Origin of the sequence: Mesorhizobium sp. B2-6-4, assembly GCF_006441495.1 — a bacterium.
GTDB lineage: Bacteria > Pseudomonadota > Alphaproteobacteria > Rhizobiales > Rhizobiaceae > Mesorhizobium.
On the sequence record NZ_VFUE01000021.1, the window covers coordinates 57334 to 113067 of the forward strand.

Genomic DNA, 55734 nt, shown 5'->3' on the forward strand with positions numbered 1-55734 from the left:
GGCCGCACGGCATCTTCAATTTCGAAGGCGGCTGCTATGCCAAGACCATCAAGCTGTCGGCGGAAGCGGAGCCTGAGATCTTCGCCACCACGCAGCGCTTCGGCACGGTGCTGGAGAACGTCGTTCTCGACGCCCATGGCGTGCCGGATTTCGACGACGGCCGGCTCACCGAGAACACGCGCTGCGCCTATCCGCTCGACTTCATACCCAATGCCAGCAAGACGGGGCGCGCCGGCCATCCCCGGAACATCATCATGCTGACCGCCGACGCTTTCGGCGTGATGCCGCCGATCGCACGACTGACCCCGGCGCAGGCGATGTATCATTTCCTGTCCGGCTACACGGCCAAGGTGGCCGGAACGGAGAAGGGCGTGACCGAGCCCGAAGCGACGTTCTCGACCTGTTTCGGCGCGCCGTTCATGCCGCGCCATCCCTCGGAATATGGCAATCTGCTGCGCGAGCTGATCGCGCAGCACGGTGCCGATTGCTGGCTGGTCAACACCGGCTGGACTGGCGGCGCCTACGGCACAGGCAGGCGGATGCCGATCAAGGCGACGCGCGCGCTGCTTGCCGCGGCACTCGACGGCTCTCTGAAGACGACCGGTTTCCGTACCGACGCCAATTTCGGTTTCGAGGTGCCGGTGGCGGTGCCGGGCGTCGACGCCGCCATCCTCGACCCGCGATCAACCTGGGCCGACAAATCCGCTTATGACCGACAAGCGGCAAGGCTGGTCGGCATGTTCGCCATCAATTTCGAGAAGTTCGAAAGCCATGTCGACGCCTCCGTCCTCGGCGCGGCGCCGCACATGCAGGAAGCGGCGGAATAATCGCCCGCCAGGCTCAGCCATCCTCGCAAGGCCCGGTCCCGATCGGGCCTTTTCTTTTTTCGTGCGCCGCGCCATGACTGCGGCATGACGAGCGACGACACAATCATCATTGCCGACGATGCCGTGATCCATCCGGGTGATCTGCACGAGGATTTCATCCGCTCCTCCGGCCCCGGCGGGCAGAACGTCAACAAGGTGGCGACGGCGGTGCAGCTGCGCTTCGATGCACGCAACGCACCCGGCCTGTCGGAGCGCGTGCGCGAACGCACGATCAGGCTTGCCGGCCAGCGCGCCACCAAGGACGGCGTCATCGTCATCGAAGCCGGACGCTTCCGCACGCAGGAGCAGAACCGGGCGGATGCACGGGCGCGGCTGACGGCGCTGGTCGCCAAGGCGGCCGAGCCGCCACCGCCGCCGCGCAAGAAGACGAGACCGTCGAAAGGCGCGGTCGAACGGCGGCTGAAGAGCAAGGCCGGACGCGGCACCATCAAGAAACTGCGCGGCCGGGTAGAGAACGATTAAGCAACACACCAATCGCGCGCGTGAACCCGCTTTCAATTTCGCTTTGCAGATGCAAGGTTTACTCATTGCCACAGCAAGGAGACCTGGAGATGGGTATGTTCGATTTCGTCAAGAGCGTCGGCAAAAAGCTCGGCATAGGCGGTGACGAGGAAGCGGCACCCAGCGCCGATACGCTCAAGAAAGAACTCGATTCGCACAAGCTCGGTACCGACGGCGTGCAGGTCGTCGTCCAGGGCGACACGGCGGTGCTGAAGGGCGTGGTCAAGGACCAGTCGGTTTTCGAAAAGGCGGTCATCGCCGTCGGCAACACGCTAGGCGTCTCCAAGGTGCAGGCGGACGAGTTGCAGGTCGCGCCGGCCTCCGGTTCGGCGGCGGCCGCGGCCAAGGAACCGACCTTCTACACCGTCCAGAAGGGCGACAATCTCTGGAAGATCGCCGAGAAAAGCTATGGCAAGGGCAAGGGCGCCAAGAACACGGTCATCTTCGAGGCCAACAAGCCGATGCTGACCCATCCCGACAAGATCTATCCGGGGCAGGTCCTGCGCATTCCAGACCTCACCTGATCAAGGGAGACGCGAATTTTTCGGGAACGGCGGCTTTCGGGTCGCCGTTTTCATTTTCAGATGGCATGCTCGAACCGACGAAACGGAGCTAGCGACCGACCTCATGCTCGTTCTGCCCAAGGGCGTCCGCCACATGCCGGCCTATCTGTCCCGCGACGTGCAGGAGGCGCTGGTGGAGGATGTGAGAGGCATCGTCCAGCAGGCGCCGCTATTCGTGCCGGCCATGCCGCGCACCGGCAAGGAAATGAGCGTGCGCATGACCAATTGCGGCCCGCTCGGCTGGGTCACCGACAAGGAACGCGGCTATCGCTACCAGCCGACGCACCCCGTGACAGGGACGCCGTGGCCGCCGATCCCGGATCTGCTGATGCGGTTGTGGCGAGAGGTCTCGGCCTACCCGCATCCGCCGCAGGCATGCCTGGTCAATTTCTACGCGCCGGATGCGAAGATGGGCCTGCATCAGGACCGCGACGAGGAGGATTTCTCAGCACCCGTCGTCTCGGTCTCGCTGGGCGACGACTGCCTGTTCAGGGTCGGCCAGACGACGCGCGAGGGGGCGACCCGGTCGTTCCGGCTGAAGAGCGGCGACGTCGTCGTGCTCGGCGGCGAAGGACGCCTCTGCTTCCACGGCGTCGACCGCATCTATCCCTCGACCTCGGCGCTGCTGAAAAATGGCGGCAGGATCAATCTGACGCTGCGGCGGGTGACGAAGGCCGGAGAGCCAAGCATAAGCCGATCTTAACGCCCGGGCGCTATCAAGGCCGGCAAGATCGTGGGTCCGCAGAAATGATCGCAATGGCACCGGCCAATGAGACTGCCCCCAGCCGATCCGATCTGCGTTTCGCCGCGCTTGTGGTGTGCACCGGAATCCTGATCGGGCTGCGCTACCATCTTGCCTTGTGGACGTTCGACGCGCACGGCTTTTCCGAGCTTAGCGATAGACTGCCCTATTGGGACTTTACCAATCTGTGGGCCGGCGGCCGCATGGCGCTCGACGGTCATGTGGCATTCCTGTTCGATGTCGATAGCTATCGCGCGGCCCTGCGGCGGATGTTCTCGCCCGATCTTCCCAACCAGGAATGGAGTTATCCACCAAGCATCCTGGTATTCGGCACGCCGCTCGCCTTGCTGCCCATCTTACCGGCCTATCTCGCCTGGACGTTCGCCACGATCCTTTGCCTGTGGCTAGCGGTGCGGCCATTGAGGCTGGGGGCGGCTGCCGAGTTGGCCATCCTTGTGTGTCCGGCCGTCTTCATCAACGCAATCTTCGGCCAAAACGGTGCGCTGACAACCGCCTTGCTCATCAGTGGGCTGGTCGCGGCGCCGAAACAGCCGATCCTGGCCGGGTTTTTGTTCGGTCTGCTCACCGTCAAGCCGCATCTCGGCATACTGGTCCCGTTCTGTCTGCTGGCGAGCGGCAACTGGCGCGCCATTGCCGCAGCCGCCGTGTCATCGGCCGCGCTGTTCGCGGTAACCGGCGCCTGGTTCGGCTTCGATGTCTGGCGGCTGTTCTGGACCGAAACCCGTCCGCTGATGACAGCGATCCTGGAGGCGCCCTATCCCCAGCCCTACCAGTCCAACGCAGCGACGATGTTCTTCCTGGCGCGCTCATGCGGTTCGGGACTCGCGACGGCTTACGCAATGCAGGCCGTCGCGACGATCGCAGCCATCTCCGCCGCCATCTGGATCTGGCTGCCCCGACGGCAGGTCGAACATCGCGAGCGGGTCGTGCTCACCGCCGTGCTGGCGACGTTGGCGACGCCTTACGGCTACAGCTATGACACGATCGGCCTGGCGGTTGCCGTCGCTTATCTGTTCGCGACGCGCAGCACCATGCCGCGGATTCTTCTGGCGCTGGTCTGGCTGTACCCGACCGTTGCCCATCTGATAAACAATGCAGGGCTGGGCATCGGCGTACTAGTGCCGCTGTGCTTGTCGGCATGGATGCTCGCCGACATAAGGCGCCGCGAGCGCGATATCCTTGGTTCGGGCGTGTCGGGCAGCGGCATGCTGTAAAGCCGCGGCTTGCCCTAATCGCGCGTGGCTATATCGGCGCGGATGAGGACGGTCACAGATCGATTCTGATGCAGCAGGCGATAGTCGGACAACACTCTGGCGATCGCCGGATTGTCGTGCAGCGATGGCATCGGAGGCTGGTCCGTCAGGTCCAGCAAGACCGGCGTGTGCGGGCCGGCCGTTCCGTCGTCGACAACGATATCCGGGCGCTTCGCAGTGAGTTCGCCTGCGATTGAAAGTGCATATCTTTCTCTGAGGGCGGCCAAATCCTGCCGTATCGCGGCATCGCGCTTCAGCCTGATCAATATGCCCGCGTCATCGAACATCCAGCCGGACTGCTGCCGTGCCACGAAACGGGCGCCTGTCATGCGAGTGAGCGGGTTGGTTGCCTGCAGGCACGACGCGATCGACATTATGGTCGGGTGATCGACCGCGCGCAGGATCGCCGCTGTCGCGGCATCCAAATCGCGGCGCGACTGGGTGAAGGCCGTGCCATGCTGCAACGCCGTTAAAAGCACGATCGAAAATAGGCCGAGCGCCGCACCGGCCTTGACCGTTAGCGGCAGGCTTCGCAATGGTTTCAGCCTGACATATTGTAGCATCAAAGCCAGAATGCCGAGCGTTAGGAAGGGCACTGCCTGATAGGTCCAGCCCTTGCCCATGATAACAAAAGCCGGAACGTAGGCCGCCCCGGCCAAAAGCATAGTCCCGGCGTCGCGATCGGGCCGGCCGGGAGAGGCCATGGCCAGCGTGGCGACCGCCATGGCCACAAACATCGTGACTTGCCACAGCATCAGCACGTCAACCACCGGCATGCGCATCGGCAGATAGACCTGGCGCAGCAAGGGCATGACGTCCGTGAAGAAAGGCTGCATGAAGACAGCCAGTGTAGCCAAATAGGCGACGGTAAGAGCAGCGCCGATCAGGTTCTCGGCTGTCAGCAGCGGATGCAGTGAGCGCCGTTGCAGCGCGATGACCACGGCCGGCACCGCCAGGGGGAGCACGCTGTAAGGCGGTTTGATCATGACGAAGACACCGGCTCCGACACCGGCAATGATCCGCTCGGCCACGCTGCCGGCGCTGAAATCGACAGTTCTGTCGCGTGCGCGAAACAGGGCCAGCCACGGCAGCAAGGCGATGATGGCTATCTGTTCGCGCTCACCGAAATGGTCGGGAAACAGGAACAGCACGAAAAATACCGAGGCCGGCACGGTCCAGAGATGCCGTTTCAGCGTTTCGTTCGCCCGCGCCGCGATGCGAGCCGAAAACCAAACTGATGCGATCGCCAGCGCGGTCACGCCGATGCTCACCCAGAGTTCCGCCGAAAGCCCGGTTAGCCGCCCAAGCAGCACGAAAGGCAAATAGAGCCAGACGGAAAAGGCCGGATTGACCTCGATGATGTCGACCGAAAGGCGCGCGCCGTCGAGCACACGTTCGCCGATCACCAGCAGCCAGGACACGTCGACATTGCTAGGTATGACGAGGAACGAAACAATGACCGCATAAGTGGCAATCAGCAGCGTCGCGGCCACCGGCCAGCCGAGCCGAACGGCGTGTGCGGCCCTGACGGATTGCAAGCCGACCGGTTCGTCGGAAGCAGTGAATGGCGCGTCCATTTCAGCGGTCCTCACCACCAAAGCAGCAATCGAGCCAGACATGTAGCAAGCCAGCGGTTAAGAGCGTTCTAAAGCGCCTGTTGCGGCGCGCCAGCTAAAGCTTGCGCAGCGCCACTTCCTCGACGAGGTGGTCGGCGCCTTTGCGTAGGATCAAGTCGGCGCGGGCGCGTGTCGGCAGGATGTTTTCGCGCAGGTTCTTCAGGTTGATGTTGGTCCACAGGCCTTCGGCAATCGCCCGTGCCGAATCCTCCGACAGTTGCGAATAGCGATGGAAGAACGATTCCGGATTGCGGAAAGCGGTCTCGCGCAGCCGCATGAAGCGGGAAATGTACCATTCGTGGATCAGCTTCTCGTCGGCATCGATGTAGATGGCGAAGTCGAAGAAGTCGGACAGGAAAGGCACGATCTTGCCGTCCTGCGGCAGCTTGCCCGGCTGCAGCACATTGATGCCCTCGAAGATCAGGATGTCGGGCCGGTCGATGGTGACGAACTCGCCGGGGATGACGTCATAGGTGAGGTGCGAATAGACCGGCGCGCGGATATCCGGCAGCGCCGACTTGATGCCCGAGAGGAAGCGCAGCAGCGCGCCGACGTCGTAGCTGTCGGGAAAGCCCTTGCGCTCCATCAGGTTTTCGCGGCGCAGCACCTCGTTGGGCAACAGGAAACCGTCGGTGGTGATGAGATCGACCTTGGGGCTGGACGGCCAGCGCGCGAGCAGCTCCTTCAGCACGCGCGCCGTGGTCGATTTGCCGACCGCGACCGAACCGGCGATGCCGATGATGAAGGGCGTCTTGACCACGTCCGAGGCGTTGAAGAAAGCCTGGCGCTGCCGGAACAGCAGTTGGCTGGCCTCGACATGCGCCGACAGAAGCCGCGACAGCGACAGATAGATGCGCTTGACCTCTTCGAGATCGATTGGATCGTTCAGCGACCGCAGGCGGCGGAATTCATCCTCGCTCAGCGTCAGCGGCGTGTCGGCGCGGAATTGCGACCATTGCTCGGCCGAGAAGAAACGAAAAGGGGAATATTTCTCGGTCGGTGCGAGCTGATCCATCGAGATTCCTGCCCTCCTCGCGGTCAGCGCTTGGACCGTGACGCCTTCTCGGCGATACCCGAACGCCCGGTGCGGCTTTCGAGCTCCCTAAGCACGTCGTCCAACGGCACACCCGAAATGCCGAGAACGACGAGCCAATGATATATAAGATCGGCACTTTCCGAAACGAGCGCCTGTTTGTCGCCCTTGATGGCGGCAATCACCGTCTCGACCGCCTCTTCGCCGAGCTTCTGCGCCGCCTTCTCGATGCCGCGCGCGTAAAGCTTGGCGGTCCACGAGTCCGGATCGCCGGAATGGGCGCGTTCGCTGATGATTGTCTCCAGGTCGGAGAGTGAAAACTCAGTCATGGCGCCTTGGCCCTGTTTCTTAGCCGCAAGCCTCTAGGGCCGATCGCCCGAGGAGTCCAGCCGCATCGGCAGGCCGGCTTGCGCCATATGGGCCTTGGCCTCGGCGATCGTATAGGTACCGAAATGGAAGATGGAGGCCGCCAGCACGGCACCTGCATGACCGTCGCGAATGCCTTCGACCATATGGTCGAGCGTGCCGACACCGCCCGAAGCGATCACCGGGGCGCGCACCGCGTCCGATACCGCGCGGGTCAGCGCGATGTCGTAACCGGCCTTGGTGCCGTCGCGGTCCATCGAGGTCAACAGGATCTCGCCGGCACCGCGATCGACCATTTTCCGGGCGAATTCGATCGCATCCATGCCGGTTTTTTCCCGTCCGCCGTGGGTGAAGATCTCCCAGCGGTCGGCCTCGCCGGCGCCCGACACTTTCTTGGCGTCGATGGCGACAACGATGCACTGGTTGCCGAACTTGTCGGCGGCCTCGGCGACGAAATCCGGGTTCTTGACCGCCGCCGTGTTGATCGACACCTTGTCGGCGCCGGCCAGGAGCAATTTCCTGATATCGGCGACCTGGCGTACGCCGCCGCCGACGGTGAGCGGCATGAAGCATTGCTCGGCCGTGCGGGCGACGACATCGAAGATGGTCTCGCGATTGTCCGATGACGCGGTGATGTCGAGGAAGCAAAGCTCGTCGGCGCCGGCCGCGTCATAGGCCTTGGCGGCCTCGACCGGGTCGCCGGCATCGACGAGATCGACGAAGTTGACGCCCTTGACGACGCGGCCGCCCTTGACGTCGAGACAGGGGATGACGCGGGCTTTCAGCATCAGCGGCCTTCTATCGTGGCTATGAGATCGTTGAGCAGCTGCCCGACCAGCGGCGGCACATCGGCCTGCGCATCGAAAGCCGGATCGTAGGCGGAAACGGTGATGCCGACGATCGGCACCGCAAGCGCCATAGCGCAGGTCGCGTCGCGCAATTGTTCCGGGTTCGGCCCGCCCGGCGCTACATAGCGGTTGGCCTGCAGCGCCTCAGGGTCGTGCACGTCGAGATCGAGATGCAAGTGCACGCGTTTAGCGCCGGCGGCCTTGAGTTTTTCGGTTGCCGCTGCCGCTCCCGGACATTCCGTGCGGATCACCGGCAATGCCTCCAGAAGCTGTTTCTCGTCCGGGTCGAGATCGCGAGCGTTGACGAGCACGCAGCGCGACGGATCGATCGGCTGGAAGCCGGGAATTGCCGCCGCCATCGGGCGCCAGCACAGGCCAAGCACGGTGGCCAGCGCCATGCCGTCGAGAAAGCCATATGTGGATGTCTCGGGCGTGTTGAGGTCGCCATGCTGGTCGGCCCAGATGATCGCGTCCGCGCCCTCGCCGGCGACGGCGCCGGCTGATGTCAGGCAGTTTCCGGCGAGCACGATGGGAAAGCGTCCCCTGTCGCGGGCGATGCGGACCTCGCCAGAGACGGCGTTGCAGACGGCGAAGCCGGTGGCGATCTCGCGTTCCTGAATCTCGCCGACCCTGCCGATATCCTCGACCGCGACATCGTGGCCGGCCATGGTCAGGGCTTCGACCAGTCCGCCCGCAATCAGCGCGTCCGGCCCCTGCCCCATGCCGCCATGATAATGGCCGCTGTCATAGGAGGCCAGGATGATCGAGACTTTCAAGATCGCATCTCCACCGGGGGCGCGCCTTTCAGGATCGCCAATGCTTCGGCCGGATCGATGCGGCCGTCGTAAAGGGCGCGGCCGGAGATCGCGCCTTCGAGCTTTTGCGCGTCGGGCATGGTCATGCGCACGATGTCGGCGATCGAGGCGAGGCCTCCAGAGGCGATGACCGGGATCGACACGGCGTCGGCGAGGCTGATCGTGGCATCCCAGTTGATGCCGGTCAGCACGCCATCGCGGTCGATGTCGGTGTAGATGATGGCGGCGACGCCGGCGCCCTCGAATTTCCTGGCCAGTTCGACGACGCCGAGGCTCGACGCCTCGGCCCAGCCTTCGACCGCCACCTTGCCGCCCTTGGCGTCGATGCCGACGGCGACCTTGCCCGGAAAGGCCTTGCAGGCCTGCCTGACCAGGTCGGGATCGCGCACCGCAACTGTGCCGAGGATGACGCGGGCCAGCCCTCGGTCGAGCCAGTCCTCGATCTGCTCGAGCGTGCGGATGCCGCCGCCGAGCTGCACCGGGTTCTTGGTCGCCTTGAGGACGGCGCCGACCGCGGCGCTGTTGACGCTCTGACCCCGAAACGCGCCGTTAAGGTCGACGACATGCAGCCATTCGAAGCCCTGTTCTTCAAATGCCTTTGCCTGGGCGGCCGGGTCGTCGTTGTAGATGGTCGCGGTCGCCATGTCGCCGTGCTTAAGGCGCACGCACTGGCCATCCTTGAGGTCGATTGCCGGAAACAGGATCATTTTCTTGCACTTATCCCCAAAAAGAACAAAACTGGAACTGAGGATATGGTTGCGCGCTGGACTCTTTTAGGAGTCGTCCTTAAGAGTCGATTCGCCACATCAAAAAGCCGGGTTAGCGGCCCGGCTTTTTGAGCCTTCACCACTTGAAGTGCCGAAGGCGATAGGATTGTCCCTACAGGTGTGCAGATTGCACATCGCAGATTCTGCGTCAACATTCCTTCTTTGGCCGGCACTTCGTTTTTCCTCCCAAGGAGAAGAGTGATGGCTGTTGCCAATTTGGATGAAACGGAAGCAATCAAAGCCTGGGTGCTGCGTGCTTGCGAATGGAAGACCCGCAACATCGCAGCACGGTTTGATGTAGACCCCCGTCGTTTGTATGAAGTTTGGGAAGAACAGGAACATAAGGGAACTCGGTTCAAGGCAACTCGTCTCTTTAGCCGCCTGCTACCAAACATAGGTGTCGCGGGCAGATTTGAAGTCCACCGACCTCGCTATCAGCGAGTAGCCAAACCGGAAAATGGGCAGATGACATTGGAGTTTAGGGCTTCCACTTGAGGAAGTTAGTTATCAGAGCCAGGCCGAGCGCCTGGCTCTTCTCTGGGTGGAACTGCGTGCCGACGAGATTGTCGCGGGCGACGGTCGCCGTTACCGGGCCGCCATAGTCGGCGACCGCCAGCACCTCGTCGGGCTTGCGCGCATCGAGATGATAGGAATGGACGAAATAGGCGTGCAGACCGGTTGGCCCGGTGGGAATGCCGGAGAACAGCGGATGCTTGCGCATCAGCTCGATCGTGTTCCAGCCGATCTGCGGGATTTTGAGTGCCGGATCGGCCGGCGTGATCTCCTTCACGTCACCTGATATCCAGCCAAAGCCATCGGTGATCGTCTTTTCGAGGCCCCGCTGGGACATCAGCTGCATGCCGACGCAGATGCCGAGGAATGGACGCCCCTTGGCGATGGCGACTTCCTCGACAGCTTCCCACATGCCGGGGACGGCACGCAGTCCGGCGGCGCAATCGGCATAGGCGCCGACGCCGGGCAGCACGATGCGGTCGGCCGTGCGCACCCGCTCGGCGTCGGCCGTCAGATCAATGCCGGCGGCGATGCCCGCCTCGCGCGCCGCGCGCTCGAAGGCCTTGGTGGCCGAGCGCAAATTGCCCGAGCCGTAATCGATGATCGCAACGCGCATGTCAGCGTCTTCCCGGAATGTGGGTCAGCCCCAGCGCCATGCCCGGCTGCGCCGGGCGCGCCAGGGCGGCGTCCGGCACCATGCGCGGCACAGGCTCGGCTCCGTCCGCATGCCGCTCGGCCTCCAGGGCAAAGCGCGCATCGGCATCGTCGAGCCAACCGGCTTCGACCACCCCCCATTCACGCCAGCCGCGGCGGCGGAGCGCCGCGATGCGCAGCGCCTGCCCTTCCAAGCCGACATAGAGCGAGACAAGCAGGGACAGCAGCGAACCAGCCAACCCGAGACCGAGCCTTTCGCCAAGCATCGAAAGCACCGCCATGACAATGAAGGTGAGTGCCGCTTCGATCCACAGCCGATGCCAGGCGAACCACAGCGGCGGCACCAGCAGGCCGAGCCAGGTGAAGCCGTCGCGGACAAGCGCCGTCGCATCTGCCTTTTCGCCAGGGCCCGGCGGTTCCATCACCACATAGCTGGCCATGACCTATCCCTTCAACGATCCCTTGGTGGAGGGAACCGCGTCCGGCTGGCGCGGATCGCGCTCCAGTGCTGTCCGCAGCGCACGCGCCACCGCCTTGAAGCAGGTTTCGGCAATGTGGTGGTTGTTGGCGCCATAGTGATTGGTGACATGCAGCGTGATGCCGGCGTTCTGTGCCAGCGCCTGGAAGAACTCGCGCACGAGTTCGGTGTCGAAGGTGCCGATCTTGGGCGAGGAAAACGAAACGTTCCACACCAGGAAGGGACGGCCGGAGACATCGATTGCCGCGCGCGTCAGCGTCTCGTCCATGGCAAGATCGATCGAGGCATAGCGCATGATGCCGCGCCGCTCGCCCAGCGCCTTGGCCAGCGCCTGGCCGAGCGCGATGCCGGTGTCCTCGACCGTGTGGTGGTCGTCTATGTGCAGGTCGCCCTTGGCCCGAACGGTCATGTCGATCAGCGAATGGCGCGAAAGCTGGTCGAGCATATGATCGAAGAAGCCGACGCCGGTCACGATGTCCGATTTGCCGGAGCCGTCGACATGGACCGACACGGCAATGTCGGTTTCCTTGGTCTTGCGGCTGATTTCGGCGGAACGGGGCGACATGGCCTTGTCCTTGTCCGTGAGTTTAAGCGCTTCAGGCGTTCGCCTGCTTGAAAACGAAAGCCTTCTAGCAGCATGATCCGGCGATTGCCAGTTGCGATCCAGGCCGGTATCGAGCGTTTGCAATCACCGCCCCCATGCATACATATGGGCCGATCAAAGTCACTCGTACCGCGCCAATCGCCTTTTGAGGGATGGCGCGAATCGGAGCAGCAAATGTCCAATGAACTGACCATGCACGCCACGACCATCGTGACGGTGCGCAAGGGCAACAAGGTGGTGATCGCCGGCGACGGCCAGGTCAGCCTTGGCCAGACCATCATGAAGGGCAACGCGAGAAAGGTGCGCCGCATCGGCAAGGGCGGAAACGTGATCGCCGGTTTCGCCGGTGCCACGGCGGACGCCTTCACGCTTCTGGAGCGGCTCGAAGCCAAGCTCGAACAATATCCCGACCAGTTGACGCGCGCCTGCGTCGAACTCGCCAAGGACTGGCGCACCGACCGCTATCTGCGCCGGCTGGAAGCGATGATGCTGGTGGCCGACAAGTCGGTCTCGCTGGCGCTGACCGGCACCGGCGACGTGCTCGAACCCGAGCATGGCGTCATGGCCATCGGTTCAGGCGGCAACTATGCGCTGGCTGCGGCCCGCGCCTTGATGGACAGCGACAAGGATGCCGAGGAGATCGCGCGCAAGGCGATGCAGATCGCCTCCGACATCTGCGTCTACACCAACAACAATTTCGTCGTCGAAACACTCGATGCCGCCTGAACCAGGCCGGCGTCCATGATCCCGATCCGAAAGACCGCGCAAGCGAAAAATGGAGGCCGGCTTCGGAGAAGATCATGGAAAGACACGAACATAGCTACGATTTTCGGCCGGTGACCCAGAAGGACCTGCCGATGATCGCCGGCTGGCTCGCCGAACCGCATGTCGCTCAGTGGTGGGACGATCCAGAGACGGAAATCGCCGAGATTCGCGATCATATCGATTCGATTTCCGTCGAGCCGCTGATCGTGGAACTCGACGGCACGCCGATCGCTTACCTGCAAAGCTACGATCCACACCTGGAAGAAGACCACCCTTATGCCGACCAGCCGTTCGGGACGCTCGGCATCGACCTGTCGATCGGCCGGCCGGAACTGGTCGGCATCGGCCATGGCTCGGCGATGGTGCGCCAGTTCGTCGGGCAGTTGTTCGAGGAAGGCGTGCCGCGCGTCATCATCGATCCCGACCCATCCAATGGCCGCGCCATCCGCGCCTATGAAAAGGCGGGATTCCGCGCAATTGATCGCCGGCAATCCAGATATGGTGATGTCGTGCTGATGGCAATCGATGCGCACGAGACGCAAGCGGGCGACACGGAAGCGGGGAACTGACGGATGAACGCAGTTGGCGAGGACAGAACGCTCTCGGCCTATGAAGACAGCTGGCGGATGGGGCTTCTGCTCGTGCTCGCCCTGGTCATCTTCCAGGCTGGAGCCCTCTATGGCATGGGGCATCCGCCGATCTGCACCTGCGGCTATGTCAAGCTCTGGCACGGCGTGGTGAACAGTTCCGAGAATTCCCAGCATATATCGGACTGGTACACGTTCTCGCACATCATCCACGGCTTCCTGTTCTATGCGCTGGCCAGGTTCCTGTTTCCGCGTTCGCCGGTCGGCTTGCGGCTGGCTTTCGCCGTCTTCATAGAAGGCGGCTGGGAGCTGATCGAGAACAGCCCGTTCATCATAGAGCGCTACCGCGCCGGCACCATCTCGCTCGACTATTACGGCGACAGCATCATCAATTCGGTGTCGGACACGCTGGCCATGGTGCTGGGATTTGTGATGGCGCGAAGGCTACCTATATGGGTGATCGTCAGCCTCGCCATCCTTTTCGAACTGGGTACGGGCTACCTTATCCGGGACAATCTGACACTCAACGTGATCATGCTGCTGCATCCGTTCGAGGCCATCAAGCAGTGGCAAAGTGGAATTTAGTGATATGAGCACATTTTCTCCCCGCGAAATCGTTTCGGAACTCGACCGCTTCATCATTGGCCAGAAAGACGCCAAGCGTGCCGTGGCCATCGCCTTGCGCAACCGCTGGCGCCGCCAGCAGCTGGAAGGCCAGATGCGCGAAGAGGTGATGCCGAAGAACATTCTCATGATCGGGCCGACCGGCGTCGGCAAGACCGAGATCTCGCGCCGCCTGGCGCGGCTGGCCGGTGCGCCCTTCGTCAAGGTCGAGGCGACCAAATTCACCGAGGTCGGCTATGTCGGCCGCGATGTCGAGCAGATCGTGCGCGACCTCGTCGAGGTCGCCATCGGCCTGGTGCGCGAGAAGATGCGTGAGGACGTCAAGGCGCGCGCCCATGTCAACGCCGAGGAACGCGTGCTGGAGGCGCTGGTCGGCAAGACTGCCAGCCCTGCGACGCGCGATTCTTTCCGCAAGAAGCTGCGCGAGGGCGAACTCGACGACAAGGAGATCGAGATCGAAGTGGCCGACACCGGCAATGGCGGCATGCCCGGCTTCGAGATTCCCGGCATGCCGGGCGCCAATATCGGCGTGCTCAATATCAACGACATGCTGTCCAAGGCAATGGGCGGCAAGAAGACCAAATTGCGCAAGACGACGGTGAAGGAATCCTACGACCTGCTGGTCAACGACGAGTCCGACAAGCTGCTCGACCAGGACGAGGTGGTTCGCCGGGCGCTGGACGCCGCGGAAAATGACGGCATCGTCTTCCTCGACGAGATCGACAAGATTGCGGCCCGGTCGGACATCTCCGGCGGCCCTTCGCGCGAAGGCGTGCAGCGCGACTTGCTGCCGCTGGTCGAAGGCACCACGGTGGCGACCAAATATGGGCCGTTGAAGACCGATCACATCCTGTTCATCGCATCGGGTGCGTTCCACGTCTCGAAGCCGTCCGACCTTTTACCAGAGCTGCAGGGCCGCCTGCCGATCCGGGTCGAATTGCGCGCCCTGGAAAAGGAGGACTTCGTTCGTATCCTGACCGAGACGGAAGCGAGCCTCATCAAGCAGTATATCGCGCTGATGAAGACCGAAGGCGTCGACCTGACCTTCACCGACGACGCCATCGATTCGCTGGCCGGCATCGCCGTCGACCTCAACGCCAGCGTCGAGAACATCGGCGCGAGGCGTTTGCAGACGGTGATGGAGCGCGTGCTGGACGAGATCTCCTACGACGCGCCGGACCGCAACGGCACTGCGGTGACCATCGACGCCGCCTATGTGGAGAAACATGTCGGCGACTTGTCGAGGAACACCGATCTGTCGCGCTTCATTCTTTGAGCAGGCGCGCGCCGGATCGTTCCGGCGCCTGTCGGGCGAATGGATCATGTGTGGCCGGATGGTATCATTCGGCCACCTTTCGTTCTGCCGAGCGCAGGGCCGCTCTCGACTCGACCAGGAGCTTTACCTAGTTTGCGCGGCAATTCTCTAGGCGGCGGGGCGCATGAAAAAACTCATCCCAGTCATTCTCGGCTTGACGCTGGCGGCAACGCTGTTCGGCGCCGACGCGGCAACCCTGGTGCCGCCGGGAAACCGCAATGCCGAGCAGCCCAGCATTCCGGGAGCCTCGAGCCGGCGCACGCAGGCCACCAACACCACTTTCCAGGCGAAGTACCGCAAGGTCTACGCGCTGCTGCAGAACGACGCCGACCTGCGCGGCAAGATCAAGAAGACGGCAAGCGTCTACGGCATCGATCCAATGCACATTGTCGGCGCCATCGTCGGCGAGCACACCTACAATGTCGACGCCTACGACCGGCTGCAGACCTACTACGTCAAGGCGATCTCCTATCTCTCCAGCAAGCTGTCCTTCGCCTATGACGGCGAGGACATCACGGATTTCGTGCAGCGGCCGGAATTCAGGAAATGCGCCGGAATGTCCGACAGTTACGATTTGTGGGAATGCCGCGAGCAGGTGTGGAACCGTTCGTTCCGCGGCAAGACCGTCGGCGGCGAGGATTTCCCCAACGACCGTTTCGGCGCCACTTTCTTCCAGCCCTACTATGCCGGCCAGACCTTTGGTCTCGGCCAGCTCAATCCGCTGACCGCGCTCCAGATGAGCGATCTCGTGCACAAGGTTTCCGGCCTGCCCAAGCTCGACGTCGGCGATCCCAATGCGGTCTACAAGACCATCATGGATCCCGACCTGACGCTGCCCTACGTCGCCGCGACGATCCGGAAATCGATCGACGCCTACAAGAGCATCGCCGGCTTCGACATTTCGAGCAATCCGGGCCTGACCGCCACGCTCTACAATGTCGGCAATCCCGAGCAGCGCGCCTATGCGCTGAAGGCGGAGAACGAGAAGCGCAGCGCCGCCGGCGAGCCGGTGAAGCTGCCGGAGGAGAATTATTACGGCTGGCTGGTCAATGACAAACTACCGGAGCTGAAGGCGCTGTTTTAGGGAGCTCAGGCGCGCTGACGTTAATTTGCCAACGCCTGCGCCGCAGACCCTGACAATTGGCGTTGCATCCTACGCCGCCAGCAGCGACTTCAATTTCACCGCCTGCGAACCGAGCGCTTCCGGCGCCGGCCTCGCCCGTTTGCCGATCAGCATCTCCGCCAGCCTGATATCGCGGGCGACCGCATTGCCCGGCCCGATGCCGCTGGCGGCCACCAGCCTGCCGTCCTCGGCAAGGTGAAAGAGGATGAAGGCGTCCTCGCCGAGATCGCGGCGCACCGTGCTGCGGCCTTCGTCGGAAAGCCCCGCGATCTGCAGGGACAGGCCATATTGATCCGACCAGAACCACGGCACCGCCGCATGTGCCTCGGCGGCGCCGAGCATGTTTTTTGCCGCCAGCGCGCCTTGTTCCTGGGCGTTGCGCCAGGCCTCCAGCCGCACGCGACGGCCGCCATAGACGGCAAGCGGGAACGAACAGCAGTCGCCGGCAGCGAAGATGTCGGGGTCGGTGCTGCACAGTTCGGCATCGACTGATATGCCGTTGTCGATGGCCAGTCCCGCTTCGGCGGCAAGAGCCGTCACCGGCACGGCGCCGATGCCGATGATGGCGAGATCGGCGAGGATTTCGCGGCCGCCGGCAAGCACGATGCGCACCTGCCTGCCGTCGTCGGCGATCGAGGCAATGCCTTCGCCGCACGCTATGTCGACGCCTTCGGCGACGTGGGTGTCATGGACGACCTTGGCGATCTCGGCCGGTACGCCGCGCATCAGGATGCGCGGCTGCGCCTCGATGACGGCGACCGCAGCACCGAGCTTGCGGGCCGCCGCGGCGAGCTCGAGGCCGATGAAGCCGCCGCCGATGACGGCAATGCGGTTACCCGCCTTGAGATGGGCGCGGATAGCCAGCGCATCGGCGAAGGTCCTGAGGTAGACGCAGCGCCCGCCAAGGCCGGGCATCGGCAGTTTGCGCGGCGTCGAGCCGGTCGCCAGCAGCAGCTTGTCGTAGGGCAGGACCGAACCGTCCGACAGGCGCACAGTATGCGCGGCGCGATCGATCGCTGCAGCCTGAATGGAATGGATATGCCGGATGGACTTTTCGGCGAGGATCTCGTCGCTGGCGATCGCCTTGATCTCGGGCACGCCGCCGGCCATGGCGTCCTTGGACAGAGGCGGCCGTTCATAGGGCAGATGCGGCTCGTCGCCGACCAGCGTCACCGGTCCCTCATAGCCGAGGTCACGCAATGCAAGCGCTGCCCGGCCGCCGCATTCCCCGGCGCCGATGATGACCATTCCGCGCGTCATACCGGTCATCCGATCTGGACGAGGACGCTGCCGGCGTCGACCTTGACCGGATAGGTCCTGAGATTGACGCAGGCCGGCGCGCCCTTGGCTTGGCCTGTCTTGTAGTTGAAGCGGCCATTGTGCTTGGGACATTCGATGATGTCGTCCATGACAAGCCCGTCGGCGAGATGCACCTTTTCGTGCGTACAAAGGCCGTCGGTGGCGAAATACTCATCATCGGGGCTGCGATAGATGGCGTAGCTGCGGCCGCCGTGATCGAACCGCATCACATCTTCTTCGTCGATGTCTCCCACGGCACAGGCCTCGACCCAGTCGCTCATACATTTCTCCCGCGAAATTTCCCGATCGCGCCTCACGGCGGATATCACTCCGCCGCGGCGTTGAAGGCAGCATTGTCGTTGTGCAGATCCTCGCGATACGGCCTGGCCGTTGGCGGCAGCTCGCGCTTGAGGAAATAATCCTCGTTGCGCAACTGGCGCCAGAAGACAGGCAGCATCTCGCGATAGCCGGCCAGGATCGAGGGCGTCGGCGCCGGCAAATCATGCTTGATCAGTTCATGCAGCTTCGGCAGCGCATGGTAGGGCACCATCGGGAACATATGATGCTCGACGTGGTAGTTCATGTTCCAGTAGATGAAACGGCTGATCGGGTTCATGTAGACGGTGCGGCTGTTCAGCCGATGGTCGGTGACGTTGTCGGCAAGACCGCCATGCTGCAGCAGGCCGACCATGACGTGGTGCCAGGCGCCATAGAGCCTGGGCAGGCCGACCAGCATCAAGGGCAGGAACGAGCCGGTATAGAGCGCCAGCGCGATGGTTGCGGCATAGATCGCGGTCCAGATGCGGGCGATGCGGATCGCTTTCGGCTGTTCCTGCTCGGGAATAAAGGTCTTTTCGGCCGCGCTGATGTTGCCGGCGGCGTTGCGCAGCATGTCTGACATCGCATGCCAGGCGTCGAGCACGCCGACAAAGCCGAGGATGGCGCGCACCAGGTCCGGCGGCCGCATAACCGAGATTTCCGGGTCGCGGCCGACGATGATGGTGTCGGTGTGATGGCGCGTGTGGCTCCAGCGCCAGGTCACCGGGTTGCGCATGATCATGAAGCAGGCGACCTGATAGACCCAATCATTCATCCACTGCGTGCGGAAGGCCGTACCATGGCCGCATTCGTGCCAGCGGGAATCCGTGGACGAGCCGTAGAGCACGCCATAGGCGAAGAAGAACGGCACGCACCACCAGGTGCCCCAGAACCAGGCACCGCCGGCGCCGCTGACGATGAGCGCGGCGATCCAGATCGCCGTGTCGCGGAGCGCGGGCGCGTCGGAGCGCTGCATCAGCTCCTTCATCTGCTTGCGGGGAATGTCGGTGTGATACCATTCGGCCGCCGACAGGCCGGTCTCGACGGCCAGCCTGGCGTCGCGGCCGATCAGGCTGTAGTCACGCCGGGACGGCGCAGCATGCATGGTTGCCTCCCTCGGCAAGGGCATCCGCCACGCGAATGCCCGACATTTCCTGACTTCGAGGCTGAAAATAACGCCAGCTCATGATAGACTCAACATCATAAAGATAGTTTCTATCATTTCCTATCATCAAGATGTAGGAAAGATGCACGGTCAAATGAGGACAGACATGGCGAAACGGCCGACCATATCAGATCTGGCGCGCATCTCCGGCGTCAGCGTCGCCACGGTGGACCGGGTGCTCAACAGCCGCCTGCCTGTGCGCGAGGAAACGGCGCGCCGCGTCTATGACGCCGCGACCGAGATCGGCTATCACGCCGCAGGCCTGATCAAGCAGCGTATGCGCCAGGAATTGCCCGAGTATCGGCTGGGTTTCCTGCTGCTTCGGGGCAATGACGTTTTCTATGGCGATTTCGCGCGGGAACTCGAACTCGCGGTCGCACAATCGCAGCGCTTCCGTGGCGTCGCAACCATCGATTTCGCCAGTTCCCTGGCCCCGGATGAGATCGCTGCCCAGATGCGCAGGCTGGCGGCGAAATCGCGGGCGATCGCCGTGGTCGGCCCTGACCATCCGACGCTGACGGCGGTCGTGGAGGCGCTAAAAGCCAGGGGACAGCCGGTCTTCTCCCTGCTGTCCGACTTCGCCGCCGGCATCCGCGAAGGCTATGTCGGGCTCGACAACCGCAAGGTCGGCCGCACCGCCGCCTGGATGATCTCGAAGGCTGCGAGGAAGCCCGGCAAGGTCGCCCTTTTTGTCGGCAGCCATCGCTTCCACGGCCATGAGCTGCGTGAGATCGGTTTCCGCTCCTTCTTTCGCGAGCATGCGCCGGACTTCAACGTGCTGGAGACGCTGGTCAATCTGGAGGCCAACCAGGTGACCCATGATGCGATGATCGATCTTCTGGCGCGATATCCGGATCTTGTCGGCTGCTACGTCGCCGGCGGCGGCATGGAAGGCGCCGTCTCGGCGCTGCGGACAGCGAAGCCCGCAAGCATGCCGGTGGTCGTCTGCAACGAGATCAACGCCGAATCGCGCGCCGCGCTTGCCGACAACATCCTGACGATGGTGATCTCGACGCCGCTTGCCGCGCTCTGTCGCGAGCTCGTCGATCGGATGGCGCATGCCATCGAAACGGGTGCGGCCAATGCGCCGGGCCAGACATTCCTCCCCTTCGACATCTATTTGCCGGAAAACATCTGAAGCCATTTCAGGAATGCGCGCAGCGGTTTTCCGTCCAGGTCGCGTCAGGACGGAAGGTAGAGCGTTTCCATGAAACGATAAAACCCTCGGGCAGCCCGGTCTGCCGCAAACCGGCCGCCTGAAATGATAGAATCCATCAGAGGCAGCCGAAAATCGCACGCCCGAATTCGGAATTTCCCTTGACGCCCCGATCCGAAATGGAATAAATATTTCACTGACTGTACATTTTGGTTCTTTCGTTCCGACAACATCTGGTTCGAGCAGGCAGTTCGGCGTTCCAGCCAGTGGTGAACCCCGTTGGAACGAAATGATATCAGGGAGAGATTCCTCGAGGAGATCGGGGATTCCGGATAGATCGGTGCGACCGGACACCCAAAGTGGAGGAGAGATACAATGAAGAAAATGATTTTGGGCGTCGCTTTCGCGGCGCTGATGAGTTCGTCCGCCATGGCCGCCAAGATCGGCGTGTCGATGGCCAAGTTCGACGACAATTTCCTGACCGTGCTGCGCAACGGCATGATCGAGCAGGCCAAGGGCATGAGCGGCGTGGAGCTGCAGGTCGAGGACGCGCAGAACGACGTCGCCAAACAGCTCGACCAGATCAAGAACTTCGCCGCATCAGGGGTCGACGCCATCATCGTCAATCCGGTCGACACCTCGGCCACGCAGGCGATGTCGGATGCCGCGGCCGCCGCAAAGATCCCGCTGGTGTATGTCAACCGTGAACCGGTGAATGTCGACACGCTGCCTGACAACCAGGCCTTCGTCGCTTCGAACGAGGCCGACTCCGGCACGCTCGAAACCAAGGAGGTCTGCCGCCTGTTCAAGGAAGCCGGCAAGAAGGAAGCCAATGTCTATGTGATCATGGGCGAGCTTTCCAACCAGGCAGCCGTGCAGCGCACCAAGGACATCGAGGAGGTGATCGCAACGCCGGATTGCAGCTTCATCAAGATCATCGACAAGCAGACGTCGAACTGGAACCGCGATGAGGCCCAGAACCTGATGACCAACTGGCTGTCGACCGGCAAGCCGTTCGACGGCGTCATCGCCAACAATGACGAAAGCGCCATCGGCGCCATCCAGGCAATGAAGGCCGCCAATGTCGACATGAAGACGGTTGTCGTCGGCGGTGTCGACGCCACGCAGGACGCGCTCGCCGCCATGCAGGCAGGCGACCTCGACGCCACCGTGTTCCAGGACGCGGCTGGCCAGGGCGCCGGCGCGCTCGACGCGGCACTGAAACTGTCCAAGGGCGAGAAGGTCGAACACAAGGTCTACGTGCCTTTCCAACTGGTGACGCCGGCCAACATCGACAAGTTCCTGAAGAAGAACTGAGCGGCGGAACGGTTCACCTCGGGGCGGCGCTCAAAGGACCGGGCGCCGCTCCTCCTCTCGGCGCTTTCATGGCGTCAGGAGCGACCGCGGCTGACGGAGGATAGACGAGTGGCACAGACATCTCATGGCGTCGGCGGGGTCAGCTATGATGCGAAGAAGCGCATATGGCCGGCGGAATTCAACGTCTTCCTGGCGCTCGTCATTCTTGTCGTCATCTTCGAATTGATCGGCCGCGTCTTTCTCGGCGACAGCTTCCTGTTCAACACCCGCAGCAATGTCGGCGGCCTCTTCAACGAGGCGCGGCTACAGATCATCATCCTGCAAGTATCGATCGTGGGCATCATCGCCATCGGCGTGACGCAGGTGATCATATCGGGCGGCATCGACCTGTCGTCGGGCTCGATCGTCGGCGCCACCGCCATGATCGCCATGAGCTTCGCCCAGGTGGCGACGGTCAACGGCAACCCCAATCCCAAGGCGATGTTCCTGGCTCAGGGCTGGACCGACCTGCCGGTCATCGTGCCGGTGCTGGTCGCCATCGGCTGCGGGCTGCTGGCAGGCCTGGTCAACGGCGCCCTGATCGCCTACACGCGCATTCCGCCCTTCATCGCCACGCTAGGCATGATGGTGACCGCGCGCGGCATCGCCAAATGGTGGTCCAAGGGGCAGCCCATCTCGTTCCCGACCGAGAGCTTCGCCGCCATCGGCAAGGGCCTGATGCCCGTCATCATCTTCCTGTCGCTGGCCGTGCTGTTCCAGCTGATCATGACCTACACACGATACGGCAAGCATTGCTACGCGATCGGCTCCAACGAGGACGCCGCGCGCATGTCCGGCATTAAGATCGCCAACCACAAGATCCTGGTCTACGTCATCGCCGGCATACTCGCGGCGCTCGCCGCGGTGGTGCTGTCTTCCAAGAACCTCACCGCCCAAGCCGGCATGGGCGTGATGTACGAACTCGACGCCATCGCCATGGCGGTCATCGGCGGCGTATCGCTGTCGGGCGGCCGCGGCTCGATCATCGGCACGGTGATCGGCGCGCTGATCTTCGGCGTCATCATCTCCGGCTTCACCTTCCTGCGCCTCGACGCCTACTACCAGGAGATGGTCAAGGGCGTGATCATCGTCGGCGCCGTCGTTCTCGACCAGTGGCGCCAACGCCTGCGGGCATTGAGGGCTTGACCATGTCAGACATCGTCCTGAAGACCGAAAACCTGACCAAGCGCTATGGCGGCGTGCAGGCGCTGGAAGGCGCGAATTTCGAGCTGCGCAAGGGCGAACACGTCGCCATCATGGGCGACAATGGCGCCGGCAAGTCGACTTTCGTGCGCCAGATCACCGCCGTCGAGCAACCGACCAGCGGCCAGATCTGGTTCGACGGCAAGCAAGTCAATTTTTCGGGCCCTATCGAGGCGCGCGAGGCCGGCATCGAGACCGTGTTCCAGAACCTGGCGCTGGCCGACGACCTCGACGTGCCGTCGAACCTGTTCCTTGGCCGCGAAAAAGTGCTGTTCAATCTGGGACCGTTTTCGATCCTGGACCGCCGGGGGATGCGCAAGGCGACCGAAGCCGCGCTGGTGCGCACGGCGGTGAAAATCCCCAACCTGTCGAACACCATCCGCCACATGTCGGGCGGCCAGCGGCAGTGCGTGGCGATCGCCAGGACCGCGACCTTCGCCTCCAAGCTGATCATCATGGACGAGCCGACGGCAGCACTCGGCGTGCAGGAGACCGCGCAGGTCGAGAACATCATCCGCACGCTGAAGGACAATGGCGAGCCGCTGATCCTGATCAGCCACAATATGCGCCAGGTGTTCGACCTTTGCGACCGCATCGTCGTCTTCCGGCGCGGCCGCATCGTCGCCAATTTGCGCAAGGAGAACACCGACGGAAACGATATCGTTTCCTACATCACCGGCGCCAAGACCGGAGGGGCCGAACTCGCGGCCTAGGCCGGGCGCGGAGGCGGCGGTCATCGCCTCCCTGTCGATCTTGTCTTGACCGGAAAAACACCTGCGCGCATGACCGGCGCCCCGCCAGCTTCGAACCATCCCCAGAGGAAATTTCCATGACTCTCCGCTTCGCCCTCCTCGGTGCCGGCCGCATCGGCAAGGTCCACGCCCGCGCCGTCGGCTCCAATCCGCAGGCCAAACTGGTCGCCGTTGCCGACGCTTTCGAGAAGGCGGCGAGCGAACTCGCCACGGCCTACGGCGCCGAGGTGCGCACCATCGATGCCATCGAGAAATCCGGGGACATCGACGCGGTCGTGATCTGCACGCCGACCGACACCCATGCCGACCTGATCGAGCGCTTCGCCAAGGCCGGCAAGGCGATCTTCTGCGAGAAACCGATCGACCTCGACGTCAGCCGTGTCGAGCAGTGCCTGGCCGTGGTCGAGAAGGCCAAGGCGACGCTGATGGTCGGCTTCAACAGGCGCTTCGACCCGCACTTCGCTGCGGTGCGCAAGGCAATCGATGACGGCGCCATCGGCGTGGTCGAGATGGTGACCATCACGTCGCGCGATCCGGGCGCACCGCCGATCGACTACATCGCGCGCTCCGGCGGCATTTTTCGCGACATGACCATCCACGACTTCGACATGGCGCGCTTCCTGCTCGGCGAAGAGCCGGTGGCGGTCAGTGCGCATGCCTCGGTGCTGGTCGACAAGAAGATCGGCGAGGCCGGCGATTTCGACTCGGTCAGCGTCATCCTCGAAACCGCGTCGGGCAAGCAGGCCGTCATCTCCAATTCCCGCCGCGCCACCTATGGCTACGACCAGCGCATCGAGGTGCATGGCTCGAAAGGCATGGTCGCGGCCGAGAACCAGCGGCCGGTGTCGATCGAACTGGCCAATGAAAAGGGCTATACGCGCCCGCCGCTGCACGATTTCTTCATGACCCGCTACCTCGACGCCTATGCCATTGAGATTGCGTCCTTCATCGCCGCCGCGACGTCGGGCAAGAAGGCGGCACCGAGCGGGACGGACGGGCTCATCGCACTTCGGCTGGCGGATGCGGCGCTGAAATCGGCGACATCAGGCCAGACCGTCCGCCTCGACAAGTAACGACTTAAAGCACAGGAGCAGAGCGATGAGCGCATCAGCCGATCGCAATTCACAAACGCGCGCCATCGTCACCGGCGGCGCACAAGGCATAGGCTTCGCGGTCGCCGAGGTATTGGCGGACGAAGGCTGCCGGGCGCTGGCCCTGATCGGCCGCTCGCAGGAAAAGGGCGACAAGGCAGTCGCCAGCCTCAAGAAGTCGGGCGTCGACGCGATCTTCATCAGCGCCGATGTCTCCAAGGTGGCCGACTGCAAGCGCGCCGTCGCCACCGCGCTTTCGCATTTCGGCACCATCAACGCCCTGGTCAACGCCGCCGCCACATCCGCGCGCGGCTCGTTGGTGGAGACTAGCGAGGAGCTGTTCGACACCATCTTCGACACCAATGTGCGAGGACCCTTCTTCCTGATGCAGGGCGTTGTGGCGCATCTGCTTGAGAAAAAGGCCCCCGGATCGATCGTCAACGTGCTGTCGATGTCGGCGCATACCGGCCAGTCGTTCCTGACGCCCTATTCGACCAGCAAGGGCGCACTGATGACGCTGACCAAGAATGTCGCCAATGCCTACCGCTTCAACCGCATCCGTTGCAACGCCGTGCTGCCCGGCTGGATGGACACCGAGGGCGAGGACATCGTGCAGAAGAAATGGCACGATGCACCCGACGACTGGCTCGAGAAGGCCGAGGCCGCGCAGCCGATGGGCCAGCTGGTGAAGCCGGACCAGCTTGCCCGGCTGATCAGCTACATGGTCAGCCCGCAGTCCGGCGTGATGACCGGCTCGCTGGTCGACTACGACCAGAGCATCGCTGGGGCGTCGCCGGAGTAGCGGCCGCGTAAGCGAAACCGTTAACCAGGTGGTCATCCACGGGCGGAGCAAGGAGCGCAGCGACGCGGCGCAGACCCGAGGATCCATGCCGCGACTTCCGGGCCGTCGCTACGGCGCAAGATTCTGCACCGCAGCACTCTCCCATCTAGGTCGCGGCATGGATCCCAGGGTCTCCGCGACGGAGCTTCGCTCCTGCTTCGCCCTAGAATGACGAAATCGCAAAGGCTCGGCCCTCACCTGAAATTGCTTGCTACCAGGGTACGTGACAAACGCCGCCGCTTCGACTATATGAGCCGCATGATCCACCTGACCGCCACCTATTGGTACTTTAGCAGCTCGCTGGCGGCGGGAGGATTGCGCTCGATCTGAAGATTGCAGCAAACAGTCCGACAAGCCGCCAGACCTGGCGGCTTTTTTGTTTTCAGCCGGCAGGTCTCCCAACCAGGAGCAGAAGCCGTGTTGACCACCACAGACGACCTTCGGGTCAAGGAACTGAGACTGCTGAGCACGCCGGAAGAGGTGATGCGCGAGATACCGCGCTCACTCACGGCGACGCGCACCGTTGCCGCCTCGCGCAACGCCATCCACTCCATCCTGACCGGGGCCGACGACCGACTTGTTGTCATCGTCGGCCCTTGTTCCATCCACGATCCGGTCGCGGCCGTTGACTATGCCAGCCGTCTGGCGGCGCTGCGCGAAGCTCTGTCCGACCGGCTCGAGATCGTGATGCGGGTCTATTTCGAAAAGCCGCGCACGACGGTCGGCTGGAAGGGCCTGATCAACGACCCCGACCTCGACGGCAGTTTCAACATCGACAAGGGGCTGCGGATGGCCCGCAATGTGCTGTCGGCCGTCAACAATCTGGGCCTGCCGGCGGCGACCGAATTCCTCGACATGACCACGCCGCAATACATTGCCGACCTCGTCGCCTGGGGCGCGATCGGCGCGCGCACGACCGAGAGCCAGATCCATCGCGAGCTGGCCTCGGGCCTGTCCTGTCCGGTCGGCTTCAAGAACGGCACCGACGGCAATCTCAGGATCGCTGCCGAGGCGGTGAAATCCGCCGCCCAGCCGCATCATTTCATGGCGGTGACCAAGGGCGGACGCAGTGCGATCGCGGCAACGACCGGAAACGAGGATTGCCATGTCATCCTGCGTGGCGGCGTTCAGCCCAACTATGACGCGGCAAGCGTCGAGGCCGCCTCGGTCGAACTCGCCCGCATCGGTATCGCGCCCCGCCTGATGATCGATGTCAGCCATGCCAACTCAGCCAAGAAGCCGGAGAACCAGCCCAAGGTCGCGGCTGACGTGGCGGGACAGGTCGCGGCGGGGGACGAGCGCATTATCGGCGTCATGATCGAGAGCAATCTCGTCGCCGGCCGGCAGGATGTCGTGCCGGGTAAGCAGCTCGTCTACGGCCAGAGCATCACCGATGGCTGCATCGACTGGGCGGCCACGGAGACGGTGCTGCACGGCCTTGCCGGCGCCGTGGAATGGCGCCGGTCGGCGCGCCGCGCCTTGATGGAGAGCCGGCAGGGCGCCGCCTGATCCGGTTGAAGCATTAGGGCGGCGTTTCCGGTTTCAGCCCAGGACCACGCCGCCCTAGGGCCCGCAGCCTCCACCTCCCTTGCGTGCCACCAATCTGCGTGTTACACACTGAACCAAATGGTTCAGTATTCCGCGACCCGCCTGGACGCCTCGTTCGCCGCGCTTTCGGACGCCACCCGGCGCGGCGTTCTGGAGCAGCTCGGCCGTGCGGACGCTTCGATCACGGACTTGGCCCAGAAATTCCACATGACCCTCACGGGCATGAAGAAGCATGTCGGCGTCCTGGAGCAAGCGGGACTCGTCACGACTCGGAAGGTCGGGCGCGTGCGGACCTGCAAGCTGGGCCTGCGTCGCCTGGAGGATGAGGCGGAATGGATCGAGAGATACCGGCAGCTCTGGGCCGCACGCTTCGACGAGTTGGATAAGGTTATCGAGGAATTGAAACGCAAGGAGGAAGTCGATGGACGCAGGAAGAGCGAGTGAGGCCAAACGCACGACGGTGGAACGGAGGTCCGACCGGGAGTTGGTCGTTACGCGAAGCTTCGACGCGCCTGCGCGCATCGTGTTCGAGGCGTGGACCAAGCCTGAGCTGTTCAAGCAGTGGTGGGTGCCGAAGTCGATGGGCATGTTCCTGCGTTCCTGCGAGATGGATGTTCGTGTGGGAGGCGGGTACCGTTTGGTGTTCGGGCATGACGGCTCGAACCCTGCCGAGTTCTTCGGCAGGTATCTCGAAGTGACACCGCACTCGCGCCTCGTCTGGACCAATGACGAAGGGGGTGAGGGTGGACCCGTCACCACGGTGACCTTCGAGGAAAAAGGCGGCAAGACGCTGCTAGTCATGCGCGAGCTCTATCCCTCGAAGGAAGCCCTCGACGCCGGCGCCGGGGCGACGGATGCGATGTCCGAGCAATTCGAGCAGCTGGACGAGCTTCTCGCCACGCTGCAGGGCGCCGCCTGATCCGGCCGGCGCCAGAAGGGCGGCGGTCCGGTCTAGCCCGGCATTACGCCGCCCTCAGCCCTTCCCATGCGGTGAACACGGACACCGCGAAGAGCAGCAGCCCGGCCGCCCGGCCGGCAAGGATGGTCGCTCGCGGATTAGCGATCAGCAGCTTGCGGCTGCGGCCGGCCGATATTACGAGCCCGCCATAGATCGCGGCCTGCGTCAGCACGGTCAGCAGGCCCATCACCGTCGCCTGCATCCAGATCGGGCCGTAGTCCGTTTTCAGGAACTGCGGATAGACGGCAAGGACGAACAGGTAGGCCTTCGGGTTGATCAGGCAGGTCACAAGGCCTTGGCGAAACGCCTTCCATGCCGAGCGGCTGCCGGCGGGCCCGTCGCGACCGACAGTGATGGAGCTGCGCATCAGCGTGATGCCGATGAAGGCCATGTAGGCGGCGCCTGCAATCAACAGCGGCTTGAACAGGATCGGCAAAAAATGCATCAGCAGGCCGACGCCGATCGCGCCGTTCAGCGTGTGCACCATGCCGCCGACCATGATGCCGCCGGTCGCGGCAAGGCCCCTGTCGCGCCCGCCCGTCAGCGCATTGGCCAGCACGAACAGCATGTCCATGCCCGGAACGGCGATGATGCCGAACAGCAGGATAAAGAACAGCCAGAGATTTTCAGCATAGCTCATGTCAGTAGCCTGTCGCCTCGCTCGGCCCAGCCGCAGCGGAACCTGTTGATTTTCAATCCGATAGACGATCCTATAGGCCGAACCAACTGACGATGATGTGTCAGTTGTGATCGGCAACGGGTGAGAAAAATGCGCAAGGCGTCGCGCCTGTTCGAGATCATCCAGATCCTGCGGCTGGCGCGGCAGCCGGTGACGGCGGCAATGATAGCCGCGCAGCTGGAGGTGACGATACGCTCGATCTATCGCGACATCGCAGCGCTTCAGGCCATGCGCGTGCCGATCGAGGGCGGGAGGGGCATCGGCTATATCCTGCGCCCCGGCTTCGACTTGCCGCCTCTGATGTTTTCGATCGAGGAGATGGAGGCGATCGTGCTGTCACTGGCGCTGCTGGAGCGCACGGGCGACGACGAGCTCAAGCAGGCAGCCAAGCGCGTCGGCGCCAAGATCGCCGGCGCCGTACCGCCGCCTTTGCGCCAGACGCTCGACGCCAATGCGCTGCATGCGTGGGGATTCGCCGCGCCCTCTGCAGGTGCGATCGACCTGGCGCTGGTGCGCCGCGCTATACGCGACGAGGAGAAGCTCGACCTCTCCTATCGCGACGAGCTTGGCCGCGCTTCCGAGCGCCTCATCCGCCCGATCGCGCTGATCTATTACGCCGAGACCGCCAACATCGTCGCCTGGTGCGAGCTGCGCCAGGCGATCCGCAATTTCCGCAGCGACCGCATCGAGGATTGCCAGCCGACGGGACTGCGCTTCAAGGGCGAAGGCGATCGGTTGCGGCAGATCTGGGTCAATGGGTGGGAAGTCAACGCAGCGGCCGCCGGCTAAACCGACCAGCGGAGCGAACCTTACCTTACATCCACCCAGCGCTTCTCCTCGAACGATCGCGCCATCGCATGCACGGTGCGCTCGATCTCCAGACCTTCGTCGAATTCGATGAGCCGCGCCGGTCTGCCGGCGAGCCGGGTCAGCAGTTCATGGCATTCGATGATCTTGAGATCGTTGAAGCCGAGGCTATGCCCGGGCGCGGGCACGAACAGATCGTAGGGCTTGTGCTGCGGCGCCACCAGGATGGTGCGATAGCCCTGTTCGGTCGGGCGATCCGATGTGAGGTAGAGCTGGAACTCATTCATCCGCTCCTGGTCGAACAGGATCGAGCCCTTGGAGCCGAAGATCTGGACGGCGATGCGGCCCTTGCGGCCCCAGGCCGAACGGTTGACCAGAAGCGTGCCGGCGATGCCGTTCTCCAGATGCATCAGCACGGAGGCAATGTCGTAGGTCTCGACCGCGCGGCGGCCGCCGGCGGCCAGCTTGCGATCGGCATAGGGCTTGGCCATGTCGCAGATGACGCTGGCGACGCGGCCGAACAGGGTCGACACCAGCGACAGCGGATGCACGGCGAAATCATCAAGCGCGCCATAGCCGGAAGATGCCTCGTGCTTCCAGAAGAACAGCGCCTCGGGATCGGCCATGAAATCCTCGTCCATCTCGATGCGCAGATGGTTGACCTCGCCGATGATGTTTTCGTCGAGCAGCGCGCCGATGTGGCGGATGGCCGGGCTCTGGATGTAATTGTAACCGAGCGCCGCGACCTTGCCGGATTTCTTCGCCGCGGCCGCCATCGCCTCGGCTTCGGCGAAGCTCGGCGCCATCGGCTTTTCGCACCACAAATGCTTGCCGGCCTCGAGAACTGCGATGGCCATTTCCGGATGGAACTGGTTGGGCGTGGTGAGCGAGACGACGTCCACTTCGGGATCGTTGACGACGGCGCGCCAGTCACCGGACGCCCTGGCGAAACCGAACTCGCCGGCCTTGCGCCTGGCGAGATCCTCATTGACCTCGCCGAGATGGACAAGCCGCGGTTTGGTCATGTCTGGAAAGACGGCGCCGACGGCACTCCACGCGATGGCGTGGCACTTGCCCATGAATCCCGTGCCGATAAGACCGACGCCGACCATTTTCCGTTCCTCCACCGTCATAGATGCTACGTGGATGAATTAGTCCATTTTTGTTCGGAATGGAATGTCTGCCTCATTTTTTATGGTGTTCTTGCGCAGCCTCGCTATGATGGGGCAGAGAGGACGCTTCACCGATGAGCTTGGACGGGCCGACGATGGACGAACGGGTACCTCGCGACTTCGAGACGCTGCGCGCCACGATCCTCGATCGGCGCGAAAGCCTGCCCAAGCGCATCGCCCAGATCGCCGCTTATGCGCTCGACAATCCCGACGATATCGCCTTCGGCACCGCCGCCAGCATCGCCGCCTCGGCCGGCGTGCAGCCCTCGACACTGATCCGCTTTGCCCAGCAGCTCGGCTTTGACGGCTTCACCAGCCTGCAGCAGGTGTTTCGCGAACGGCTGCGCGAGCGCAACTCCTCCTATGACGAACGGCTGCAGGCGCTGCGCGCCAAGGCCGAGGGCGGCGCCGGCCACCGGGCGATCTTCGACGGCTTCGTCGCCGCCGCCAGCACCTCGCTCAACGACATTTCGCGCACGCTGGACGACGCGCATCTGGAAGAAGCGATTTCCCTGCTGGCCAAGGCACAGACCATCTATGTGCTGGCCAAGCGGCGCTCCTATCCGGTGGCGTCCTACATCGCCTATGCGCTTGGCAAGCTGAAGATCCGCAACCAGCTGATCGAATCAGCCGCCGGCCTCAACGCCGAGATGGTCAGCTTTGCGACGCCCGCGGATGCCGTCGTCGCCATTTCCTTCTCGCCCTATGCGCCGGCCACGATCGAGGAGGCGCGCACGATTTCGGAACAGGGCGTGCCGATCATTGCCATCACCGACAGCTCGTTTTCACCGCTTGCTCAGTTCGCCAGCGTCTGGTTCGAGGTTGCCGAGGCGGATTTTGCCGGCTTCCGCTCGCTATCGGCGACGATGGCGCTGGCCATGGCGCTGACCGTTGGCGTCGGCGAGAAGCGGCGCAACCCCGGCAAAGGGCGCAAGGCCTGAGTGGAAGGCAAAAGGCGATTTTAGATCGGGGAATGCTCATTCCATATTGACTATGGATTGGAATTATTATTTCATATTTTTCGGCGCCACGCTGCCGCTCGCGCGTGTACCCCAACATAACAGGCCCGACGGGAGGTTCCAATGAGCGAAGCCGTGGACGCGAAATACGCTGCGCTCGACGTCATCACCATCGGCCGGGCTTCCGTCGACCTCTATGGCCAGCAGATCGGCTCACGGCTGGAGGACATCACCTCCTTCGCCAAGTCGGTCGGCGGCTGCCCCGCCAATATCTCGGTCGGCACGGCGCGGCTCGGCCTGCGTTCGGCGCTGCTGACGCGGGTCGGCGACGAGCAGATGGGCCGCTTCATCCGTGAACAATTGAAGCGCGAAGGCGTCAACACCGACGGGCTGAAGACCGACAAGGAGCGATTGACCGCGCTGGTGCTGCTTTCGGTCGAGAGCGAAGGCGTTTCGCCGATGATCTTCTACCGCTCCGACTGCGCCGACATGGCGCTGGCCGAGGAGGACATCGACGAGGCGTTTATTTCCTCGGCTCGCGCGGTCGTCGTCACCGGCACACATTTTTCCCGGCCCAACAGCGATGCCGCCCAGCGCAAGGCGATCCGCATCATGAAGGCCAAGGGCGGCAAGGTCGTGTTCGACATCGACTACCGGCCGAACCTCTGGGGCCTGGCCGGCCACGCCGAGGGTTTTGAGCGCTACGTCAAGTCCGACCGCGTCTCGGCACAGTTGAAGACGGTGCTGCCCGATTGCGACCTCGTCGTGGGTACCGAGGAAGAGATCATGATCGCCTCGGGCGCCGACGACTGCCTGAGCGCGCTAAAGACGATCCGTTCGCTGTCCTCGGCCACCATCGTCTTGAAGCGCGGCGCCATGGGCTGCATCGTCTATGACGGGCCGATCAGCGACGATCTCGAGGACGGCGTGGTCGGCAAGGGTTTTCCGATCGAGATCTACAACGTGCTTGGCGCCGGCGATGCCTTCATGTCGGGCTTCCTGCGCGGCTGGCTCGGCGGCGAAAGCCTTGCCACGGCGGCGACCTGGGCCAATGCCTGCGGCGCCTTCGCCGTGTCGCGGCTGTTGTGTGCGCCGGAATATCCGACCTTCGAGGAATTGCAGTTCTTCCTCAAACACGGCAGCAGGCATCTGGCGTTGCGCAAGGACGAGGCGATCAACCACATCCATTGGGCAACGACGCGCCGGCACGACATTCCCTCGCTGATGGCATTCGCCTGCGACCACCGGGTGCAGCTCGAGGACGTGGCGGCCAAGACTGGCGCCGATGCCTCGCGCATCGAGGACTTCAAGGTGCTGACGGTGAAAGCGGCGGCCAAGGTCGCCGCCGGGCGCGACGGATACGGCATGTTGCTCGACGAGAGGCATGGCCGCGAGGCGATGTTCGAATTCGCCAGGCATTCCTTTGCCTGGCTCGGGCGGCCGGTGGAGCTGCCGGGCTCGCGGCCGCTGCGCTTCGAATTCTCGCAGGACATCGGTTCGCAGCTCACCGAATGGCCGGTCGACCACTGCATCAAATGCCTTTGCTTCTATCATCCCGACGATCCGCCGGGCTTGAAGGAGGAACAGCAGCAGAAATTGCGCGCACTGTTCGAGGCCGCGCGGAAAGTGGGCAGGGAGCTTCTCATCGAGATCATCGCCGGCAAGCACGGCAAGCTCGACGACACGACCATCCCGCGTGCGCTTGAGGAACTCTATGCGCTCGGCATCAAGCCGGATTGGTGGAAGCTCGAACCGCAGGCGTCTAGCGGCGCGTGGACGAAGATCGAGGCCGTGATCCTGAAAAACGATCCCTGGTGCCGCGGCGTCGTGCTGCTCGGCCTGGAAGCCCCGCAGGACGAGTTGGAGGCCGCCTTCGCAGCGACGGCCAAGGCGCCTATCGTCAAGGGTTTCGCGGTCGGCCGCACCATCTTCATCAATGCCGCCGAACAATGGCTTTCCGGGAAGATGTCGGACGACGAAGCGATTGCCGACATGGCATCGCGCTTCGAGCAACTGACCGAGGCATGGCTTGCCGCGCGCGGCCGTAAAGCAGCATAAGAAGGCACGGGCACAGGGACTGCGGAGGAAACCAATGAGCAAGACAATCCGCCTGACGATGGCGCAGGCGCTGACCCGTTTCCTGAGCAAACAGATGACCGAGATCGACGGCGCAAAGGTACCGATCTTCGGCGGCGTCTGGGCCATCTTCGGCCACGGCAATGTTGCCGGCATCGGCGAGGCGCTCTACCAGGTGCGCGACAAACTGCCGACCTTCCGCGCCCACAATGAACAGGCGATGGCGCATGCGGCGATCGCCTATGGCAAGGCCAATTTCCGCCGCCGCTTCATGGCCGCCACCTCATCGATCGGGCCCGGCGCGCTCAACATGGTGACGGCGGCGGCACTTGCGCATGTAAACAGGTTGCCTGTCCTGTTTCTGCCGGGTGACGTCTTCGCCAACCGCGTTCCCGATCCGGTGCTTCAGCAGGCCGAGGATTTTTCGGACGGCACGGCGACGGTCAATGACTGTTTTCGTCCGGTGTCGCGCTATTTCGACCGCATCACGCGGCCGGAGCAGATCATCCCGGCGCTCAACCGCGCCATGGCCGTGCTGACCGACCCGGCCGAATGCGGGCCGGTGACCTTGTCGCTCTGCCAGGACGTGCAGGCCGAGGCCTATGACTATCCCGAGAGCTTCTTTGCCGAACGGGTCTGGCGCCAGCGCCGGCCGCGCCCGGACCGGGCTGAATTGGCGGCTGCGGTTGCAGCGCTGAAGAGCGCAAGCAAGCCGCTGGTGATCGCCGGCGGCGGCGTGCTCTATTCTCGGGCCTCGGACGAACTGGCGAAATTCGTTGAAGGCGCCGGCATTCCGGTCTGCGAAACGCAGGGCGGCAAATCCTCGCTGCCGGACGATCATCCGCTCAACATGGCGGCGATCGGCGTCACCGGCACGTCGGCCGCCAACCGGCTGGCGGAAGAGGCCGATGTCGTGCTCGCCATCGGCACGCGCCTGCAGGATTTCACCACCGGCTCCTGGGCGCTGTTCAAGAATTCGGGCAAGACCATCATCGGCTTGAATGTGCAGCCTTTCGATGCCGGCAAGCATCGGGCATCGCCGCTGGTCGCCGACGCGGCCGAAGGCTTGGCCGAACTCGGTGCCGCGCTGAAGGGTTGGAAGGCGCCATCCGCCTGGACCGACAATGCGGCAGCCGGCAAGAAGGAATGGCAGGCCGAAGCCGCCAAGGTGACGGCGTCGACCAATGCCGCCTACCCTTCCGACGCGCAGGTGATCGGCGCCGTGCAACGCGCCATGGGCTCCGGCGTGACGCTGCTCAACGCCGCCGGCGGGCTGCCGGGCGAATTGCACAAGCTTTGGCAGGCCGGCGCGCCCGGCTCCTACCACGCAGAATACGGCTTCTCGACCATGGGCTATGAGATTGCGGGCGGGCTCGGCACCAAGATGGCCAAGCCTGACGAAGAGGTCGTCGTCATGATCGGCGACGGCTCTTACCTGATGCTCAATTCCGAGATCGCCACCTCGGTGATGCTCGGCCTGAAGCTAACCATCGTGCTGCTCGACAACAGGGGTTTTGGCTGCATCAACCGGCTGCAGATGGCGACCGGCGGCGCCAACTTCAACAATCTCCTGAAGGACGCGCGCCACGAGGTGCTGCCCGACGTCGACTTTGCCGCGCACGCCGCGAGCATGGGGGCGATCGCCGAGAAGGTCTCGTCGATCGCAGGGCTGGAGACGGCGCTGGCTCAGGCGAAAGGCAACGACCGCACCACGGTACTGGTCATCGACACCGATCCGCTGGTCTCCACCGATGCCGGCGGCCACTGGTGGGACGTGGCGGTGCCGGAAGTCTCCGAGCGCAGCCAAGTGAACGCGGCGCGCAAGGTCTATGACGAGAAGCGGCGGATGCAGAGCGTCGGCGATTGATCTCGGCGCTGCCCACCCCCTACCTCTCCTTGTGGGGAGGTCGGACCGAAGGTCCGGGTGGGGTCTGGCGCCGCGCCCCCACCCCGCTGCTTCGCAGCGACCCTCCCCACAAGGGGGAGGGTGAACAAGAACCGGAGTGACGACTTGAAAGCCAAACTGGGCATGTCCCCCATCGCGTGGTGGAACGACGATCTTGCGGAACTCAGCGACGACGTGTCGTTGGAGGAGTGCCTACGCCAGTCGCGTTCGGCCGGCTTCACCGGCATGGAGATGGGACGGCGCTTTCCCAAGGACCCCAAGGTGATGCTGCCGATCCTGAAGGCGGCTGACGTCACACTGTGCGGCGGCTGGTTCTCGGGCACGCTGGTCGACGAGGAGATGAGCAAGAACAAGGATCGCATCCAGCCGATGATCGACCTGTTCAAGGCGGTCAACGCGCCTTGCATCGTCTATGGCGAGGTTGGCCGTTCGATCCAGGGCGACCGCTCGAAGCCGCTCGCCACCAAGCCGAAACTCTCGAGCGACGAGATGAAGGCCTATGCCAGGCGCCTGACCGAATTCGGCGAATGGTGCGCCGAGCAAGGCATGCCGCTTTCCTATCATCACCATATGGCGGCGGTGGTCGAGACCGAGGCGGAGCTCGACGCCTTCATGCGCCATTCCGGAGCGGGCATTCCGCTGCTGCTTGACGCTGGACATCTGGCCTTTGCCGGCGGCGATGTGCTGCGCGCCATCGACAATCACCACAAGCGCATCAGCCATGTGCATGTGAAGGATGTACGCATGGGCGTGATCGAGAAGCTCGACCGCACGAGGCAGTCCTTCCTCGATGCGGTGGCTCTCGGCGCCTTCACCGTGCCGGGCGACGGCTCGCTGGATTTCGGCGCCATCGTGCAGCGTTTCGCCGACCACGGCTATGAAGGCTGGTTCGTGGTCGAGGCCGAACAGGACCCGAAGAAGAACCCGCCGCTCAAGATGGCGCAGGTGGGCCACAAGGAGTTGATGCGGGTGATGACGGCGGCCGGCTACACGGTCGAGACCCAGGGCTTCCCCGATGTCTGATCGGGTTCTCGCCAGGCCGGGCTTGCTGTAGGTTGCCGCGATGAAAGATTCCGAGCACCCCTTCTTCCGGCCCCTATGGCGGCGTGTCGCCGTCGTCGCGGTCTGCGTCATCTGGTCGATCATCGAATTCGCGAGCGGCACGCCGTTCTGGGGCGTGATCGCGCTGGGCTTCGCCGGCTATGGCGTCTGGCAGTTTTTTTATCTCTACAAGCCGGCCGACGAGAACAAGGCGCCCGCCGAAGTCGAACCGAAGGAGTAACCGGATGTCGAAGCTGCTGGTCAAAGCCGACAAGGGCCATGGCCGTGTCGCGCATGTCACGCCGCAAAGCGCCGGATGGACCTATGTCGGGTTCGACCTGCACCGGCTGGAACCGGGCGAAACGGCTTCGGGAACAACGGACGATCGCGAAGTCTGCCTGGTGTTCGTCACCGGCAAGGGCACGGTCACGGCCGGCGGCAAGGATCTCGGCCTGCTTGGCCAGCGCATGTCGCCCTTCGAAGGCAAACCATGGTCGGTCTATGTGCCGCAGGGATCGGACTGGTCGGTGACGGCTGATAGCGGACTGGAACTGGCGGTCTGCTCGGCGCCGGGATTGAGCGGCGGCCTGCCGGTTCGCGTCATCGGGCCTGACGACCTCGGCCAGGAGGTGCGCGGCAAGGGCACCAATACGCGCTACGTCACCAACATCCTGCCCGAGGGCAAGCCGGCCGATTCGCTGCTGGTGGTCGAGGTCATCACGCCCGGCGGCCATACGTCGAGCTATCCGCCGCACAAGCACGACCAGGACAATCTGCCTAACGAATCCTATCTCGAGGAAACCTATTATCACCGCCTCAACCCGCCGCAGGGCTTTGCTTTCCAGCGGGTCTATACCGACGCCGACAAGGACGGCTCCCGCGCGCTGGACGAGGCGATGGCGATCGAGGACGGCGACGTCGTGCTGGTGCCCAAGGGCTATCACCCCTGCGCGGCTTGCCATGGCTACGACCTCTACTATCTCAACGTCATGGCCGGCCCGAAGCGGACGTGGAAATTCCACAATGCGCCCGAGCACGAATGGCTGATGAAGGCCTGACCGTTGCGCGTTCACGGCTGAACCTGTTGGTCCAGATCAGAAAAATCGTCGGCTAAGGACCGGCGGAGTCGATTTGCCTTCGAAAACCCTTCAAAGCTTCGTCAATCCGTCATGGAAATCACCTATGGCAACGGTCTGACGAGGATTTTCGATGCGCTACGCCATCTACTTCACCCCCCAACAGGACGAAAAATTGGCGCGGATCGCCGCCAACTGGCTGGGCCGTGACCCGTTCGGCGCCGCGACGCGACCGGTGGAGGCGGTGGGCGATTTGTCGGCGGCGGAAGTCGCCTTCCACACCGCATCGGCACGGCGCTATGGTTTTCACGCAACGCTGAAAGCCCCTTTCCGGTTAGCGGCCAACGAAACCGAAGCCTCGTTGCGCGCAGCGCTCGACGCCTTTGCCGAGGCGACGCCGGTTGTGATGATCCCGCGTCTCGTCGTCAGCCAGATCGACGGTTTCTTCGCACTGGTGCCGGAGGCGCCATTGCCTCCGCTCAATCGCTTCGCCGATGATGTGGTGCGCGATTTCGACCGCTTTCGCGCGCCGTTGACGGAGGCCGAGATCGAGCGGCGCAGCCCGGACTCGCTGAAGCCGGGCGAATTCCGCAATCTCTGCCAATGGGGCTACCCTTACGTCTTCGAGAGCTTCCGCTTTCACATGACGCTGTCCGGCAGGGCCGGGCCACAGGATAGCCCTCGTCTTTGCCTGGCAATCGAGGGCCTGTTCGCCGAGGTGCTGCGCCAGCCGGTTCCGGTGGACGCGCTGACGTTGTTCATCGAGCCCGAACCTGGCGCCCCGTTCATGGTGCTTTCCCAACACGCGCTCGGGCGCCGTCCGGCCAGAAAAACCGCCTGAAGCAACAAGCCGTAAAGGCCAGAAAAAACCAAGGACTGCCTGAAATGACCGCCGACACCATTCTGAGCAACGCCCGCATCGTTCTTGCCGACGAGATCATCGACGGTTCGCTCGTGATGCGTGACGGTCTGATCGCCGACATATCCGCCGGCGCCGTGCGAGCCGGCGAGGACATGGCTGGCGACTTCATCATTCCGGGACTGGTCGAGCTGCACACCGATCACCTGGAAGGCCACTATGCGCCGCGGCCCAAGGTGCGTTGGAACCCGATCGCCGCCGTGCTCGCCCATGACGCGCAGGTGGCGACGGCAGGCATCACCACCGTGCTCGACGCCTTGCGTGTCGGCATGGACGAGGATGCCGATCTCAACGCCGCCGACATCCGCAAGCTCGCCGATGCGATCGAGGACAGCGTGCGGATGGATCGATTGCGGGCCGATCATTTCATCCATCTACGCTGCGAGGTCTCGGCGCCGGATTGCCTCAGGGCCTTCGCCAATTTCGAGACGGACGAACGGGTGAAGCTCGCCTCGCTGATGGACCATGCGCCAGGCCAGCGCCAGTTCGTCAACCTCGAAACCTACGCCTACTACTATCAGCGCAAGCTGAAGCTGACCGATCAGGATTTCCAGAAATTCTGCGAGAAGCGGATGGGCGAATCGGCCCGGAATTCGGCCCCGAACCGCGTCTTCATCGCCGCCGCCTGCCACGAGCGCGGCATCGTGCTTGCAAGCCATGACGATGCGACGACGGGCCATGTCGACGAAGCCATCGAGCAAGGCGTGCGCGTTGCCGAATTCCCGACCACCGAGGAAGCCGCCAGGGCTTCGAAGGATGCCGGGCTCGGCGTGCTGATGGGCGCGCCCAATGTCATGCGCGGCGCCTCGCATTCGGGCAATGTCTCGGCGCGCACGCTGGCCAGCGACGGCCTGCTCGACATATTGTCGTCCGACTACATCCCCTTCAGCCTGATCCAGTCCGCCTTCTTTCTCGGCGACGTCGTCGATAGCATTTCCCTGCCGCAGGCGGTGGCAATGGTGTCCAAGAACCCGGCCGAGGCCGTCGGTCTTTCCGATCGCGGTGTCATCGAAGAGGGCCGCCGGGCCGACCTGGTGCGCGTGCGCCTCGACGACCACGTTCCGGTGGTGCGCACGGTCTGGCGGCAAGGGCGGCGGGTCGCATGATGGTGTCGGCGTTGATCGAGCGTGAACTGTCGGCCGAGGCGTTTCCGATACGCGACGGCGTCTTTGTTGCCGTGGTGGGCCCGAGCGGCGCCGGCAAGGATACGATCATCGGCCATGCCAAGGCGCTTTTCGCCGACGAGACGCGGCTGGAGTTCGTGCGCCGCGTCATCACCAGACCGAGCGACACGGCAAGCGAGGATCACGACACGCTGGCCGATGCCGCCTTCATCGAGGCCGAAGCCGACGGCACCTTCGCCGTCTCCTGGGAGGCGCACGGCCTGCGCTACGGCCTGCCGGCCGAGGTCGATTGGGCAGTGGCCAACGGCCATGTCGCTGTCGCCAACGTATCGCGCGCGATCATTCCTGCCTTGCGGGAGCGCTATGCCAATCTGGCCGTCGTCGAGATCACCGCTTCGCCCGATGTGCTGGCCAAGCGGCTGGCGATGCGTGGCCGCGAGTCGCGCGGGGAGGTTCTGGCACGCCTGGCGCGAAGCGCGCCTGTGACGCTGTCCGGACCCGGCGTTACCTCGATCGACAATAGCGGTTCGCGCGAAGCGGCAGGCGAGCGCTTCGCCGAGGTGCTGCGCAAGGCGATGGCGTTCTCCGACATGTCGGGGCTGATCGACTAAAGGTGTTGATGGTCAGGTGGCGCTCGCCTGACCTGAACATCGAAACACCTTCCTTTTATGCCGCGTGCCGGTCGTGATCGGCACGACGCGTGCTGGCCGACGGCGTTGCCGAAGGTTGTGTCGGCGCGTCCAGAACCGCGACGTGATGGCGGTACACCATTTCCCAGCCTTTCCAGCCGGTAAACAGCAGGATGCAGACAACGATCAATGAAAGCAGCACTCCCCATGGGCGAACTGCCGCTTCGGCGCCTTGGCTGTAGCGAAGATAGAAATTGATCAGCGCCAGAACGACGGCGGTCAAATTGCCGACCATGTGGTACCAGGCGTCCGTCAGGGCGCGGATGCGCGGCTCGCTCAGGAAATCGATAAAGCCGGCAATCGCCGCCAGGAGAGCCATGACGATGGCTGCTCCAATCAGCCACATCGACGCGCGTGCCCAAAAGGCGTCGGCAGTGCCCCAGAACATCAGGTCGGTGACAAACGCGCCGACAAGGAACGCGACAGGAAAGGGAATGAGCATCGGATGGATGGGATGACCTCCCACCTTGGCGGTGCTTAGCGGATTCGCGGCCATGACAATGCCTCCGAATAGAAAAGCTTTGAACAACGCCCAGACAAGGGTTTCGTTCCAATCCGGATGGAAGCTCGCAAGACCGTTTTCGCGACGCCGCCCCCTTTGCACCCAAGTCACTTGGGGCCGCACGGATACGGCCGACAACAGATCGAGCGGAATTGCGGGTCGGGCGAGATAGACGGCGTTATCTTTCGACGGCCACGGCGGACGGCGGCTTTTTGCCCCTGACTATTCCGCCGCTGCCCCGGCGATGCTCTTGCGGCTGGCGTCGACCATGCGCCGCCGCGCGCGAAACACGCCCCACTGCTGGTCGATCAGCACGCCGATGAGGATGACGCCGCCCATCACCGCGAAGTTGAGCGAGGACGGGATGCCGAGCAGATTGACGAGGTTCTGCAGCTCCTGCAGCAGCACGGTGCCGAGGATGACGCCGATCAGCGAGCCCTCGCCGCCGCGCAGCGAGAAGCCGCCGAGCACGGCCGCGGCAATGGCGTAAAGCTCGTAGAACTGGCCGTGGCTGGCTGGCGAGATGGAGCGCGTGTACATGGCGAAATAGATCGCCGACAGCGCCGTCAGTACCCCGCAGATGACGTAGGCGGCCATGACGACACGCCCGGTGCGGATGCCGGAATATTTCGCCGCCTCCTCGTTCTTGCCGATGGCGTAGAGATAGCGGCCGAACACCGAGCGGTGCAGCACCACCCACATGACGATGGCGATGACGATCAGGGCGAAGAAGGAGTTCGGCACGCCCCAGGAGCGGCCGGCGGTCAAGAATTCGAGCTCCGGGAAATTCTGGCCGAAGGCGAAGCCGGCGGTGCCGTCGGCGGTGTAGAAGCGGGCGACGCCGCGATAGATCAAAAGGCCGCACAAGGTCACCACGAAGGGCTGCAATTTGAGCCGCGTGATCAGCCAGCCATGCGCCAGGCCGATGATGGCACCGAGCACCAGGATGAGCACGAAGGCCAGCGGCCATTCCATGCCGCGCACGGCGATGAAGTCGATGAAAAGCGTTCCCAGCAGCGCCACCAGCGAGCCGACCGACAATTCGATGCCGCCGGTGATGATGACGAAGGCCTGGCCGATCGACAGGATGCCGAACAGTCCGATCAGGTTCGAGGTGTTGGCGAGATTGATCGGCAGCAGGAAGCGCGGATTGATGATGGCGACGATGGCGCCGACCACCAGGATCAGGATCAGCAGGCCGAGATCTTTCTTGCTCATCATCTTCTCCCCAATGCCGGCCCGAGCGCTTCCGCGGCGCGGCGGCAGAATCATTTCGGCTGCTTGCCTACCGCCAGCAGCAGCACGTTTTCCTGGCTGAACTGGTCCTTGTCCAGAATGCCCGAGATCTGGCCCTCATGCATGACGGCGATGCGGTCGGACACGCCGATCACCTCCTCCATGTCGCTGGAGATCATCAGCACGGCGACGCCGGCGTCGGCCAGCGCACGCATCAGCCCGTAGATCTCCGCCTTGGCGCCGATGTCGATGCCGCGCGTCGGCTCATCGAGGATCATCACCTTGGGGTTCATCGCCAGCCATTTGGCCAGCACGACCTTCTGCTGGTTGCCGCCCGACAGCGTGCCGGTGCGCGTCTGAACCGAGGGCGCCTTGATGCCGAGATCTTTTTTCTGCTTCTCGGCGGTTGCCGTTTCGGCGCTGGTCGACACCAAGGAGCGCTTGGCATGCGCCGGCAGGTTGGGCAGCGAAATGTTCTGGGCGATCGAAAGGTCGAGCAGGATACCGGTCAGCTTGCGGTCCTCCGGCACCAGGAAGATGCCGTGCGCGACGGCATCGGCCGCCGAGCCCAGGGAGAGCGGCTTGCCGGCGAGCTCGAGCGTGCCGCCGAGGCTGCTTTCGATGCCGAAGAACACCCGCGCCAGCTCGGTGCGGCCGGAACCGACAAGGCCGGCAAGGCCGAGGATTTCACCGCGCCTGACGTCGAGATCTACCGGGCGGCCGGGATAGGTCGGGGTGCGGATGGCCTTGGCCGACAGGGCGACGGCGCCGGGGGCGCGGGCCGCCTCGGAAGCCTTCTCGCGCTCCTTCAGCATGCGGCCGATCATCAGCTTGACCATCTGGTCGTGGTTGATGTCGCGCTTGGGCAAGGTGCCGGCCAGCATGCCGTCGCGCAGCACGATGACGCGGTCGGCGACGCGCTCGACCTCGTGCAGGCGATGCGAAATGAAGATGACGCTGATGCCGTCCGCCTTCAGCGCCTTGATGACGTCGAGCAATTTGTCGGTCTCGGCGATCGGCAGGCTCGACGTCGGTTCGTCGAGGATGACCAGCCTTGCCTTGATCGACAGCGCCTTGGCGATCTCGACCATCTGTTGCTGGGCGAGCGACAGTTCGGCGACGGGCGTGTCGGCGGAGAAATTGGCGCCGACGCGCTTCAGGAGCGGCGCCACCATGGCGCGCAGCCTGGCGCGATCGACGAGCCTGAGCGGCCCGGCGCGCAGCGGTTCGCGGCCGAAGAAGATGTTGGCAGCGACGTCGAGATTCTCGAACAGGTTGAGTTCCTGGTGGACGAAGGCGATGCCGGAGCCAAGGCTGCCCTCGACGCTCAGGCCGTCATGGGCGGTGCCGTCGACGGTGACGGTGCCGCTGTCGGGCCGCGTCACGCCGCCGAGGATCTTCATCAAGGTGGATTTGCCGGCGCCGTTCTCGCCGACGAGACCGATGACCTCGCCCGGCCTGACCTCCATCGAGAAGCCATCGAGCGCTACGACGCCCGGATAGGTCTTGCGCACGTTCTCGAGGCTGAGGAACGCGGTGGTCGCGGCGATGGATGTGTCGGAATAATTCATCATGCCTGACAGCGTTGGCGGGCCGACCTCTTGGCAGACTGACTGGCCTCGAAGGCTTCGTCAATGCGAGAGCAGCCGGCTCAAGCGACGTTGAGCCGGCTGAACTGCCTTCGGTCTTAGTTTCCAGCCATCGCCTTCAGATTGGCGGCGTAGGCGTCGACGTCATCCTTGCCGATGATCTTGGTCGGGATGATGATGAGGCCGTCGGCCGGGATGCCCGACTTGTCGCCCTTGAGATAGGACGCCATCAGCTTCATGCCCTGATAGGCCCACTCGAAGGGCTGCTGCACGACGGTGGCGGCAATGGTGCCTTCCTTGACGCCGCCCAGCGTGATCGGATCGTCATCGAAGCCGACGACGGTGATCGAGCCGAGCTTGCCGGCATCGCGCAGCGCTTCATAGATGCGCGGCGTGTTGTAGGAGTAGAAGCCGACCATGCAGGTGACGTCGGGGCTGGCGACGAGCGCGTCCTCGACGTTCTTCTTCGCGCGGGCCTGGTCGATGTCGTCGCCGCGCACGTCGACGAGCTCGATCTTGGTGCCGGCCAGGCCATCCTTCATGCCCTGGATGCGCTCCTTGGCATTGTCGGCGCCGAGCAGGCCGACGAAGCCGAGGCACTTGCCGCCGTCCGGCATCGCCTTCTTGGCGATCTCGGCCGCCTGCTTGCCGGCATCGACATTGGACGAGCCGATATAGGCGACGCGCTTGGTCTGCGGAGCGTCACTGTCGGTGGTGAACAGCGCCGTTTCCGAGGCGATCTTGTTCAGCCCGTCGGTAGAGGTCTTGGGATCGACGGCCGAGACCATGATGCCCTTGACGCCGGCGGTGACCAGATCGTCCATCAGCCGCTGCTGGATGGCGACCGAGGACTGCTCGGGATATTTCAGCTCGAGATTGTAGTCGGGCAGTTCGCCCTGCGCCTTCTTGACGCCGGCTTCGGCCGCCTTCCAGAAGTCGGAAGCGCCGTTGACGACGAAGGCCAGCGTCGGCTTGTCGTCGGCGCGCGCGATCGTGCTCGCCGTCAGGCCAAGCAGCAGCGCCGCGGTGGCCACGGATGCATTGCGTATCAAGGATTTCATGTTCAACCTCCCGTTTTGGCCGGTCGTCGGACCGGCCGATCCTGCACTTGTCTGATTTGCCGTTCGCGGCTTGGACGCCCTCCTCCTCAAGGGTTCCCGGCACTGAAGATGGCGTCGTTCCAGCCACGGCGACGGACTTTAGAGACTCATCCCCCGTTCGTAAATAGTCCGATTTGTCTGACATATCACATGTCCGCGACAAGGCTTCGCGGGGTACTATCCGCTTGCCATCGGGCCATTCGCATGCACCGCGCCCCAGGGAAAACGGACGCGACGGACCGACGTTACAGCGCATTTTCGTATTAGTAAACGGTATTAGTTGCGTTCGATGGCGACCGCGCCGGCGGTGACGCCGTTGGCTTGCCGAGAACGCAAGGGTTTGGCGCAAAAGGGATAAGCGGCTCATATGCTGTGATTTTAAGCTGCCCGAGCCCCTTAACCAGTAGACCGGTCGCCCGCTAATAGATATAAGTCGGCCGATATTTCTATAAACCGGCGCGGCCTTGATGGTCGCCGGGCAGGCCGGACAGGCCGGAGAACACGAACAGCATGAGCGAGACCACCGATATCCCGACGGCAAGGCGCCGCAAGGCGCCGGTGAAGCCCAAGGGCCGGGTCACCATGACCGACATTGCGCGCGCCGCCGGCTGCTCGCAGGCGACTGTTTCCTTCGTGCTCAACAATTCGCCTGGCATAAAACTGTCGCGACAGACGCGCGAGCGGGTGATCGAGGCGGCGCGCGCGCTGGGCTATAGTGCGCCGGCCTTTTCGGCGCTGAAGGCGCCGGCCGCCGCCTTCGACGGGCTGGACGGAGTGATCGGCTTCGCCGTCGACCAGCTCGCCACCAGCCCGGAAGCCGTCGTCGCCATCGAGGGCGCGCGCCAGGCCTCGTGGAACGCCGGCAACGTGCTTCTGGTGGCGCAGACCATGGGCGACGCCGTGATGGAGCCGCGCGCCATAGAGGCGCTGACCAGGCGGGGCATTTCGGCGCTGATCTACATGACCATCTTCACCCGCGAGATCACGGCGCCCGATTTCCTCTACAGCCTTGACATCCCGGTGATCCTGCTCAACTGCTACACGTCGGATTATGCCTTCCCCGCCGTGGTGCCCTCCGAGATCGCCGGCGGCCAGAGCTCCACTCGGCACCTGATCAGCCACGGCCACCGCCGCATCGCCACCATCACCGGCGAGCCCTGGATGCAGGCGGCACAGGACCGCCTGAAAGGCTACCGCCGCGCTCTTGCCACCGCCGACATCCCTTTCGATCCCGAACTGGTGGTCGAGGGCGACTGGTCGGCAAGTGCCGGCTATGCCGCGACCGTCAAGCTCCTGGCGCTGAAGGACCGCCCGACCGCCATCTTCTGCCAGAACGACCGCACCGCGATCGGCTGCTACGAAGCGCTGAAGGAAGCCGGCCTGCACATCCCGCAGGACATCTCCGTGGTCGGCTACGACGACGAGGAAATCGCCCGGCATCTGTTCCCGCCGCTGACCACCTCGATTCTGCCGCATATGGCGATGGGCCAATGGGCGATCGAACAGCTCGAAGCGCCGGCGACGGTGGGACGGGGGCGCTATCCCATCACCAAGCTGGAATGTCCGCTGGTGGAGAGGGAGAGCGTACGGGCCGTGGCAGGCTGACCGACCGGCCGACAAGGCAAGCATTCGGGCGATGAAAACCGGCGCCGCGAGCGGCGGCAGGCCACGGACTTTCCCGTCGGACTTTTCCGCTGTCGGGCCAGCCAGGCGTGCCCTTTCAATTGGCACAGCAAGTGGTCTGGCCGCCGGCCCCGAGGCCGCGAAGGCGTGAAACATGCCGGCCAGCGACGCCGCGAGAGCCTATTGCGCCAATGTTCGAGTACATTTGTTCCAAGCGCGGCGTGTTGGTTGAACAGACTGGGTTGCAGGCATAGCCTTGGGTCGTCCACCGGGGCTCGCCTCGAGCTTGCGGGGGCAACAGGCGGCGGATCGCGGCGTGCCGCTGATCGAGGAGACGAACATGCAGCTCGAACAATCCCTTGCCGGCATGCGCCGGCGCGACCTTCTCAAGATGATCGGCATTACGGCGGGCAGCGCCGCAATGTACCAGGCCATGACCAGCATGGGGCTGGCGGCAGAGTCCGATTACAAGGGACCGATCAAGCTCGAAGGCGACCCGAAGGGCGCTTCGGTGCTCGTCCTGGGCGCCGGCCTGGCCGGCATGCTGGCGGCCCTGGAACTGCGCCAGGCCGGCTACAAGGTGAAGATCCTCGAATACAATGCCCGCGCCGGCGGCCGCAACTGGACGATACGCGGCGGCGACACCGTCACCGAACTTGGCGGCTACACGCAGAAGTGCGAGTTCGACGAGGGGCTCTACCTCAATCCCGGCCCCTGGCGCATCCCTTACCATCACAACGGGCTGTTGGCCTACTGCCGGAGGCTCGGGGTGACGCTGGAGCCGTTCCAGCAGACCAATCACAACGCCCTGCTGCACTCGACCGAGGCCTTCGGCGGCAAGCCCAAGCGCGTGCGCGAGATCGAGACCGACTTCAAGGGCCACACGTCGGAGTTGCTGGCCAAGGTGGCCAAGAAGGGCCAGTTGGAAGGGCTCGTCTCCAAGGAGGACCAGGAGGTGCTGCTCGAGGCGCTGCAGTCCTGGGGCGCGCTGGACAAGGACTACAGCTACAAATCCAGCCTCGCGACCGCCGAATTCCGCGGCTACGAGAAGGAGCCGGGCGGCGGCATCGGCGCCGAGCCGGTGGCGGGTCAGATCATCGGCGCGTCCGACGTGCTGAATTCGCGCCTGTGGGGCAGCCTCGCCAACTTCTCGCTCTACGAATTCCAGACCACCATGTTCCAGCCGGTCGGCGGCATGGGCAGGATCGGCGAAGCCTTCGCCAAGCAGGTCGGCGACCTCATCACCTACAATGCCAAGGTCACCAAGATCGCCCAGAACGACAAGGGCGTGACGGTGACCTATGAGGACGCGAAAAACCCCGGAACCGCCCAGGAAGCCAGCGCCGACTGGTGCGTGTGCACCATTCCGCTCACCATCCTCAGCCAGATCGAAATCCAGGTCGGCGGCGCCATGCAGGCGGCGATCGGGGCGGTGCCCTATGCGTCCTCGGTCAAGGTCGGCCTGCAGATGAAGCGCCGTTTCTGGGAGGAGGACGAATCGATCTTCGGCGGCGTCAGCTACACCAACTTGCCCATTTCGCAGATCTCCTACCCCAGCACCGGCTTCAACGCCGGCGGCAAGGGCGTGCTGCTCGGCTGCTACACATGGAACGGACCGAACTCCTACGAATTCACCGCCATGACCCCGCAGGAGCGTGTGCAGAAGGCGGTGGAATACGGCGCGCAGCTTCACCCGCAATACAAACAGGAGTTCGAGACCGGCGTTTCCTGGGCATGGCACCGCTCGCCCTTCACGCTTGGCTGCGCGGGCGACTGGACCGAGGAGGCGCGCAAGGAGCATTACGACAACCTGTGCCAGATCGACGGCCGCATCGTGCTGGCCGGCGAGCATGCCTCCTACATTCCCGCCTGGCAGGAGGGCGCGATCCTGTCCTCGCTCAACGCCATCACCCGCCTGCACCAGCGCGTCATGCAGGGATGAGGCCATGCCGATTCCTTCGTTCACCCCATATCCCGCGAGGCATCCCATCATGAGCAGCTCCTTCAAAAGACCCTGCGGTCTCATCGCCGCCATGGCCGTCGCCATGGCGTTCACGGCCCCCGGCGCGTTCGCCGATTCGGCCGGTGTCACGTTCAGCCAGGGCGATAATTTCACCGAAAAGGACGGCGCGGCGCTCTATGCCAATGTCTGCGCCGCCTGCCACCTGGACAAGGGGCAAGGCGCGGTCGGCGCCGGCCACTATCCGGCGCTGGCCAAGAACAAGAACCTGGAGACCGGCGGCTATCCGGTAAGCCTCGTCCTGCACGGGCAAAACGGCATGCCGCCGGTGGGGCAGATGATGAGCGACGACCAGGTCGCGGCCGTGGTCAACTATGTCAGGACGCATTTCGGCAACGACTACAAGGATGCCGTGACGGCGCAGGACGTGAAGGATGTCCGCTGAGTGGCGGATGTCGCCCGCACATGCGGCAACGCAAACCGCGCGGCGGGCATTCCGGCGCTCGCCGCCCTCTCGAATGGAAGGAAACGGGTCATGAAACCATCGATCGGGAAATCATGGATCGGGGCCGCCGTGCTGGCGGCGGGAATGCTGGCGGCCGGCGCGGCCGTGGCCGACGACGTCGTTCGCCACAAGATTCCGAATTCGGATTTTCCGATCCTGCGCGCCGTCGAGGTGCCGGCCGGCAAGACCACGGTCTATCTCAGCGGCGCCGTGCCGTCGGTCATCGACGAGAAGGCCGACAAGGCGACGGTCGCCGCCTATGGCGACACCGAGGCCCAGACCGGCTCGGTGCTGAAGTCGATCGACAAGACGCTGACCGATCTCGGCCTGAAGATGGGTGACGTCGTCAAGATGCAGGTCTTCCTGGTCGGCGATCCCGCCAAGGGCGGCAAGATGGATTTTGCCGGCTTCATGAAAGGCTATACGAAGTTTTTCGGGACCAAGGACCAGCCGAACCTGCCGACGCGTTCGGTGGTGCAGGTCGCGGGCCTCGCCGGTCCCGGCTTCCTGGTCGAAATCGAAGTGACCGCCGTGCGGCCCTGAAGCCGGGCGTTCGGCCAGCCCGTTGCGCCAGGATGCCGAACGGGCTGGCGAGGCGCGGATCTGGCGGGCCGCGAACCGGGGCGGCTGAAGCGGCCTCGCTCGCCCAGGCACCCACCGAAAGGCGGAGCCGGGCGATGTTGACCCGCCAGTGAGGGCTAAACCGCGCGGAGCCCACGCCCATGCACTAGCCATTCGTCGAAGGCAGGTCGCGCGACCGCGGACGGAAAACCGCCTCACGCTTTTCCCGGAATTAGCCTAGCCTCGCCTCTTCAGCGCAGGGAGAGCGAGATGACCTCAAGTTTCACCGTTCATGACGCCAGCGGATATGAGCAGCTCATGGGCCGCTGGAGCCGCAAGCTCGCGCCCAAATTCATCGACTTCGCCGGGCTTGCCCGCGGCGAAAAGATCCTCGACGTCGGCTGCGGCACCGGCAGCCTGACATTCGAGCTGGCCAAATCCGCCGACCTCGCGGCGATCGCGGCAATCGACTTTTCGCCCGTCTTCGTCGAGGCGGCGAAGCGGCGCAACACCGACCCGCGCATCGAAATCCAGCAAGCCGACGCCACCGCCTTGCCGTTCGCCGACGATGGTTTCGACCGCGCGCTGGCGCTGCTCGTGCTCCATTTCGTGCCGGAGGCCGGCAAGGCGGTGGGCGAGATGCGCCGCGTGGTGCGGCCGGGCGGCGTGGTCGCGGCCGTCGTGTGGGACCATCTCGGCGGCATGCCCGGCATGCGCATGATGATCGACACGGCCGCCGCGCTCAGCGAAGGCGGACGCCAGATGCGCAGCAGCTATTGCTTCCAGCCGATGATGCAGCCCGGCGAAATGAAGCGGGCTTTTATCGAGCAGGACCTGGCCGATGTGACCGAAACCGAGCTGATGATCCGCATGGACTACCGGGACTTCGACGACTATTGGGCGCCGATAGCGGCCGGCGAAGGTCCGCTCGGCAAATACATGATGACGCTCGATCCAGCCGAGCGGACGCGCAGCGAGGCTGCCGTCCGCGATGCCTATGAGGCCGGCCGGCCGGATGGGCCGCGGTCGTTCGCGAATGTGGCCTGGGCCTGCAGGGGCGTGGTGCGGTAAGGGGCGCCGAAGAACCGCCCATCCGCCAACCGCCGCCCAGGCCGGTCTCCATGAAGACGCGCCGGCGCTATTGCGGCAGACCGGCGGCCTGCAGCGCATCGCCGAGGCATTGCGCCAGCGCCGGGGCGCAGTTCACGGCGGTGAACTGCCGGCCGTAGCGAAACGTCGGATGCAGCTCACGCACCCGCGCGGCCGCCGCCGTCGCCTCGTCCAGCCGGCCGAGCTTGGCCAAAGCGGCGGCCAGTTGCACATAGGTGATGCTGTGGGCGGGATTGGCCTGAACGGACCTGTATGCGGCGCGGCAGGCCTCGTCATAGCGGCCGCGCAGCAAATGACTCATCGCCTGCGCGTCGAAGGCGGCGAAAGCCCAGGGATCGAAGGGGCTTAGCCGCATCCCGCGCTCGCTCCACGCGATGGCCTGCTCCGCTTCGCCGCTCCAGCCCAGGATCACGCTGCCCAGAATGTAGGTCAGGGCGGATGACGGGCTGACGGCGAGCGCGGCTTCCAGGGCGGTGAAGGCGGCCTTGCGGTCATGTCCATCCATGCCGATCGAAAACCCCGCAAGGGTAAGCGCCGAGGCATCGTCCTGCCCGTGCAGGATGGCCAGGCGGGCGTGGCGTATCGAAGCCTCGCGATCGGCTTCCTGCAAGCCGGCGCGAAGGAACAGGCAATGGTGGCACATGGCGGCGTTGCCATGGGCAAGCGCATAGGTCGACTCGAGTTCGATGGCGCGTTCGAGCAGCACGAGCGCCTGCGTCACCCGCTCGGGCATGCCGGAATCCACGTCCGGCTGGGCCCGCAGCACGAGGTCGTAGGCATCGAGACTGCCGGGGCGCTTGCGCCTCACCCTTTCGATCTCGACGCGCCGCAGGCTCGGCGCGATCGCGCCGACGGCCGCCAGCGCGACCTCATCCTGCAGCGCGAAGATATCGGCGGAGGCGCGGTCGAAGCGCTCGGCCCATATGTGGGCGCCGGTCGAAGTGTCGATCATCTGGCCGGTGACGCGCACGCTGCCGCCGGCCCTGCGCACGCTGCCTTCGAGCACATAGTGGACGCCGAGCTCGCGGCCGACCTGCTTCACGTCCACCGCGCGCCCCTTGTAGGTGAAGGAGGAGTTGCGGGCGATGACGAACAGCCAGTTGATGCGCGCCAGGCCGGTGATGATGTCGTCGACGATGCCGTCGGCGAAATAGTCCTGCTCCGGATCACCGCTGAGGTTCGAGAACGGCAGAACCGCGATCGAAGGCTTGCCGGGCCAGGTGAGCGTTGCCGCCTCGGGGCCCAGACCACCGATCGCGACCTCGGGCCCGACATAGCGATAGCCGTGCCGCGGCAGCGTCTCGATCCAGCTTCCGCCGCCGGCCGCGCTCTCCAGCATGCGCCTGGCCGCCGCGATCTGCACCGTCAGATTGCTGTCCTCGATCGCTTGCCCCGGCCATGCGGCGTCGATTAGCGCCTGCTTGGGAACCGGCTTGCCCGTGCGTTCGACAAGCAGCGCCAGCAGCGCGACGGCCCGTTGGCCGAGCGGCGTCGGCTGGTCGCCGTGGAACAGGATCCCGGCTTCGCCGTCGATGCGAAAGGGGCCAAAGGCGAGGCTCGTTGCCATTCCCGAAGGAGATACCGTTTGCAATCTTTTCGCAATGATTTCGCAACGGCTTCACGACTGGCCGGCCGGGTAGAGGCATCCTGTGCCGGTGGCTGCGGGAAAAAGCAGCGAACCGATGGAGGATCAAATGAGCGCCGCCCCTGTCATCCGGATGCCCGACGAGAACAAGGGGGTCATGCTGCGTGGCCAGCCGATGGTGTTTCTCGTCACCGGCGAGGATACCAGACACACGAGCATGTTCGACTGGACCATACCGGCCGGCTTCGCCACCGGCCTGCATGTTCATCGCGTGCAGGAAGAAACCTTCTATGTGCTTGACGGCGAATGTGTCTGGTACGTGGGCGGAAAGGTGATCCGGGCGACGCCGGGCACCTTCCTGTTCATTCCGCCCGGCGTGCAGCACAACATCACCAATGTCGGCGAAAAACCGGCCCGCGTGCTGATGACCGTCTCGCCGCCCGGGCATGAGCACTATTTCGAAGATCTTGCGAGGCTTGCCGCAAAGGGCTCCCCGGACCCGAAGGCGCTTGCCGCGCTGCGGAACCGCTACGACACCGACCAGATTTCTACGTTGACGACAGGCACATAGGACGAGCTGGTCCACATCCGCGCCAGCCCGCACCTCGACCTGACCGCCGACAGCGACCTGTACTTTCGCGCGGCGTGGGTCGATCGCGGGACAGGGCGGCACCCGCCGGCGGACTATGAGCCGGACGCGGGGGCGCGGGGTTTGGATGATGTGGCGGGGCTTTTCGAGGAGACTGGGTGGGTTTAGGGGGCGAAAGCGCCCCGCGCTCAAGGATCGTCCGACCGCTATTTTCTGTCAGAACGACCACACCGCGATCGGCTGCGACGAAACGCTGAAGGAAGCCGGCCTGCACATGCCGCAGGACATTTCCGTGGGGCATCTGTTCCCGCCGCCTCGATCCCCATGACGATGAGCCAATGCGCGATCGAGCAGCTTGAGGTGATGGCGGCGGCGGGAAGCGGAGTGCCCCACGGTGGAACTGGAGAGTGTGCGGGCGGCGGCGGACTGAGGGTCTGAGAGCTTCACGCTCTGGCCAAGATGGCGCAAACCTCGCGCCCGCAGCGCTAGGGTTGCGTCGCTGACAGTTTAGGATTCGGCGAATGTGCGTGCCGGGCGGGTTTGCGGCAAAACCACGCTTTCGTTCGTTGAAGCCGGTATGCGCGCGTCCGACTGTCCGGCGCCACGCGCGACCGTGTATCTGGGTAACTCCACAATCGTTGCAACGTTATTCTTACCATCTCCCATGGCGATAAATTTACTAAGGGCGCAAGAGAAGAAGCATCTCGTTTGCGTGCTGCCGCGCATGCCTACCGCGATCTATGGATTTAGACTGAGAGTAACCGCCTAACGTGCTGAACCGGGCGGCAACGTATCTATCGTCAACCTGGAAATGCCGGCCTGCGATTTCTCGGACTATTTCGCCAGAGAGTCCATTGGAGCATTGGTGATCCGGGAACGTCAGTATAGCGGTGGCCGAAGCTGCAGATATAGATCCAAGGAGCTGATCAAGCGCAAATGCCGACTGGCCCTTCAGGCTATAACTTGACCTTGGTCGCCTGCTCGGACTCGGATAGCGCCCTTTACCCGTTACGTCTCCACAATACCCATCAGCTATAGTTTCTAGAACATGATAGAACCGGCTATAGTGTACCCCAGAGTACGGCGGGTCGATAAACACCAGGTCTCCTGATCCCAACGACTTTACAGCAATATTGGCGTCTTGCTTGATGGCCTCGCCAACAACTTGGGCAGTTCCTTTTCCGAATAAAACTAACGCCCTCTCTGTAAGGGCCAATACATTTCTCGCCCACGCTTCTTGAAGGAACCTGATGGCTGTAGGCGTAGGTTGGAACGGCTGGGCTGTGTGTCCAGGTGAGGCGGCACATTGGCTCCCGGCCTCGATAAGAGCAGCTATTGCAGCATCCCGAAAGCACATTTCGTTCGGCACCGAAAGTCGAAGTGCGTCTAACCAAACGGCTTGATCCGCGCTGAAATAGTGCCCTCCATATGCCTTGGTTATCGGTTGTTCTTGCTCTCCACACCACGCTCTTACTCGCTCAATGTCCGCGATATTATCGTTGGGCAAAACTGGGATTTTCACTTTATCAAATATTCTTCGAGCCCGCTGTAGCCAGCTCTGCCACACACTAGGAGCGTCGAAAGCATGGTTTCTTGTTACGATCGCAGAAGCGGTGACAACGCTAAACGACTGTATATCAAAGGCTCGCACCGGAATGGGATAACTCTTCGAAACGTGAGAGGCGACCGCCGCCGAGCCCGTAAACAGATCAGCAAAGCCTGACTTTCCTGCAATCTCACGATGGATCAGTTCGCCAAGCCCGTTGCGTAACATGGCTCGCTTGGAACCCATATACTTCATGCTGCAAACCAATCCTACGCTGGTATCATACTCCAAATCATTGCTCGCTCGAAGCCGGCAAGTCCCCCAAGAGCGCCCCCCTGTTGGCTTGCCAGATTGTAAAACGAGTGATCCGGCCCTGGGTTGTCCGCCTGAAACATAGCTAGATCGTCAAGGGACTGTCGGATATCGCTCCACATGTCAATTGAGTTTTCAGGCTCGCTGCCATCGTTCCAAAGACCTCGAGCAGGCCCCAACTCCTTGTACCAAAAATCGATCGATGCCTTGTCAAACCCTGCTGATTGAAACAATTGCGACGTTGATCCCGACGCCATTCTCAGCAGAAGTGCTGCGCGGGAGACCACGGCATACGAGCTTTTTTTGTCTTGGTCATTTGACAGGCGGGACAAAATGAAAATCGGGGCATCATTCGGCTGCATCTGTCGACGCAGGAAACTCGTCCATTCCTGCGCTACGACGTCGGAAAACCCCTGATACCCGACGGCTTTAGCTACCAACTTTGCGTATGTAGCACTCGATGCGGACGCTGCTCTGCCAGTTTGGCTTTTGTGGATACTCTCTAAGGTCAGACGCAGTATGTGGCGGTCGATTGTGTCAAAGGCAGAGTTGGTAGCTGGCTCTAACGTTGACCAAAGATCACTCACTACACTGGCTGTCTCGGCAGATCCAATGCGCCAACTACCAGAAATACCTTCCGGCTGATAGCTTGACCGGTTGCGAGCATCCCTGTCCCTTGAAAGAACAAGAAGGTCCATGCCCCATTGGATAAACCACTGTTTCGCCTGGGCTCCTACAACCGCACCACCGCCGATGGGCACTAGCCATTCATCGAGGTCCCGACCGTATGGTCGGACCACCTTAGTAAATAATGCACCCGAAGTGCCCTTTTCTGCCCAATACGCTAGGCTGTCCCATACGAAGGTGTGCGTTCCTCCGCCCCCCTTAACAGGCGAAGCATGGTTAGGCGCGGTTATAATTGCATGCGACCTGTTGAAAACTCCAATACCCTCGGCGGCGAGCAACGACATTGCCGCTCTTAACTCAGCATAGTACGCGAGATGGCGGGCCCGATGAGGATCTCCTCGCAGCAACGCTTGGGCTGCCCGACCCAAGTAGCTCCACCCGTCAGTGCAGTGATGTAACGTACTAACCGCGATGTATTGAGCCAAATGCCGAGGGTTAGCGATGTGTTTTGCCGCTACTTCGGCCTCGACCTTCTTGTCGGCGTCCACACGATATGAATTGTCCTTAGACAACCATCTGCTAGCGTTGGCGAACCTGCGGATGCCCGAGAGCGTCATCTCGACACAAGAGCGGTTCAAGGCGTTAAAGGCGGTTACGTTATGAGAACTCAATTTACTGG

Annotated in this window: 57 protein-coding genes and 1 pseudogene (2 of these 58 cut by a window edge); 38 read left to right on the forward strand and 20 right to left on the reverse strand. The window is 63.5% G+C overall.

The window, feature by feature from the left end:
* The 5 genes from FJ426_RS24950 to FJ426_RS24970 form a co-directional block, all read left to right on the forward strand.
* A protein-coding gene (locus tag FJ426_RS24950; protein WP_140561776.1) for a phosphoenolpyruvate carboxykinase crosses the window boundary here: on the forward strand, window positions 1-827 show its 3' portion. 784 nt of this gene lie to the left of the window's left edge; 827 of the gene's 1611 nt are visible here — the last part of the coding sequence; the start codon falls outside the window, past its left edge; its stop codon occupies window positions 825-827.
* Window positions 828-911: 84 nt separating this feature from the next.
* Window positions 912-1349, forward strand: a complete 438-nt coding sequence (gene arfB / locus FJ426_RS24955; RefSeq protein WP_140491189.1) for an alternative ribosome rescue aminoacyl-tRNA hydrolase ArfB — start codon at window positions 912-914, stop codon at window positions 1347-1349.
* An 89-nt stretch (window positions 1350-1438) separates the two neighbouring features.
* Window positions 1439-1912 carry a peptidoglycan-binding protein LysM gene (gene lysM, locus FJ426_RS24960; protein ID WP_140491191.1) on the forward strand — a complete coding sequence of 158 codons (474 nt, stop codon included), beginning with the start codon at window positions 1439-1441 and terminating at the stop codon, window positions 1910-1912.
* Window positions 1913-2015: 103 nt separating this feature from the next.
* Entirely contained in the window at window positions 2016-2654 is a 639-nt protein-coding gene (locus FJ426_RS24965) for an alpha-ketoglutarate-dependent dioxygenase AlkB (protein ID WP_140561774.1), read from the forward strand.
* A 53-nt stretch (window positions 2655-2707) separates the two neighbouring features.
* Window positions 2708-3928, forward strand: coding sequence for a glycosyltransferase family 87 protein (locus tag FJ426_RS24970; RefSeq protein ID WP_140561771.1), 1221 nt, complete (start codon window positions 2708-2710; stop codon window positions 3926-3928).
* Between the two features lie 14 nt (window positions 3929-3942).
* On the opposite strand, the gene FJ426_RS24975 is transcribed toward FJ426_RS24970, so the two are convergent.
* The 6 genes from FJ426_RS24975 to hisA form a co-directional block, all read right to left on the reverse strand.
* Window positions 3943-5544: a hypothetical protein gene (locus FJ426_RS24975; protein ID WP_140561769.1), complete on the reverse strand. Its 1602-nt coding sequence runs from the start codon at window positions 5542-5544 to the stop codon at window positions 3943-3945.
* 94 nt (window positions 5545-5638) lie between these two features.
* The gene (coaA, locus tag FJ426_RS24980) at window positions 5639-6598 is read right to left on the reverse strand and encodes a type I pantothenate kinase (RefSeq protein ID WP_140491197.1); all 960 of its coding nucleotides are present in this window, start codon (window positions 6596-6598) and stop codon (window positions 5639-5641) included.
* A gap of 23 nt (window positions 6599-6621) precedes the next feature.
* Entirely contained in the window at window positions 6622-6945 is a 324-nt protein-coding gene (locus FJ426_RS24985; RefSeq protein WP_140524106.1) for a phosphoribosyl-ATP diphosphatase, read from the reverse strand.
* Window positions 6946-6978: 33 nt separating this feature from the next.
* Window positions 6979-7773, reverse strand: coding sequence for an imidazole glycerol phosphate synthase subunit HisF (gene hisF / locus FJ426_RS24990; protein WP_181168538.1), 795 nt, complete (start codon window positions 7771-7773; stop codon window positions 6979-6981).
* On the reverse strand, window positions 7770-8606 hold the full coding sequence (locus FJ426_RS24995) for an arginase family protein (RefSeq protein WP_140561765.1): 837 nt from the start codon (window positions 8604-8606) through the stop codon (window positions 7770-7772). Before FJ426_RS24995 ends, hisF begins: the two co-directional genes overlap by 4 nt.
* Window positions 8603-9352, reverse strand: a complete 750-nt coding sequence (hisA, locus tag FJ426_RS25000) for a 1-(5-phosphoribosyl)-5-[(5-phosphoribosylamino)methylideneamino]imidazole-4-carboxamide isomerase (RefSeq protein WP_140561762.1) — start codon at window positions 9350-9352, stop codon at window positions 8603-8605. Before hisA ends, FJ426_RS24995 begins: the two co-directional genes overlap by 4 nt.
* A 261-nt stretch (window positions 9353-9613) precedes the next feature.
* On the opposite strand from hisA, the gene FJ426_RS25005 reads away from it, so the two are divergent.
* Window positions 9614-9907: a hypothetical protein gene (locus FJ426_RS25005; protein ID WP_140561760.1), complete on the forward strand. Its 294-nt coding sequence runs from the start codon at window positions 9614-9616 to the stop codon at window positions 9905-9907.
* Here the strand turns inward: FJ426_RS25005 and hisH are convergent.
* From hisH to hisB, 3 genes are read right to left on the reverse strand one after another with little or no spacing between them, the layout of a single operon-like run.
* Window positions 9891-10541 (reverse strand): imidazole glycerol phosphate synthase subunit HisH, encoded by a 651-nt coding sequence (gene hisH / locus FJ426_RS25010; protein ID WP_140561757.1) that lies wholly within the window; start codon window positions 10539-10541, stop codon window positions 9891-9893. The genes FJ426_RS25005 and hisH overlap by 17 nt on opposite strands.
* 1 nt (window position 10542) lies before the next feature.
* The gene (locus FJ426_RS25015; RefSeq protein ID WP_140524116.1) at window positions 10543-11019 is read right to left on the reverse strand and encodes a DUF2628 domain-containing protein; all 477 of its coding nucleotides are present in this window, start codon (window positions 11017-11019) and stop codon (window positions 10543-10545) included.
* Between the two features lie 3 nt (window positions 11020-11022).
* Window positions 11023-11622 (reverse strand): imidazoleglycerol-phosphate dehydratase HisB, encoded by a 600-nt coding sequence (hisB, locus tag FJ426_RS25020; RefSeq protein WP_140524117.1) that lies wholly within the window; start codon window positions 11620-11622, stop codon window positions 11023-11025.
* A 213-nt stretch (window positions 11623-11835) separates the two neighbouring features.
* On the opposite strand from hisB, the gene hslV reads away from it, so the two are divergent.
* The 5 genes from hslV to FJ426_RS25045 all read left to right on the forward strand — a co-directional run bounded on the left by hslV (window position 11836) and on the right by FJ426_RS25045 (window position 16036).
* Window positions 11836-12387, forward strand: coding sequence for an ATP-dependent protease subunit HslV (hslV, locus tag FJ426_RS25025; protein WP_140524119.1), 552 nt, complete (start codon window positions 11836-11838; stop codon window positions 12385-12387).
* 74 nt (window positions 12388-12461) lie between these two features.
* Window positions 12462-12995, forward strand: coding sequence for a GNAT family N-acetyltransferase (locus tag FJ426_RS25030; protein ID WP_140825553.1), 534 nt, complete (start codon window positions 12462-12464; stop codon window positions 12993-12995).
* A gap of 3 nt (window positions 12996-12998) precedes the next feature.
* On the forward strand, window positions 12999-13598 hold the full coding sequence (locus FJ426_RS25035) for a DUF2585 domain-containing protein (RefSeq protein ID WP_140491219.1): 600 nt from the start codon (window positions 12999-13001) through the stop codon (window positions 13596-13598).
* A gap of 4 nt (window positions 13599-13602) precedes the next feature.
* Window positions 13603-14913, forward strand: coding sequence for an ATP-dependent protease ATPase subunit HslU (hslU, locus tag FJ426_RS25040; RefSeq protein ID WP_140517738.1), 1311 nt, complete (start codon window positions 13603-13605; stop codon window positions 14911-14913).
* Window positions 14914-15076: 163 nt separating this feature from the next.
* Entirely contained in the window at window positions 15077-16036 is a 960-nt protein-coding gene (locus tag FJ426_RS25045) for a DUF1402 family protein (protein ID WP_140561754.1), read from the forward strand.
* Between the two features lie 69 nt (window positions 16037-16105).
* On the opposite strand, the gene FJ426_RS25050 is transcribed toward FJ426_RS25045, so the two are convergent.
* From FJ426_RS25050 to FJ426_RS25060, 3 genes are read right to left on the reverse strand one after another with little or no spacing between them, the layout of a single operon-like run.
* A complete protein-coding gene (locus FJ426_RS25050; protein WP_181172275.1) occupies window positions 16106-17344 on the reverse strand; it encodes an FAD-dependent oxidoreductase in 1239 nt (412 codons plus the stop codon).
* On the reverse strand, window positions 17341-17655 hold the full coding sequence (locus FJ426_RS25055; protein WP_140524123.1) for a MocE family 2Fe-2S type ferredoxin: 315 nt from the start codon (window positions 17653-17655) through the stop codon (window positions 17341-17343). Before FJ426_RS25055 ends, FJ426_RS25050 begins: the two co-directional genes overlap by 4 nt.
* A 44-nt stretch (window positions 17656-17699) precedes the next feature.
* Entirely contained in the window at window positions 17700-18797 is a 1098-nt protein-coding gene (locus FJ426_RS25060) for a fatty acid desaturase family protein (protein ID WP_140491229.1), read from the reverse strand.
* Window positions 18798-18963: 166 nt separating this feature from the next.
* On the opposite strand from FJ426_RS25060, the gene FJ426_RS25065 reads away from it, so the two are divergent.
* The 10 genes from FJ426_RS25065 to FJ426_RS25110 all read left to right on the forward strand — a co-directional run bounded on the left by FJ426_RS25065 (window position 18964) and on the right by FJ426_RS25110 (window position 27723).
* Window positions 18964-19995: a LacI family DNA-binding transcriptional regulator gene (locus tag FJ426_RS25065; RefSeq protein WP_140491231.1), complete on the forward strand. Its 1032-nt coding sequence runs from the start codon at window positions 18964-18966 to the stop codon at window positions 19993-19995.
* Between the two features lie 393 nt (window positions 19996-20388).
* Complete coding sequence (locus FJ426_RS25070; RefSeq protein WP_140491233.1) at window positions 20389-21330, forward strand: sugar ABC transporter substrate-binding protein; 942 nt, start codon at window positions 20389-20391, stop codon at window positions 21328-21330.
* Between the two features lie 108 nt (window positions 21331-21438).
* Window positions 21439-22515, forward strand: a complete 1077-nt coding sequence (locus FJ426_RS25075; RefSeq protein WP_140517734.1) for an ABC transporter permease — start codon at window positions 21439-21441, stop codon at window positions 22513-22515.
* Window positions 22516-22517: 2 nt separating this feature from the next.
* A complete protein-coding gene (locus FJ426_RS25080; RefSeq protein ID WP_140561751.1) occupies window positions 22518-23285 on the forward strand; it encodes an ATP-binding cassette domain-containing protein in 768 nt (255 codons plus the stop codon).
* Between the two features lie 116 nt (window positions 23286-23401).
* Window positions 23402-24397, forward strand: a complete 996-nt coding sequence (iolG, locus tag FJ426_RS25085; RefSeq protein WP_140561749.1) for an inositol 2-dehydrogenase — start codon at window positions 23402-23404, stop codon at window positions 24395-24397.
* Between the two features lie 25 nt (window positions 24398-24422).
* On the forward strand, window positions 24423-25217 hold the full coding sequence (locus FJ426_RS25090) for an SDR family oxidoreductase (protein WP_140491241.1): 795 nt from the start codon (window positions 24423-24425) through the stop codon (window positions 25215-25217).
* Window positions 25218-25424: 207 nt separating this feature from the next.
* Window positions 25425-25586: a hypothetical protein gene (locus FJ426_RS31500; RefSeq protein WP_181167258.1), complete on the forward strand. Its 162-nt coding sequence runs from the start codon at window positions 25425-25427 to the stop codon at window positions 25584-25586.
* 87 nt (window positions 25587-25673) lie between these two features.
* Window positions 25674-26765, forward strand: coding sequence for a 3-deoxy-7-phosphoheptulonate synthase (locus FJ426_RS25100; RefSeq protein WP_140561744.1), 1092 nt, complete (start codon window positions 25674-25676; stop codon window positions 26763-26765).
* 117 nt (window positions 26766-26882) lie between these two features.
* Window positions 26883-27248, forward strand: a complete 366-nt coding sequence (locus FJ426_RS25105) for a metalloregulator ArsR/SmtB family transcription factor (RefSeq protein WP_140491248.1) — start codon at window positions 26883-26885, stop codon at window positions 27246-27248.
* Entirely contained in the window at window positions 27226-27723 is a 498-nt protein-coding gene (locus tag FJ426_RS25110; protein WP_140561742.1) for an SRPBCC family protein, read from the forward strand. Before FJ426_RS25105 ends, FJ426_RS25110 begins: the two co-directional genes overlap by 23 nt.
* A gap of 43 nt (window positions 27724-27766) precedes the next feature.
* Here the strand turns inward: FJ426_RS25110 and FJ426_RS25115 are convergent, their stop codons facing one another.
* Window positions 27767-28402, reverse strand: a complete 636-nt coding sequence (locus FJ426_RS25115) for a LysE family translocator (protein ID WP_140825554.1) — start codon at window positions 28400-28402, stop codon at window positions 27767-27769.
* Between the two features lie 129 nt (window positions 28403-28531).
* Here FJ426_RS25115 and FJ426_RS25120 point away from each other — a divergent pair, with 129 nt between their 5' ends.
* Entirely contained in the window at window positions 28532-29230 is a 699-nt protein-coding gene (locus FJ426_RS25120; RefSeq protein WP_140491254.1) for a YafY family protein, read from the forward strand.
* Window positions 29231-29250: 20 nt separating this feature from the next.
* On the opposite strand, the gene FJ426_RS25125 is transcribed toward FJ426_RS25120, so the two are convergent.
* Window positions 29251-30360, reverse strand: coding sequence for a Gfo/Idh/MocA family oxidoreductase (locus FJ426_RS25125; protein WP_140561737.1), 1110 nt, complete (start codon window positions 30358-30360; stop codon window positions 29251-29253).
* A 155-nt stretch (window positions 30361-30515) separates the two neighbouring features.
* On the opposite strand from FJ426_RS25125, the gene FJ426_RS25130 reads away from it, so the two are divergent.
* From FJ426_RS25130 to phnN, 9 genes are all read left to right on the forward strand, one after another.
* Window positions 30516-31361 (forward strand): MurR/RpiR family transcriptional regulator, encoded by an 846-nt coding sequence (locus tag FJ426_RS25130; RefSeq protein WP_181165350.1) that lies wholly within the window; start codon window positions 30516-30518, stop codon window positions 31359-31361.
* 141 nt (window positions 31362-31502) lie between these two features.
* Complete coding sequence (gene iolC / locus FJ426_RS25135; protein ID WP_140561735.1) at window positions 31503-33437, forward strand: 5-dehydro-2-deoxygluconokinase; 1935 nt, start codon at window positions 31503-31505, stop codon at window positions 33435-33437.
* A gap of 34 nt (window positions 33438-33471) precedes the next feature.
* The gene (gene iolD, locus FJ426_RS25140; protein WP_140524142.1) at window positions 33472-35322 is read left to right on the forward strand and encodes a 3D-(3,5/4)-trihydroxycyclohexane-1,2-dione acylhydrolase (decyclizing); all 1851 of its coding nucleotides are present in this window, start codon (window positions 33472-33474) and stop codon (window positions 35320-35322) included.
* A gap of 144 nt (window positions 35323-35466) precedes the next feature.
* Window positions 35467-36384 carry a myo-inosose-2 dehydratase gene (gene iolE / locus FJ426_RS25145; protein WP_140524144.1) on the forward strand — a complete coding sequence of 306 codons (918 nt, stop codon included), beginning with the start codon at window positions 35467-35469 and terminating at the stop codon, window positions 36382-36384.
* A gap of 40 nt (window positions 36385-36424) precedes the next feature.
* Window positions 36425-36643 carry a DUF3329 domain-containing protein gene (locus FJ426_RS25150; RefSeq protein WP_140491266.1) on the forward strand — a complete coding sequence of 73 codons (219 nt, stop codon included), beginning with the start codon at window positions 36425-36427 and terminating at the stop codon, window positions 36641-36643.
* Between the two features lie 4 nt (window positions 36644-36647).
* Window positions 36648-37460: a 5-deoxy-glucuronate isomerase gene (iolB, locus tag FJ426_RS25155; RefSeq protein ID WP_140524146.1), complete on the forward strand. Its 813-nt coding sequence runs from the start codon at window positions 36648-36650 to the stop codon at window positions 37458-37460.
* A 151-nt stretch (window positions 37461-37611) separates the two neighbouring features.
* The gene (locus FJ426_RS25160) at window positions 37612-38319 is read left to right on the forward strand and encodes a DUF1045 domain-containing protein (protein WP_140561734.1); all 708 of its coding nucleotides are present in this window, start codon (window positions 37612-37614) and stop codon (window positions 38317-38319) included.
* 44 nt (window positions 38320-38363) lie between these two features.
* On the forward strand, window positions 38364-39503 hold the full coding sequence (locus FJ426_RS25165) for an alpha-D-ribose 1-methylphosphonate 5-triphosphate diphosphatase (RefSeq protein ID WP_140561732.1): 1140 nt from the start codon (window positions 38364-38366) through the stop codon (window positions 39501-39503).
* On the forward strand, window positions 39500-40132 hold the full coding sequence (gene phnN, locus FJ426_RS25170; protein WP_181172802.1) for a phosphonate metabolism protein/1,5-bisphosphokinase (PRPP-forming) PhnN: 633 nt from the start codon (window positions 39500-39502) through the stop codon (window positions 40130-40132). The genes FJ426_RS25165 and phnN overlap by 4 nt, the downstream gene beginning before the upstream one ends.
* Window positions 40133-40187: 55 nt before the next feature.
* Here phnN and FJ426_RS25175 read toward each other — a convergent pair whose 3' ends face one another.
* The 4 genes from FJ426_RS25175 to FJ426_RS25190 all read right to left on the reverse strand — a co-directional run bounded on the left by FJ426_RS25175 (window position 40188) and on the right by FJ426_RS25190 (window position 44598).
* The gene (locus FJ426_RS25175; protein WP_140561730.1) at window positions 40188-40706 is read right to left on the reverse strand and encodes a DUF2231 domain-containing protein; all 519 of its coding nucleotides are present in this window, start codon (window positions 40704-40706) and stop codon (window positions 40188-40190) included.
* A gap of 228 nt (window positions 40707-40934) precedes the next feature.
* Complete coding sequence (locus FJ426_RS25180; RefSeq protein ID WP_140517717.1) at window positions 40935-41930, reverse strand: ABC transporter permease; 996 nt, start codon at window positions 41928-41930, stop codon at window positions 40935-40937.
* 50 nt (window positions 41931-41980) lie between these two features.
* Entirely contained in the window at window positions 41981-43519 is a 1539-nt protein-coding gene (locus tag FJ426_RS25185; protein ID WP_140561826.1) for a sugar ABC transporter ATP-binding protein, read from the reverse strand.
* 116 nt (window positions 43520-43635) lie between these two features.
* The gene (locus FJ426_RS25190; protein ID WP_140491278.1) at window positions 43636-44598 is read right to left on the reverse strand and encodes a sugar-binding protein; all 963 of its coding nucleotides are present in this window, start codon (window positions 44596-44598) and stop codon (window positions 43636-43638) included.
* 549 nt (window positions 44599-45147) lie between these two features.
* Between FJ426_RS25190 and FJ426_RS25195 the strand changes: the two genes are divergently transcribed.
* The 5 genes from FJ426_RS25195 to FJ426_RS25215 all read left to right on the forward strand — a co-directional run bounded on the left by FJ426_RS25195 (window position 45148) and on the right by FJ426_RS25215 (window position 50357).
* Complete coding sequence (locus tag FJ426_RS25195; protein WP_181172801.1) at window positions 45148-46242, forward strand: LacI family DNA-binding transcriptional regulator; 1095 nt, start codon at window positions 45148-45150, stop codon at window positions 46240-46242.
* A 358-nt stretch (window positions 46243-46600) separates the two neighbouring features.
* The gene (locus tag FJ426_RS25200; protein ID WP_224681940.1) at window positions 46601-48202 is read left to right on the forward strand and encodes a flavin monoamine oxidase family protein; all 1602 of its coding nucleotides are present in this window, start codon (window positions 46601-46603) and stop codon (window positions 48200-48202) included.
* A gap of 49 nt (window positions 48203-48251) precedes the next feature.
* Window positions 48252-48665, forward strand: a complete 414-nt coding sequence (locus FJ426_RS25205) for a cytochrome c (RefSeq protein ID WP_140561729.1) — start codon at window positions 48252-48254, stop codon at window positions 48663-48665.
* A 90-nt stretch (window positions 48666-48755) separates the two neighbouring features.
* Window positions 48756-49268, forward strand: a complete 513-nt coding sequence (locus FJ426_RS25210; protein WP_140825555.1) for a RidA family protein — start codon at window positions 48756-48758, stop codon at window positions 49266-49268.
* A 288-nt stretch (window positions 49269-49556) separates the two neighbouring features.
* Window positions 49557-50357, forward strand: a complete 801-nt coding sequence (locus FJ426_RS25215; protein ID WP_140561726.1) for a class I SAM-dependent methyltransferase — start codon at window positions 49557-49559, stop codon at window positions 50355-50357.
* Between the two features lie 67 nt (window positions 50358-50424).
* On the opposite strand, the gene FJ426_RS25220 is transcribed toward FJ426_RS25215, so the two are convergent.
* On the reverse strand, window positions 50425-51963 hold the full coding sequence (locus tag FJ426_RS25220) for a winged helix-turn-helix domain-containing protein (protein ID WP_140561724.1): 1539 nt from the start codon (window positions 51961-51963) through the stop codon (window positions 50425-50427).
* Window positions 51964-52090: 127 nt separating this feature from the next.
* Here FJ426_RS25220 and FJ426_RS25225 point away from each other — a divergent pair, with 127 nt between their 5' ends.
* A complete protein-coding gene (locus FJ426_RS25225) occupies window positions 52091-52552 on the forward strand; it encodes a cupin domain-containing protein (protein WP_140561722.1) in 462 nt (153 codons plus the stop codon).
* Between the two features lie 202 nt (window positions 52553-52754).
* Window positions 52755-52930: pseudogene (locus tag FJ426_RS25230) on the forward strand (substrate-binding domain-containing protein); the annotation flags it as partial.
* A 1455-nt stretch (window positions 52931-54385) separates the two neighbouring features.
* Here FJ426_RS25230 and FJ426_RS25240 read toward each other — a convergent pair.
* Window positions 54386-55734 carry the 3' portion of a hypothetical protein gene (locus FJ426_RS25240; protein WP_140561719.1) on the reverse strand. Its footprint extends 4 nt past the window's final position, so only the last 1349 of its 1353 coding nucleotides appear in the window; its start codon lies beyond the right edge, outside the window; its stop codon occupies window positions 54386-54388.

Excerpts from the sequence above, each read along its gene's own strand:
- FJ426_RS25130 (WP_181165350.1), top strand. The coding sequence starts at position 30,516 with ATGGACGAACGGGTACCTCGCGACTTCGAGACGCTGCGCGCCACGATC.
- FJ426_RS25015 (WP_140524116.1), bottom strand. The coding sequence starts at position 11,019 with ATGGCCAGCTATGTGGTGATGGAACCGCCGGGCCCTGGCGAAAAGGCA.
- FJ426_RS25055 (WP_140524123.1), bottom strand. The coding sequence starts at position 17,655 with ATGAGCGACTGGGTCGAGGCCTGTGCCGTGGGAGACATCGACGAAGAA.
- FJ426_RS24970 (WP_140561771.1), top strand. The coding sequence starts at position 2,708 with ATGGCACCGGCCAATGAGACTGCCCCCAGCCGATCCGATCTGCGTTTC.
- FJ426_RS25175 (WP_140561730.1), bottom strand. The coding sequence starts at position 40,706 with ATGGCCGCGAATCCGCTAAGCACCGCCAAGGTGGGAGGTCATCCCATC.
- FJ426_RS31500 (WP_181167258.1), top strand. The coding sequence starts at position 25,425 with ATGACGAAATCGCAAAGGCTCGGCCCTCACCTGAAATTGCTTGCTACC.
- FJ426_RS24965 (WP_140561774.1), top strand. The coding sequence starts at position 2,016 with ATGCTCGTTCTGCCCAAGGGCGTCCGCCACATGCCGGCCTATCTGTCC.
- hslV (WP_140524119.1), top strand. The coding sequence starts at position 11,836 with ATGTCCAATGAACTGACCATGCACGCCACGACCATCGTGACGGTGCGC.
- lysM (WP_140491191.1), top strand. The coding sequence starts at position 1,439 with ATGGGTATGTTCGATTTCGTCAAGAGCGTCGGCAAAAAGCTCGGCATA.
- FJ426_RS25035 (WP_140491219.1), top strand. The coding sequence starts at position 12,999 with ATGAACGCAGTTGGCGAGGACAGAACGCTCTCGGCCTATGAAGACAGC.
- FJ426_RS25150 (WP_140491266.1), top strand. The coding sequence starts at position 36,425 with ATGAAAGATTCCGAGCACCCCTTCTTCCGGCCCCTATGGCGGCGTGTC.
- FJ426_RS25005 (WP_140561760.1), top strand. The coding sequence starts at position 9,614 with ATGGCTGTTGCCAATTTGGATGAAACGGAAGCAATCAAAGCCTGGGTG.
- FJ426_RS25205 (WP_140561729.1), top strand. The coding sequence starts at position 48,252 with ATGAGCAGCTCCTTCAAAAGACCCTGCGGTCTCATCGCCGCCATGGCC.
- FJ426_RS25220 (WP_140561724.1), bottom strand. The coding sequence starts at position 51,963 with ATGGCAACGAGCCTCGCCTTTGGCCCCTTTCGCATCGACGGCGAAGCC.
- hisB (WP_140524117.1), bottom strand. The coding sequence starts at position 11,622 with ATGTCGCCCCGTTCCGCCGAAATCAGCCGCAAGACCAAGGAAACCGAC.
- FJ426_RS25120 (WP_140491254.1), top strand. The coding sequence starts at position 28,532 with ATGCGCAAGGCGTCGCGCCTGTTCGAGATCATCCAGATCCTGCGGCTG.
- FJ426_RS25165 (WP_140561732.1), top strand. The coding sequence starts at position 38,364 with ATGACCGCCGACACCATTCTGAGCAACGCCCGCATCGTTCTTGCCGAC.
- FJ426_RS24975 (WP_140561769.1), bottom strand. The coding sequence starts at position 5,544 with ATGGACGCGCCATTCACTGCTTCCGACGAACCGGTCGGCTTGCAATCC.
- FJ426_RS25115 (WP_140825554.1), bottom strand. The coding sequence starts at position 28,402 with ATGAGCTATGCTGAAAATCTCTGGCTGTTCTTTATCCTGCTGTTCGGC.
- FJ426_RS25060 (WP_140491229.1), bottom strand. The coding sequence starts at position 18,797 with ATGCATGCTGCGCCGTCCCGGCGTGACTACAGCCTGATCGGCCGCGAC.
- iolB (WP_140524146.1), top strand. The coding sequence starts at position 36,648 with ATGTCGAAGCTGCTGGTCAAAGCCGACAAGGGCCATGGCCGTGTCGCG.
- FJ426_RS25185 (WP_140561826.1), bottom strand. The coding sequence starts at position 43,519 with ATGAATTATTCCGACACATCCATCGCCGCGACCACCGCGTTCCTCAGC.
- FJ426_RS25225 (WP_140561722.1), top strand. The coding sequence starts at position 52,091 with ATGAGCGCCGCCCCTGTCATCCGGATGCCCGACGAGAACAAGGGGGTC.
- FJ426_RS25215 (WP_140561726.1), top strand. The coding sequence starts at position 49,557 with ATGACCTCAAGTTTCACCGTTCATGACGCCAGCGGATATGAGCAGCTC.
- FJ426_RS25050 (WP_181172275.1), bottom strand. The coding sequence starts at position 17,344 with ATGACCGGTATGACGCGCGGAATGGTCATCATCGGCGCCGGGGAATGC.
- FJ426_RS25195 (WP_181172801.1), top strand. The coding sequence starts at position 45,148 with ATGAGCGAGACCACCGATATCCCGACGGCAAGGCGCCGCAAGGCGCCG.
- FJ426_RS25065 (WP_140491231.1), top strand. The coding sequence starts at position 18,964 with ATGGCGAAACGGCCGACCATATCAGATCTGGCGCGCATCTCCGGCGTC.
- arfB (WP_140491189.1), top strand. The coding sequence starts at position 912 with ATGACGAGCGACGACACAATCATCATTGCCGACGATGCCGTGATCCAT.
- FJ426_RS25125 (WP_140561737.1), bottom strand. The coding sequence starts at position 30,360 with ATGGTCGGCGTCGGTCTTATCGGCACGGGATTCATGGGCAAGTGCCAC.
- FJ426_RS24985 (WP_140524106.1), bottom strand. The coding sequence starts at position 6,945 with ATGACTGAGTTTTCACTCTCCGACCTGGAGACAATCATCAGCGAACGC.
- hisH (WP_140561757.1), bottom strand. The coding sequence starts at position 10,541 with ATGCGCGTTGCGATCATCGATTACGGCTCGGGCAATTTGCGCTCGGCC.
- FJ426_RS25110 (WP_140561742.1), top strand. The coding sequence starts at position 27,226 with ATGGACGCAGGAAGAGCGAGTGAGGCCAAACGCACGACGGTGGAACGG.
- iolG (WP_140561749.1), top strand. The coding sequence starts at position 23,402 with ATGACTCTCCGCTTCGCCCTCCTCGGTGCCGGCCGCATCGGCAAGGTC.
- FJ426_RS25070 (WP_140491233.1), top strand. The coding sequence starts at position 20,389 with ATGAAGAAAATGATTTTGGGCGTCGCTTTCGCGGCGCTGATGAGTTCG.
- FJ426_RS25210 (WP_140825555.1), top strand. The coding sequence starts at position 48,756 with ATGAAACCATCGATCGGGAAATCATGGATCGGGGCCGCCGTGCTGGCG.
- FJ426_RS25190 (WP_140491278.1), bottom strand. The coding sequence starts at position 44,598 with ATGAAATCCTTGATACGCAATGCATCCGTGGCCACCGCGGCGCTGCTG.
- coaA (WP_140491197.1), bottom strand. The coding sequence starts at position 6,598 with ATGGATCAGCTCGCACCGACCGAGAAATATTCCCCTTTTCGTTTCTTC.
- FJ426_RS25200 (WP_224681940.1), top strand. The coding sequence starts at position 46,601 with ATGCAGCTCGAACAATCCCTTGCCGGCATGCGCCGGCGCGACCTTCTC.
- iolC (WP_140561735.1), top strand. The coding sequence starts at position 31,503 with ATGAGCGAAGCCGTGGACGCGAAATACGCTGCGCTCGACGTCATCACC.
- phnN (WP_181172802.1), top strand. The coding sequence starts at position 39,500 with ATGATGGTGTCGGCGTTGATCGAGCGTGAACTGTCGGCCGAGGCGTTT.
- hslU (WP_140517738.1), top strand. The coding sequence starts at position 13,603 with ATGAGCACATTTTCTCCCCGCGAAATCGTTTCGGAACTCGACCGCTTC.
- FJ426_RS25030 (WP_140825553.1), top strand. The coding sequence starts at position 12,462 with ATGGAAAGACACGAACATAGCTACGATTTTCGGCCGGTGACCCAGAAG.
- FJ426_RS25045 (WP_140561754.1), top strand. The coding sequence starts at position 15,077 with ATGAAAAAACTCATCCCAGTCATTCTCGGCTTGACGCTGGCGGCAACG.
- FJ426_RS25180 (WP_140517717.1), bottom strand. The coding sequence starts at position 41,930 with ATGAGCAAGAAAGATCTCGGCCTGCTGATCCTGATCCTGGTGGTCGGC.
- FJ426_RS25105 (WP_140491248.1), top strand. The coding sequence starts at position 26,883 with ATGGTTCAGTATTCCGCGACCCGCCTGGACGCCTCGTTCGCCGCGCTT.
- FJ426_RS25090 (WP_140491241.1), top strand. The coding sequence starts at position 24,423 with ATGAGCGCATCAGCCGATCGCAATTCACAAACGCGCGCCATCGTCACC.
- FJ426_RS25080 (WP_140561751.1), top strand. The coding sequence starts at position 22,518 with ATGTCAGACATCGTCCTGAAGACCGAAAACCTGACCAAGCGCTATGGC.
- FJ426_RS25160 (WP_140561734.1), top strand. The coding sequence starts at position 37,612 with ATGCGCTACGCCATCTACTTCACCCCCCAACAGGACGAAAAATTGGCG.
- iolD (WP_140524142.1), top strand. The coding sequence starts at position 33,472 with ATGAGCAAGACAATCCGCCTGACGATGGCGCAGGCGCTGACCCGTTTC.
- hisA (WP_140561762.1), bottom strand. The coding sequence starts at position 9,352 with ATGATCCTGTTTCCGGCAATCGACCTCAAGGATGGCCAGTGCGTGCGC.